The following is a 57,671-nucleotide window of genomic DNA, read 5'->3' as shown; positions in this document are numbered from 1 at the left end:
TTCTCCACCGAACCGCTGTTGCGCAGCCCGAAGAAGTCGGCCTTGGAGACCAGCAGGCGCAGCGACTCGGTGAACCGGGTGCGGCTGTAGGACTGCCCGTCGAACGCGTTGTAGCCGACGGCGAAGACGGCCAGCGGCACCGTGAGGCGTTCGAGGTGCGCGTCGGGGACGTTCCACTGCCAGGCGCTGTTGCCGTTCGGCGCGGTGTCGGGGATGAACAGCCCGCCGCCGCCGACGACGACGCCCCGGCTGGCGCCTGCCCGATCCAGAGCCGCCTCGTCGAAGAGCCGGTGGGCGTGCTGGGAGTGCCAGCGCCGCTCGCCGGTGTCGGCGCCGAAGCACAGCCGCACGGACTCGGGGAGCAGCTTGTCGCCCGCGTTGCCCTGCCGGTCCATGTAGAACGCGACGTGCGTGAGCTGCCCGGCCGGGGCGGTGTCCGCTTGGGGCCGGACGTCGGGCCGGGTGCGGCGGTGCAGGATGCGGCACATCCGGTTGACCGGCTCGACGGCGAGGCCGGCGGCGGCGTGGCGGTGCGCGGCGGCGTCGTCGTTCAGTGTCCAGGCGAGCTGGGCGAGGCGTCCGTACGCCTTGGCCGCGCCCTTGGGGTCGGCGGTGGCCAGCAGGAGGTGGGCCTGCGCCTCCTCGTAGCGGGAGAGGGCCATGAGCGCGGTGCCCAGCACCTCGTGCGCCCAGGCGCTGCGGGCGGGCAGCGTCACGGAGGTGAGGACGTCGACGGCCTCCTGGTAGCGGCCGGTGGCCAGGCAGGCCGAGGCGACCTGGCGCGCGACGGCGGGGTCGCCGGTGCGCTCCACGACGCGGCGGCCGAAGTGCAGCAGCAGGTCGGGGTGCTTGGTGCCGGGCAGGGCCAGGTACTGGGCGGCCAGGGCGGCGTCGCTGACGGCGTGGCGCTGCCAGACCTCCTCGGCGAGGGTGTAGCCGCTCTCGCCGCCGTTCCACGGCTTGTGGCGGCCGGTGAAGTGCAGGACGGCCACGTCGTCGGGGACGGGCTGATCGCCGGTGAGCCTGCGCTTGACGAAGTTGTAGCGCGGGTCGAGGCGGACGAAGTCGCCGTCGAGGACGGCGTTCAGGATGCCCTGGTCGTGCTTGTCCAGCTCGTAGGCGCCGCTGCGGCCGACCTCGTCGAGGCGGGCGCAGAAGGCGTCGGTGAGGTACTCGCGCTGGATGACCAGCAGGCCGCTGTTGAGCTTGTGCTGCCCGTGGAAGAACTGCGGGACGGCGGCCAGTCCCTCGCGCAGGGCGAGGAGTTCACCGATGTCGCCGAGGACCACCATGTCGGTGTCGAGGGTGATGACGGTGTCGTAGTCGCGGATGCGGAAGACGTCGAGGATGAAGTACGCCTTGCGGATCAGGTAGTTCTCCGGGTCGCCCTTGACGAAGTCGTCGTAGTGGGCGTCGTCCACGCGGCGCAGGACGACGCGCGGGTGGAGGCGGCGGATCGCCGCGACGGAGGACGGTCGCAGGTCGTCGTAGAGGACGACGAAGTCCTCGCACACGCCCGGGTTGGACAGGGCGAGGCTGCGCAGCAGGGCGAGGAACCCGGGCAGGTAGTTCTCGTCGACGTAGGAGGCGAAGGCGACGCGGCGCTTGCCGGTCGGGTTGCGGCGCCCGGCGGTCGCGGGGCGGGGGGCGGCGCCGGCCGCGCGGGACGCGGGGGTGGACGCGGTCATCTGAGCGAGATCCTCGTTTCGGTACGGCTGGTGGCCCGGTCCATGACCCATTCCTTCTCGCTGAGGTATCCGTGCACGGAGGTGATGGGGAGCTTCATGGCGCCGTCCAGCCGGTAGGCACCGGTGGCGTAGAAGTCGAAACCGATCAGGTCGAGCGTCGGGCTGACGTCGAGGAAGTCCAGCAGCCACAGCATGTTGAAGCCGCTGGTGGGGATGGTCGGCCACGCGCTCTCGGGCACCTTGCCGAGGTTGCGCAGCGGCCAGCGCAGCGAGGCGTCGCCCAGGTAGCGCTGGGCGCCGGGCACCAGGCGCTGCCGCACGGACTGCTTCCACGGCTCCTGGAGGCCGCCGAAGACCAGCCGGGTCTCGACCTTGCGGTCCCAGTTGAAGCCGTGCTTGTGGATGGTGGCGTGGATGTCGGTGCGGCTGCCGGTGGCGGCCGGGTCGATGCGGAAGGAGTTGAACCGCACGACGAGGTCGTAGGAGTCGATCTCGGCGCCGAGCGTGCCGCGGCCGACCTTCTGCGAGTTGGCGACCAGGCAGACGCTCTTGCCCGCGACGAGGTTGCGGAAGTCGCCGACGGTGATCAGCTCGGTGCCGGTGTCCGGGTCCGGCACCGGGCCCTGGGCGCGCAGCCGCGCGTGGTCGGCGTACAGGGCCAGGACGGTGCCGGCCCCGGCGAGGCCGCCCGGGCGGCGGGCGGCGGCGGCCGTGTAGTGGTCCATGAACGCGTCGAGCGACTCGCTGACCTCGGTGGACGGCCAGCGCTCCGCGGTCATCGTCCGCAGCGCGGCCACCCAGCGGGCGGCGGCCCCCTCGCGGTCTCCCCGCTCGTCCAGGTCCAGGCCCTCGGCCCACAGCTCGGTCGGCGCGACGCCGCGCCACCGCGCGTCCTGCGGGAACTCCTCGGCCAGCAGCGTCAGCAGCGCCTCCAGTCGGGCGGCGCTCTCCCGCAGCCCGGCGACGCGGGCGGTGATGCCCAGGTCGTCGTCCCGGCACAGCGCGACGTAGCGTTCGTGCGCCTCGATCGCCCCGGCGTCCTCGCCGAGTTCCTCCAGCACCCGCGCGCGCAGCCGCCAGCCCGCCCGCGAGCCGGGCCGCTCGGTCAGGACGGCGTCGGTGATGGACAGCGCGAGGTGCAGCTCGGCCGCCGACCAGCAGGACAGCGCCTTGTTCCCGGCCTCCAGCAGGGCGTCCAGCAGCTCGGGGAACTCCTTGGACCAGCCCGACCCCCGGCCGCCCCGGGGTGCGGGCGCGGCCGAGGACCGGGCGTGGACGACGAGGAGTTGCCGCAGCGCCTCCGCCAGTTCGCCGCGTCTGCGGTCGCGGTTGGCGACCAGCTTGCCGCTGTGTGCCGCGCACGACTCGATGCTCTGGTCGAGAGTCGTCGGCCGGATGGGGACCTCAGTGTGCGACGCCGGAGCGGATCGCCGGTCCAAGCGGCGAGCCGGCCATCCGGTACGGACCCGTTTCATGATGCTCCAAGACTCGATACGCCCGGCTTCGCCGGGCGTTACGGAAGCACCGTACGGAGCACGGGTGTACCGGTGATGAACGACGACCGACCCGGCGACGAACGCACCAGGCCGTCATGCGACGTTCAACTCCGCGTCACTCCCGGCCCCTTGAACGCCCCGCCCGGCGCGTCGCCGCGCGCTTCACCCGCCGGGCGACGCGCAGCGCCGGGCCGGTTCCGGGGAAGCGGCCACCGGCCGGGGCCAGGCCGCCCGGCAGCTCCAGGCTCGTGAGCCTGCGCCGCTTGAAGTAGCGCAGCGTGCCGGGGCCGAAGTGCTCGGCCAGCCACGCCTCCGCCCCGGCGCGCAGCCCCGGGTACTGCCGGGGCTGCATGCAGTACCCGACGGTGCGCACCAGCGCTTCGACGTCCGCGACCGGCCCGGCCACCGGGCACGGCGCGGCGGCGTCCGGGGCGGCGTCCGGGGCGGTGCCCGCCTCCAGGTCCGGGAGGAGGGCGTCGACCAGGGTCAGCGGCACCCGGTTGCTGTTCTGGTAGGGCGTCAGCCGGTCCAGCAGGGGTGCCGTGCCGATCCGGGCGACGGGGATGCCGTAGTAGGTCGAGGCGGTCAGCAGCGCCGTGGAGAAGCAGCCGACGACGAGCCGGGGCCGGCAGCGTCCGAAGACGGCCTCGGCCAGCAGCGGCGTGGTCGGCACCAGCAGCTCCACCCCGCAGTCCGCGGCGGCCTTCTCCAGGGCGCGGGAGTAGCGCGCGGGCGCCGTGGGGTGCGGCTTGAACAGCACGGTCGTGTGCCCCGCGGCGGCCGCCGCCCGCAGCATGCGGGCGTGCAGTTCCTCCTCCTCGTCCGCGGTGAGGATGCCGAGGGCGGCGAGGTACTGGCCCAGCAGCACCGCGCCCGGCCGTCGGCCCTCGTCCTCGGGCACGCCCGCGTCCGGTGGGGCGCTCGCCGTCATCGTGTCGAGCACGGCGCGGAAGGCCGCGTCCGGGACGGGCTCGGCCGGGACGCCGTACTCGGACAGCAGCAGCGGGCGCAGGCCCGGCACGAGGTCCAGGTGCAGCAGCCGCCGGATGCGGGCGGCCGTCGCGGCGGGCAGCGGATCGCGCGTCGGTCCGTAGCTCATCAACCCGTCGGCGTAGACGTGCACGTCGGCGTCGGCGAAGATCCCGGCGAGCGCGGCGGCCGGGTTCACGTGCACCGACTCCACGACGAGGTCGGCCACGCCGTCACCCAGGTCCCACGCCCGGCGGAACATCCGCTGCCACAGCGGGTTGTCCTGGTCGGCGGGCGACCAGTCGGCGGGGTGCAGCGGGCGGATGGTGTCGTTCCAGTCGACGACGAGGTCGAACCGGGCGGCGATGCCCTCCCAGCCGGCCATGTCCTGAAGCCGGCCCGCCGTCTCGGGCACGGGGGCGTTGTGGGACACCACGAGCACCCGCCGGGCGGCGGCGGCCGGGCCGAACAGGCCGGCGTCCAGGGCGGCGGCGAGGGTCGCGGCGCCGTAGAGGGTGGAGACCTCGAAGATCTGCGGGCGCGCTGTGCCCGCCTTTGTCGTGGGTGCCACGGTCACGCCGCCTTTCCGACGCCGCGTCCCAGCAGGCGCCTCAGCAGGCCGGCCCGCTTGACGTCCAGGACGGCCAGCACGTCCTCCAGCACGTCGGCGGGCATGGCGCGCAGCGCCGCCCCGGCCTCCGTGCGCAGCCTGCGCGTCGTGTGCGCGTCGTAGCGGGCGGCGCCGCCGACGTGGAAGGCGATCATGGCGCAGTAGGTGCGCACGATCTTGGGCAGGAAGCGGTCGGCCTCGGCGTGGGCGGCGACCTCCGCGAGGATGCGGTCGTGGGCGGGCAGGAAGTCGAGCTGCCGCTCGTCCCCGATCTGGGTCAGGGACGTCGCCACGCCGCGCCGGTAGAACACCCCGTGCAGCCCGACGGCGGCGAACGACGCGGCCCGCAGGTGCAGTTGCCAGGTGAAGACGCGGTCCTCGGCCGTGCGCAGACTGGGCACGAACCGCAACCCGTCGTCGAAGAGGGCACGGCGGTAGATCCCGGCCCACACGAACGGGTAGTCCACCATCGTCTTCATCGACGGCGGCGCGATCGCGTCGCGCGGGGAGAGGGCGACGTCGCGGCGCGGCGCGGGCGCCCGGTGGACCACGCGCGTCCGGCCGGTCACCTGGACGTGGTCGGTGCGCACGAAGTCGCAGTCCAGGCGCCGGGCGGCGGCCAGGAGCGCGTCCAGGTAGCCGGGCGCGTACCAGTCGTCGCCGTCCAGGAAGGTGAGGTAGTCGCCGCGCGCCGCGTCGATCCCGGTGTTGCGTGCCTGGGAGATGCCCCGGTTGGTCTCGTGCCGCAGGACTCTGGCCCGGCCGATGTCCGGTGCGGCGCGCTCCAGCAGGTCGCCGGTGGCGTCCTGCGAGCCGTCGTCGACCAGGAGGAACTCCGTGTCCGGGCCCGCGTTGCGGGCGAGGCTGCGGAGGGTGTCCGGAACGAAGTCCCGCACGTCGTGGCAGGGGACGATCACTGAGAGCTTGGGCACGTGGCTTCCCGGTGGAGCGGTCAGGGTGGGAGGCGGTCTGCGCACGCCTTCCGCGCCGCACGGTAGAACCGTCCGACGGCCCCGGCGTGCCCAACGGGCGGATTCCGGGTGAACTTCGTGCGTACGACGTGCGAAGCGCCGACCGTCGCGCGCCACCCGCTCACCCGGCCGGGCGGCGCGGCGCGGGTCGGCAGTGGGTCAGCCGTGGGTCAGCCGTGGGTCAGGTAGCGGCGGCAGATCGCCTCGTCCTGGAGGAGCTGGGTGACCACGGGGTCGTGCGGCCCGCGTTCGGCCGCGTACTCCGCGATCAGCCGGGAGATCTCCGGCAGCGCGCGGGCGTGGTGGCCGGCCTCCATCAGCGTCACCGCGTACTGCTTGCGCAGGCTCCGCACGATGGGCGAGGACGCGCCGTGCTCGGCGACGGCGGCGGGCAGCGCGGCGCCCAGCAGGTCCGCCACGCGCGCGTACGCGCCGAAGGAGAGCAGTCGGCGCACCTCCTCCAGGGTGGCCGCGAGCCCGGTGGGCGGTGGTGGTCCGAAGCCGGGTACCGCGTCGCGCGGCGGCGGGGCCGGGCGCGGCGGCCAGGGCGCGACGGGACGGCGGAAGGGCCCGGTCGGGTCCAGCGGCAGGGCCGGGCCGGGGGCACCGGGGCCGGGCAGGAGCGGGGCCAGCTCCTCGTAGACCTCGTGGGCGTCGCCCGGACGGCCCTGCGGGTCCTTGTGCAGCAGCCGGTGCACGAGGTCCGCCAGCACCGGCGGCGTCTCCGGGCGCAACTCCCTGACCGGGAGCGGTTGTTCGTGCAGCTTCTTGTACAGCAGCCCGGCCGCCTCGGGCGCTTCGAAGGGCACCCGGCCGGTGAGCAGCTCGTAGAGCATGCCGCCGAGGGCGTAGAGGTCGGCGGCCGGGCCCACGGGCGCGGTGCCGATGGCCTGCTCGGGGGCCATGTAGACGGGGGTGCCGATGAGCGCGCCGGTGCGGGTGAGCCGGGTGTCGGCGGCGGAGCCGACGGCGGCGATGCCCAGGTCGAGGACGACCACCCGCCCCTCGGGACGCACGATGACGTTGCCCGGCTTCAGGTCCCGGTGCACGATGCGCACGGCGTGCACGGCCACGAGGGCCGAGCACAGCTGCGCGGCGACGGCCACGGCCCACTGCCAGGGGTAGGGCGCGTTCTCGGCGAGGTGGTCGGCCAGGTCGCTGCCCTCAAGCCGCTGCATGACGAGGAACAGCTCGTCGTCGTCCCGTCCGGCGTCGAAGACGGTGACGAGGTGGGGGTGGTCCATCTGCGCCGTGACGCGGCACTCGCGCTCGAACCGCTCGCGCAGCTCCTCCGGGTCGGCGCTGCCGGAGAGCGAGGCCAGGTGCCCGGAGTGCATGAGCTTGACCGCCACGCGGCGCCCGCCGAGCCCCCGGTCGTGGCCGCCCCACACCTGGCCCATCGCGCCCTTGCCGAGCGGCTCGGTCAGCTCGTAGCGGCCCGCGATGACGCGGCCGATCACCGGCCGTCCCGCTTGCGCAGCAGGGCGTCCAGCTCGTCGAGTTCGGACGCCACCTGCCGCATCCGGGCGGGCGGGGCGGGTCGCCCCGGCGGCGGCGTGGGGGCGGGCGGCGGCGTGGGGGCCGAGGGCGGCCCCGGCGGGGGCGCGTACACGGTCGGCTGCTGGTGCGGGGCGGCCGGGCCGGGCGGCGGCACGGGGCCGGGGTAGCCGTACCCGGCCGCCGTGGCCGGCGGAGCGCCGGGGTGACCGCCGGCGGCGGGCGGCGGCGGGTAGGGGGCGTATCCGGCGTACGGAGCGGGCGGCCGGGGGAAGCGGTCGGCGAGGACCGCGTGCGTCGTCGCGCCGATGATCAGTGCGAGGGCGAACCCGCCCATCGCCGCGCCGAGATCGGAGTCGGGGTCGTCGGGCGTGGTGAGGGCCAGCACGATCTCCAGCACGCTCAGCGCGAGGAACAGCGCGAACACGGCCCAGTCCAGCGGACGGCGGCGCAGCACGGCGAAGCGCAGGGACGGCACCCATGCCAGCATTCCCAGCGACCAGACGGGGAAGGACGCGAACAGCAGCCGCACCACGATCGCCGTACCGCCGGGGCCCCGGCGGTACGGCGGTGGATTCGGTGGTGCGACCGGGCCGTACATCTCGATGCTCCCGTCCTTCGCGTGCCGTGCAAGGGTAGGAGCTGAGGGTATCGGCGCGACAGGGGCATGCGGACGGGGGTCCGCGGATCGGTCCTTTGGTCCGGACGACGCCCGGGCCGCCGCCGTCAGCCGGGGGGTTGTGCGGTGCCCTCGGCGAGCGCGTCGTACAGACCCTGCACCAGCCGCTCGCCCAGCTCCCCGGCGAGCCGCAGGGCCGTCTCGAAGGCGGCCAGGCGGCGGAAGTGCTCGCCGTAGGGGCGCTGCGCCTCCAGGGGGAGCCGGGGGACGCGCAGCCGCCGCACGTCCAGGCGGGAGGCCGTCGAGGCGTAGCTGCTGGCCTGCCGGGTGTTGGCGCTCGAGCGCAGGAAGCCGGCGAGGAACCAGGGGTCCAGCGCGGCGGGTTCGGGGCGCAGCAGGTAGAGCGGCTTGGCCAGTGTCTGACCGGCCCGGTCGGGCTCGACGACGAACGCGGCGCCCCGGCCCTGGACGGGAATGACGACGTCGCCCTCGCGCGTCACGACGGGTTCCCCCTCCGCGCCGCCCGCCCGGACCTCCACGGCGCCGCCGCGCGCCAGCTCGCCCACGGTGGTCAGGGTCCACCGCGTCCCGGCGTCCGGCACGGGCCCGGGGGCGGGTGCGAGTTCGAGGGTGCGGCGCAGCGTGCGTTCCAGTTCCCCGCCGACCTCGGCGAGGCCCTGGGCGTCGGCGGCGGCGCCGGCGGGCGGCAGGTGCCGCGCGGGGGCCAGGTCGACGTCGTCGTCGAGCAGGTCGATGACCGAGCGCGTCCCGCACACGCCGGGCTCCTCGGGCACCGGGCGGCCCGCGTCGAAGGCCCGCCAGGCCGTGCGGACGGTCGCGTGCAGCTCGTCCCACGGCAGCGGTTCGCGGCCGCCGGCCCGGTGGCGGGTGCCCGCGTCGACCAGGAGCAGCCGGGCGTCCGCCGCCGCGGGCCCGCCGGGGGCCCGCAGCACCCACAGGTGCAGCGGCAGGCTGTGCGGCGGCGCGGCCCCGGCGGGCAGCGCGACCACGGCGCGCAGCGCGCCCCGGCGCAGCAGCGCGGCGCGCACGCGGCGGCCGGTGCGCCGCGAGGCGGCGGCGGGCGGCATCAGCAGCACCGCCGTGCCGCCGGGCCGCAGCCGGGCCAGGGCGTGCTGCACCCAGGCGAGTTCGGACTCGGTGCGGGCGGGCAGGCCGTACTCCCAGCGCGGGTCGTAGACCAGCTCGTCGTGGCCCCAGTTGCGCTCGTTGAACGGCGGGTGGCACAGGACGGCGTCCACACCCGGCGCTTCGCCCGGCGGTGTGCGCAGCGCGTCCTCGTCGCGGATGTGCACGGCGGACGGCGGCGGAGTGCCGCACAGCGTCAGGCGCAGGGCGGCCAGCCGGGCGAGGACGGGGTCGTTCTCCTGCCCGTACAGCTCGACGGCCGGGTCGGCCCCGGGCGCGGCGCGCAGCGCGGCGGCCAGGAGCTCGCCGGACCCGCAGGCGGGGTCGAGGACGGTGGTCGCGGGGCCGCCGAGCGCGGCCATGAGGTCGGCGACCGGCGGCGGGGTGAGGGTGTGGGCGCGGGGGTTGGCGTCGAAGTGGCGGGCGAGCAGGAAGGCGAAGGCGTCGGCCGCGCCGGACTCCTCGGCGAGGGCGTCCAGTTCACGTGTCGCGCCGGTCTCCTCGGCCGTTGCGCCGCCCTGCGCCGCCGCAGGGCCGCGCGCCGCGTCGCGCGCCCGGCCGCCGGGCCGGGCGTGCCGCAGGAGGTGTTCCCCGGCGCGGGCCAGGGCCTCCGCCGCGCCGTCCGGATCGGCTTCGACGCGCTGCCACACGCGCTCCCGCAGGGGGACCTCGGCCAGCTTGCCCTGGGCCCGCAGCCACGCCTCGACCTCGGCCAGCGCGAAGGTCGGGCTCGTCTCGGTGCCGCCCACGGGCCGGGGGAAGTGCGGGTAGCGGCGGCGCCAGTTGCTGACGGCGGCACGTCCCACCCCGGCGAGCCGGGCGATCCCGGCCGCCGTCACCTCGGGCACGTCCGGCGGGCTCTGTGACACGTCAGCGGCCTCTCTCACGTCCTGGCTGCGGTCGGTCGAGCATACCCGGCCGTTGCCCTCTTGGAACGGTTCACTCGGTGAACGTCGCTAGACATGTGAACCGTGTTGACTCGATTCACAGTCTCTGTTGTTATTGACCCATCGGTTCACAGCGCACCGCGCTGACACAGACCGTCACCGATTTCGAGGGGTACAGCCATGTCCGTGAACAGCATCCGCACCCGCACGCTCGTCGCCGCCGTGACCACCGCCGTCCTCGCGGTCGGCGGCCTGACCGCCTGCGGCCCGGACGAGCCCACCAAGGAGACGCCCGCGAGCCAGGACACGCAGGGCGAAGCCGGGGGTGACGGCGGGGACGGCGCCGGGGACGGCGACCAGGACACGGACCAGAAGGACGGCGGCGGTTCCTACGCCGCCGGGGACACCGCCGTCTACGACAGCGGGCTCAAGATCACCGTCTCCGGGGCCGAGACCTACCAGCCGGACGAGTACGCCGTCGGCCACACCGAGGGCAACACGGCCCACCAGGTCACCATCACCCTGGAGAACACCGGCGAGGAGAACGTCTCCGCCGACCTCATCATGGTCAGCGCCCGCGCCGGCGAGGACGGGACGGCCGCCGAGGAGATCTACGACGACTCCGTCGGCGGCGGCTTCACCGGCGAACTGCTGCCCGGCAAGAAGGCCACCGCCCAGTACGCGTTCGACGCCCCGGCCGACGCCGGCGTACTCGACCTGGAGGTCGAACTGATCGACTTCACCACCGCACCCGCCCAGTGGAGCCTGGAGCTCTGAGGCCCGGCACCCGCCCCTCCCCGGCCGGAGGGCGCCCGAACCCCCGCAGGCTCCCTCCGGCACACGCCCCGGCCGCACCCCGCCCGGGGCGCGGCCGGGTCAGGAACCCAGCACCGCCACCAGGAACTCGCCCGTCCAGGCCAGCAGTTCCCGGCCCACCACGGGCTTGCCGCCGATACCGGCCGGCTTCGGACGCGGCACGAGCACCTGCCCCGCCGACGCCTTCACCACCGACCCCGGGTAGAGCCGCTTCAGCCGCAGCTCCTGCGACTCCCGCAGCTCCACCGGCGCGAAGCGGATCCTGTTGCCCTGCAACGTGACGTCCGTGACGCCGCACGAGCGGGCCAGCATCCGCAGCCCCGCCACCAGCAGCAGGTTCTCCACCGGCTCCGGCAACGGGCCGTAGCGGTCCGTCAGCTCCTCCCGCACCGCCGCGACGTCCTCCTCGGAGTTCGCCGCCGCGATCGACCGGTACGCCTGGAGCCGCAGCCGCTCCCCCGGCGCGTAGTCGTGCGGCACGTGCGCGTCCACCGGCAGCTCGATCTTCACCTCCAGCGGCGCGGCCTCCGGCTCGCCCCCGCCCTCCATCGACGCCCGGAAGTCCGCGACCGCCTCGCCCACCATCCGCACGTACAGGTCGAAGCCCACCCCGGCGATGTGCCCGGACTGCTCACCGCCCAGCAGGTTGCCCGCGCCCCGGATCTCCAGGTCCTTCATCGCCACGTACATGCCCGCACCCATCTCGGTGTGCTGGGCGATCGTCGCCAGCCGCTCGTGCGCCGTCTCCGTCAACGGCTTCTCCGGCGGGTACAGGAAGTACGCGTACCCCCGCTCCCGCCCCCGGCCCACCCGGCCGCGCAGCTGGTGCAGCTGCGACAGGCCGAACGTGTCGCCCCGCTCCACGATCAGCGTGTTCGCGTTGGAGATGTCGATGCCCGACTCCACGATCGTCGTCGAGACGAGCACGTCGAACTTCTTCTCCCAGAAATCCACCACCACCTGCTCCAGCGCCGCCTCCGACATCTGCCCGTGCGCCGTCGCGATCCGCGCCTCCGGCACCGCCTCCCGCAGCCGCGCCGCCGCCCGGTCGATCGACTCCACCCGGTTGTGGATGTAGAAGACCTGCCCCTCGCGCAGCAGCTCCCGGCGGACCGCCGCACCGATCTGCCGCTCCTCGTACGGGCCCACGAACGTCAGCACCGGATGCCGCTCCTCCGGCGGCGTGGTGATCGTCGACATCTCCCGGATGCCCGTCACCGCCATCTCCAGCGTGCGCGGGATCGGCGTCGCCGACATCGTCAGGACGTCCACGTTCGCCCGCAGCTTCTTCAGCTGCTCCTTGTGCTCCACACCGAAGCGCTGCTCCTCGTCGACGATGACCAGCCCCAGGTCCTTGAACTTCGTCTCCGAGGAGAACAGCCGGTGCGTGCCGATCACGAGGTCCACCGAGCCGTCCCGCAGCCCCTCCAGGACGGCCTTCGCCTCCGTCTCCGTCTGGAAACGGGACAGCGCCTTCACCGAGACCGGGAACTGCCCGTACCGCTCGGTGAACGTCCCCAGGTGCTGCTGGACCAGCAGCGTCGTCGGCACGAGCACGGCGACCTGCTTGCCGTCCTGCACCGCCTTGAACGCCGCCCGCACCGCGATCTCCGTCTTGCCGTAGCCGACGTCACCGCAGATCAGCCGGTCCATCGGGGACGGCTTCTCCATGTCCGCCTTCACCTCACCGATCGTGGTGAGCTGATCCGGCGTCTCGGCGTACGGGAAGGCGTCCTCCAGCTCCCGCTGCCACGGCGTGTCCGCCCCGAAGGCGTGCCCCGGCGCCGACATGCGCGCCGAGTACAGCTTGATCAGGTCGGCCGCGATCTCCTTGACGGCCTTCTTCGCCCGCGCCTTCGTCTTCGTCCAGTCCGCGCCGCCCAGCCGGTGCAGCGACGGCGCCTCCCCGCCGACGTACTTGGTGACCTGCTCCAGCTGGTCCGTCGGCACGAACAACCGGTCCCCCGGCTGCCCGCGCTTGGCCGGCGCGTACTCCACCAGCAGGTACTCGCGCGTGGCGCCCTGCACCGTGCGCTGCACCATCTCCACGTACCGGCCCACACCGTGCTGCTCGTGCACGATGTAGTCGCCCGGACTGAGCGTCAGCGGGTCGATCGTCTTGCGGCGGCGCGCCGGCATCCGCGACGTCTCCCGGCCGGCCGCCTTCTGCCCCGTCAGGTCCGTCTCCGTCAGCACCGCGAGCTTCAGCTCCGGCGCGACGAAACCGTGCTCCAGCGAGCCGCACGAGACCTGCACCAGGGACGGCACCAGCTCCGCCAGCTCCTCGTCGAGGCGCGCCGCGACACCCTCGCCGCCCAGCACCTCCACCGTGCGGGCCGCCGGACCGTGCCCCTCCGTCAGGTACACGCACCGCCAGCCCCGCGCCAGCCAGCCCCTGGTGTCCGCCAGCGCCCGCGCCGTGTCGCCCCGATAGGACTCCGCCGCCCGCAGCCCGAGCCGGATCGAGTCCTCCTCGAACTCCTCCAGCCCCGCCCCCGCCGAGAACGGCGACACCGACCACCACGGCATCCCCAGCTCACGCGCCCGGTCCCGGACGTCCGCGATGGACCACAGCGACGCCGCGCCGACGTCCACCGGCGCCCGGCCGCCCCCGGCGCTCGCCGCCCACGACGCCTCCAGGAACTCCCGGCTCGTCGCCACCAGATCGGCCGCCCGTGTCCGCACCCGCTCCGGATCGCACACCACCGCCATGGCGCCCCGCGGCAACACGTCCAGCAGCAGCTCCATCTCGTCCACCAGGACCGGAGCCAGCGACTCCATGCCCTCCACGGCGATGCCCTCGGCCACCTTGTCCAACAGCTCGCCCAGCTCCGGATGGGCCCGCGCCAGCTCCGCCGCCCGCTCCCGGACCTCCTCGGTCAGCAGCAGCTCCCGGCACGGCGGCGCCCACAGCCCGTGCTCCGCCACTTCCAGCGACCTCTGGTCGGCCACCTTGAAGTACCGGATCTCCTCGACGTCGTCACCCCAGAACTCCACCCGCAGGGGATGCTCCTCCGTGGGCGGGAAGACGTCGAGGATCCCGCCGCGCACCGCGAACTCGCCCCGCTTCTCCACCAGCTCCACGCGCGCGTACGCCGCCGCGGCCAGACCGTCCACGACCTCCTGCAGATCCGCCGACTCACCCGAGCGCAGACTGACCGGAACCAGCTCACCCAAGCCCTTGACCTGCGGCTGGAGCACCGAGCGGATCGGGGCCACCACCACCTGGACCGGGCCCGTGCCCGGCTCGCGCGGATCCGGGTGGGCGAGCCGCCGCAGCACCGCCAACCGCCGGCCCACCGTGTCACTGCGCGGCGACAGCCGCTCGTGCGGCAGCGTCTCCCACGCCGGGAACTCCGCCACGCCCTCCGGCGGCAGCAGCGACCGCAACGCCGCCGCCAGATCCTCCGCCTCCCGGCCCGTGGCCGTCACCGCCAGCAGCGGGCCCTTCGCACGGCGCGCCAGCGCCGCCACCGCCAGCGGGCGCGCGGCCGGCGGACCCACCAGATCCACCTCACGGCGGGAGGCGGCCTCGGCGGCCTCGACCGCCTCGCGCAGCCCCGCGTCGGCAACGACGGCGTCAAGCAGACCGGACAGGCTCATGGGGTGTGTACTTCCGTCCTCGGACAACACGAAGGGCCCGACACGCAAGCGGGCCGGGGCTGCCCAGCGTACGCGCTCGGGCCGACACCGGCCCCCGCACACCGCCGGACGCCGCGCCCGGGCGGGGGCGCCCGCAGCTCGCGGACGCCCCCGAACGGGACGCGACGTCGCCGGGGCCACCCGGGCCCCGGCACGCGTCACTCCGTCGCGATCGCCCTCAGGACGTTCATCCGGCCCGCCCGGAACGCCGGCAGCAGCGCGGCCACCAGCCCCACCACCGCCGACCCCAGGAAGACCCCGCCGATCGTCACCCAGGGGATCTCCAACGTCCGCAGGCCCTCCAGCGCCAGCAGCCGCTGACCGGCCACCCCCCAGGCCAGCCCCAGGCCCAGCCCCAGCAACGCGCCGAACAGGGCGATCACCACCGACTCCAGCCGCACCATCCGGCGCAGCTGCCGCCGCGACAGCCCCACGGCCCGCAACAGGCCGATCTCCCGCGTCCGCTCCACCACCGACAGCGCCAGCGTGTTCACCACACCCAGCACCGCCACGATGATCGCCAGCGCCAGCAGCCCGTACACCATGTTGAGCAACTGGCCCACCTGGTCCTCCAGCAGCTGCTTGTAGGCCGCCTGGTCCCGCACCTCGTACTGCGGATAGCGCTCCAGCTCCGCCTTCAACGCCGCGTACGCCGCGCTCTCCTGCCCCTCGACCGCCGTCCCCAGCATCAGCGTGTTCAGCGGCATCCGCTCGGCCGGCACGTACTCCTCGGCCGTGCGCAGCCCGACGTACATCACGCCCTGGTCGATCATCGCCTCGGCCGACGTCACCGCGCGGATCTCCAGCTCACCGCTGCGGCCACCCGGGAACGCCACCCCCAGCCGGTCGCCCACCCCGAGCCCGTGCGCGTCGGCGAACTCCTCGCCCACCGACATGCCACCCGGCTCGAAGGCACCCGCCAGCTCGCCCGCGACCGTCTCCGCCCGCACGTCCCGCGCGTACGTCGGCGAGGCGGCGGAGACCGAGCCGCGCGCCGTGCCGCCGTCCGGCAGCGTCAGCGTCAGCTCGTCCAGGGAGCGGTACTCCGTGACGTGCGCCAGCTCCGGCACGTCCTTCAACGACTCCGCGACCTGCGGCGTGAGCGGCTGACCGGCCATGCTGCTGACGATGAAGTCCGCGCCGACCGTACGGTCCACCTCCGCCCGGCCCGAGGCGACCATCGACGAACCCACCACCGACAGCCCCGCCACCAGCGCCAGCCCGATCATCAGCGCCGCCGCCGTCGCACCCGTGCGCCGGGGGTTGCGCAACGCGTTGCGCTCCGCCAGCCGACCCACCGGGCCCCACACCCGCAGCACCACCACCGACAACGCCCGCACCACGACCCGCGCCAGCAGCGGACCCACCAGCACGAACCCCAGCAGCGTCAACAACACCCCGACCGACAGGTACAGCGCCCCCGGACCGGCCTCCGCGGCCCCCGCCGCGCCCACCAGAGCCGCCGCGCCCGCGCCCGTCAGCGCCACACCGGCCACCGCGCGCACCCGCCCCGAACGGCCGTCTGCGGACACCCCCGCGTCCCGCAGCGCCGCCATCGGCGACACCCGCCCCGCGCGCCGGGCCGGCAGCCACGCCGCGAGCAGCGTCACGACCACGCCCAGCACCACGCCGACCACCGGCGTCGCCCAGCCGACCGTCAGGTCGTCCGTGCTCAGCGTCATCCCCAGCAGGCCCATCAGTCGCATCAGCCCCACGGCGACCCCCACGCCCGCCGCGACACCCAGCACGGACCCCACGACGCCCAGGAGCAGCGCCTCGATCACCACCGAACGCCCCACCTGCCGCCGGTCCGCACCGATCGCCCGCATCAGCCCCAGCTCACGCGTGCGCTGCGCCACCAGCATCGAGAAGGTGTTGACGATGAGGAACACGCCCACCAGCAGGGCGATGCCCGCGAAGCCCAGCAGCGCGTACTTCATGACGTCCAGGAAGGAGCCGATGCCCTCCTTGTTCCGCTCGGCGGACTCCGCCGCCGTCAGCACCGACAGCTCCTCGCCGACGGCCGCCCGCACGTTCTGCTTCAACAGCTCGTCCGTCACGCCGTCGGCCGCCAGCACGGCCACCGAGGTGAACACCTCGCCACCGCCGAGCAGCCGCTCCTGCACGACACCCGTCTCGTAGTACAGGGCCGCCGCACCGGGGTTCGTCACCTGCCACGTCGCGATCCCCACCACCCGGGAGGTGAACTCGCCGAACGCCGAGACGGTGCGCAGCTCGTCGCCCAGCCCGATACCGTGCTTCTCCGCCGTGTCCGAGTCGACCATCACCTCGTCCGGCCCGCGCGGCGGGTGCCCGGCGGTCACCGTCATCGCCCGCCGGTCCAGCTCCGTCCAGTTGGCGGCGATCGTCGGCGCACCCGTCGTCGGACCGATGTTCTCGCCCTCGGCGTCGACGACCGTCACGGCCATGGTGGCCGCGACGCCGAACGCCTCCCCGGCCCCCTCCACCGCACCGGCCCGCCCCACGAGCGAGGCCGGCAGCGTCTCCGGGCGGCCCGTCGAGGGCATCTCCCCACCGCCCGAGGCTCCGTCGCCACCCGGCTCGACGCTCACATCGGCCGCCGTGTCCCCGAAGAGCTTGTCGAACGTGCTGTTCATGGTGTCGGTGAAGACCAGCGTGCCGCAGACGAACGCGACCGACAGCACCACCGCGAGACCGGACAACACCATCCGGCCCTTGTGCGCGAAGAAGTTGCGCAACGACGTCCGGACGATCGTCATGACACCCGCCCGAGGGTGTCGAAGGCCTTCATCCGGTCCAGCACCATCTCGGCCGTGGGCCGCAGCATCTCGTCCACCAGCCGACCGTCCGCCAGATACAGCACGCGGTCCGCGTAGGCCGCCGCCACCGGATCGTGGGTGACCATCACCATCGTCTGCCCCAACTCGTCCACCGAGCGGCGCAGGAACCCGAGCACCTCCGCCCCCGCCCGGGAGTCCAGATTGCCCGTCGGCTCGTCGCCGAAGATGATGTCCGGGCGCGCCGCCAGGGCCCGGGCCACCGCGACCCGCTGCTGCTGACCGCCCGACAGCTCACTCGGACGGTGCCGCAGCCGCTGCCGCAGCCCCACCGTCTCCACCACCCGGTCCAGCCACGCCCGGTCGGGCCTGCGGCCCGCGATGTCCATGGGCAGCGTGATGTTCTCCAGCGCCGTGAGCGTCGGCAGCAGGTTGAACGACTGGAAGACGAAGCCGATGTGGTCGCGGCGCAGCCGCGTCAGCCGCTTCTCCTTCAGCCCCGTGATCTCGGTGTCCCCCACCCGGATCTGCCCCGACGTGACGATGTCCAGACCGGCCAGACAGTGCATCAGCGTCGACTTGCCGGAGCCGGAGGGGCCCATGATCGCCGTGAAGGCACCGCGCGCGATGTCCACGTCCACCCGGTCCAGCGCGACGACCCGCGTCTCCCCCGAGCCGTATGCCTTGACGACCTGTCGCGCCTGTGCCGCGACGGCCGTTCCCCCTCCGGCGCCTCCCGCCCTGGGATTCGCTACAGCCGTGGTCACGGTGTTCTCCTCGTGTCAGGTGCTTCACGTGAACGGCCCGTTCGTCGAGCCGTGTCGAGCCTCGTACAGGGCGGGGGCCGCCGCGATGGTGGCAGTCGGTCTGTCGACCGGGGGAACGCCCCACCCCCCGCAATACCGCCCACCGTAGGAACGGGCCGCCTCCGCCCTCTTCCTGCGGAAGGACGACCCCCTCCCCGGTCGGACCCCACCCCGCCCCCTAGGGGAACCGTCGCCCCTGCCCCTACGTCAGGTGCAACCCGGGCTCGGGTGGGCCCCGCACAGGCGCGAACACGGGCACACGAAAAGGGCCCCGGTCGATGACCGGGGCCCTGCGCGAAACGCTCCCCCGCCAGGACTCGAACCTGGACATACGGCACCAAAAACCGCAGTGCTGCCAATTACACCACAGGGGACTACATATAGGTCAATTCGGACATCCACCACGGGTGGCCGAACTGACGCCCTCCACTATGCCGTACCACCAGCCCTCGATGCGACGGTAGAGATCAGCGGCCTTGCGCACCCGCACCGCCAGACAGCCGTGATATCCCTCCCCGACGTTCAGGCGCCGCGTCCGCGGGCGGTGGGTCTTCAGCGTCGTCCGTTCGAGGTCCGCCACGGTCACCCCCACGAGGTCGGCCCAGTAGCGCTCCGCAGCGCCGACGTCCGCCGTCTCGTGAATCATGACGCGATACTGCAGGCGTTCAGGACCGATGCCCAGCATCCGGAGCCAGGCGAGGTAGACCCGGACCATGCCCGCGTCGCTGTTGACGAAGACGACCTCCTCCCGGAGCCGGTACGGCTTGCTCTTCGCCCCCTCGGCCCAGTACAGCCCGACGCCGACGAGCAGCAGCTCGCGGTCCGTCAGCTCGCCGATCTCGCCGGACGCCGCCGCGCGCGTGGCCCGGCGCAGGGCGGCCGTCCGCTCGCGGTGGGGGGCCCAGCGGGCCTCACGCATGCGGCTCAGCCGGTCCAGGTCCGGTGGGGGTTTCGGGAGGTCGCGGACCCACAGGGAGACCGAGCTCTTGGAGACGCCGAGCTCGGCGGCGATCTCCGGGTACCGGCGGCCCTGGCGGCGCAGTCGGCGCGCCTCCTCCCGCAGGTGCGGCTTCGCGTTCGGATGCCTCGGACGACTCGGACGGCGGAGCGCGGGCGGCTCGCCGGATGGTTCGGTGGGCGGGTGTTCGGTTTCCGGGCTCATGTACCCAGCGTGACGGAAGCGGGACGGTCGCGGGTCGAAAACGTGCTCGCCTCACCGGATCGAGCGAGGAATGAAGCACTCCGCTTCGGCTCGGCGTGCGGAGGCGTGAACGCGCAGGTGGCCCGCCTCGGGCGCCGTCGGGAAATGGGTGGCGGTGGGTCTTAGGGTGGGCGGTATGACCGAGTCGGGGGCTGAGGCGTCGCGGGGGCGGCGGACCGGGCCGTTGTGGTGGGGGCGCCCGCGGAGCGCCGTGCTGGATGTCACGCTGGGTGTCGTCTCGGCCGTGGAGTGCGCGGCGGAGGGCGTGCCGTTCGCGGCGGAGACGGGTATCCCGGTGGTGCTGGCGATGCTGCTGGGGGTGGTGGCGGGCGGTTCGCTCGTCCTCCGTCGCCGGTACCCGATCGCCGTGGTCCTGGTGGCCGTGGCGGTGATGCCCGCGCAGATGGGCTTCGTCCTGGGCACGGTGGGGCTGTACACGCTGTCGGCCACGGACGTGCCGCGGCGCATCATCGCCCTGCTGGCCGGAATGATGATCGTCGGTGGTTTCGTCGTCTCGTACCTGAGCTTCCTGCCCGGCGGCTCGGAGGACGACGTGCCCGGGCCGTGGTGGTTTCTGCTGCTGCTGGCGGCGCTGCTGGCGGTGGTGGTGACGCTGCCGCCGGTGCTGCTCGGCCTCTACGTGGGGGCGCGGCGCAGGCTGGTGGACGCGTTGCGGGAGCGGGCGGACGGCCTGCAGCGGGAGTTGTCGCTGCTGGCGGAGCGCGCGGAGGAGCGCGCGGAGTGGGCGCGGGGCGAGGAGCGCACCCGGATCGCCCGGGAGATGCACGACGTGGTGGCCCACCGGGTGAGCCTGATGGTGGTGCACGCGGCGGCGGTGCAGGCGGTGGCGCTCAAGGATCCGGCGAAGGCGTCGAAGAACGCGGCCCTGGTGGGTGACATGGGGCGGCAGGCGCTGACGGAGCTGCGGACGATGCTGGGGGTGCTGCGGGCGCACGAGGAGGACGGCGGCGCTTCCGGCGGTGGGGCGCGCGCGGCGGGGGAGCGTCCGCTGGAGCGGGTGGCGCGGTTCGCGGCGGCCGCCGCGGAGCGGGACGCCCGGCTGCGGGAGGAGGGGGCGGAGGGTCCCCGGCTCGGCGAGCTGGAGCAGTTGGTGGGGCAGTCCCGGGCGGCGGGGATGGCGGTGGAGCTGTCGGTCGAGGGGGAGGTTCGGACGTATGCGCCGGTGGTGGAGCGGACGGCGTTCCGGGTGGTGCAGGAGGCGCTGACGAACGTCCACAAGCACGCGGCGGGGGCGCGGACGCGGGTGCGGCTGGCGCACCGGGGTGCCGAGGTGGCGGTTCAGGTGGAGAACGCGGCTCCGGCGGCGGGTGTGGTGGGCGCCGGGCTGCCGAGCGGGGGGAACGGACTGGTCGGGATGCGGGAGCGGGTGACGGCGCTGGGCGGCGGCTTCGTCTCGGGCCCGACGGCGGCGGGGGGCTTCCGGGTGTCGGCGGTGATTCCGGAGCGGCCGCGCTGAGGGTGCGCCGCGCGTGCGGAAGCGCGGCGCGGGGCGTCGGGGCGCGGGGGCGGTCAGTTCGGCGGGTATTCCAGGCGCTGGGGCCGGGTTCCGGTGACGAGCGTGGCGAGCGCGGAGTCGATGTCCGGGCCGAGGTACCAGTCGCCGCTGTGGTCGAGGCTGTAGACGCGGCCCGCCGCGTCGATGGCCAGGAGCGCGGTGGGTTCGCCGTGGTGTCCCTCCTCGCTGCCGAGCGGGGCGACCCGGGTGTCGAGGGCGCGGCCGAGGTCGGCCAGGGTGCGGGCCCAGTGGAGGCCGCCGACGGGGTCGATGAGGGCGGGGGTGGGGGCGATGTGGCGGCCGGGCGCGGTGCCCGCGACGCGGAGGCCGCCGAACTCGGCCCAGGCCTCGACGGCGGCGGGGAAGAGCGTGTGGCGGTGGCCGGCCGGGGAGGTGTGGGCGCGCAGGGTGTCGGCCCAGATCTCGGCCTGGCGCATGTCCCGGCGGCCGGGGTGCCAGCCGGCGTCGCGCAGGGCGGCGTCGACGGCGACGGGGAATCGTGTGGTCATCGGCGGGAGGTGGCGGTCTCGGCTCGGACGGTGGGGGCGGGTTCGACGGCGAGGACGCCGAAGTGTGCCAGGAGCGCGGCGCAGGAGCGGCAGGGCGGCGCGTACGTGCCGTGCTGCGGGTCACCCTCCTCGCGGATGCGGCGCGTGGTGATCTTGGCGTGTTTGAGTGCGCGGCGGGCGTCTCCGGCGGTGAAGGGTTTTCGGGCCGCGCGTTTGGAGCGGGCGCTTTCGGCGCCGGTCAGGTAGCGGGACAGCAGGACGGCTTCGGGGCAGTGTCCCGTGTGGCGTTCGCGACGCTCGGTGGTGAGGGTGTCCAGGAAGTCCTGGACGAGGGGGTGGTGGCCGGGTCGGTGCCCGGCTTTGGCGGCGGCGCAGGTGAGGGTGGTGCCGCGCGCGGAGAGGGCGGCGGCCGTGGTGGGCATGATGCCGTCACGGCGGTGCCGGGGGGCCGGTGGGGCCGCTCCGGTGCCGTTCGTGGCGCCCCAGCCGATGCGGGGGTCCGATGTGTGGTGTGTCGCGTACATGGTGATTCCTCCGCATCACGTCCCCCTCGGGTGTTCCAGACTTTGCCAAACGTTCTCGCGGTAGCGGAAGTCGGGTTCTGTGTCCGGTGTGTCCCGGATCCGTGACGGGGCCGGGCCGGGAGGGGTGGCGGGGGGAGCGCATACGCTGGGGGCCGAGCAGTCGGACGCAGCAGGGAGCACCGCCAATGACGACAGGTCGGCTCGGGCAGGAGGCCGCGCCGCCGAACGCGGCGTACGCGGGGCAGGTCGTGCACTTTCCGGACCCGGTGCGGGCGGCGCGTTTCCCGCAGGGCGTGCGCATGGACGCCTCGGGGTTCCCGGTGTTCGCGCCCTACGCGCGGGCCGCGGCGGAGGTCGCCGAGCCGCCGGAGGGTTTCGGCGTGGACGAGTTGCGGTTGACGGACTACGTCTCGGCGAACGCGGCGCAGCACGCGGCCGGGCACGAGTTGTGGGCGGAGCTGCCGCCGGTGGCGACGCCGCACGGCTGGACGTGGCACCACGTCCCGGGCTCGCGGCGGCTGGAGCTCGTGCCGGTGGAGGTGAAGGCGCTGCTGCGGCACCACGGCGGCCTCGCGACGGCGGCGGTGGACCACGGCAAGCGCGGCACGCGGCCGTTGCAGGAGACGCGTCCGGCGCATTTCGAGGTGCCGCACCCGGTGGCGGTGCCGGAGGAGCAGGTCGTCCAGGTCGAGGAGTCGCTGGGGTACCGGCTGCCGGGTGCGTACCGGTCGTTCCTGAAGGCGGCGGGCGGCTGCGCGCCGGTGGGGGTGGCGCTCGACGCGGAGTTGGGGCTGCTGGTGGACCAGCCGTTCTTCACGGTGCGGGACGAGGCGGCGGTCAACGACCTCGTCTACGTCAACAAGTGCCTGCGGGACCACCTGACGAAGGACTTCCTCGGGGTCGCGTTCGTGCACGGCGGTCTGCTGGCCGTGAAGGTGCGGGGTGAGGGCACGGGTTCGGTGTGGTTCTGCGCCTACGACGACGCGCGGGACCGGGACGGTCTGGACGTGCGGGAGCGGGTGAGCGAGCTGCTCTTCCCGTGCGGTGAGGACTTCGACGCGTTCACACTGCGGCTGGCGGGGAATCCGCCCGAGTTGGAGACGGTGGCGAACCTGATGGTCGACGGTGGCTTCGCGCGCGCCGTCGCGGTGGAGGAGTGAGCGCGGTGGTGACGTTCGCGCAGGCGCAGGAACGGGCGGAGCGCTGGATCAACGGCGGCGTCCCGGCGTACCAGCACCGGGAGGTGCGGGTACGGGAGTTCGACCTGGGTTTCGTGGCCTGGGCGGAGGACCGGGCGGACGGCCCCCGGGCCGACGGCGGCCGGGCGCGGCTGGTGATCGCCCGGGACAGCGGGGAGTCGACGCTGTGGCCGGGGCTCGCCGTGGGCGAGGTGATCCGCCGGTACGAGGAGGAGTACGGCGCCCGTGCGGTGGACGCCCGGCCCGCGCCGGTGCCGCCGCGGCGGGTGGACCTGGAGGCGACGTCGTTCCTGCTGACGCCGCCGGAGTGGTTGCAGGAGGCGGCGGACCGGATGGGCATTCCGGACCGGAGGCCGCAGGCCGGGAGCACGACGGCGGCCCCGGCGGCGGAGGGTCCGCAGCCGGAGGGCGAGCGTGCGGAGCGGCGTCCGGTGGCCGGTGGTTGGGCCGACACCTCCGACTCGGGTGCCGGGGAGTCGCTCGCGCCCCCGGCGACGGTCCTGGCGCCCCCGCTGAGCGGCAGCGACGACACGGACGACGCGGGCCCGCCGCCGGCCGCGCCCGCCGGTGAGGCGCGTACGGAGCTGCTGCCGGAGGGCAGCGCGCTGCCCCGCACGCAGGTCTCCCCGGCGCTGGAGGACGTGTCGGCGCCGGACACGCCCCCGCCCGCCACGCCACCGCCCGGCGTTCCGGCGCCCGGTGGGGCGGAGGGGGCGCAGGACGGCCCGTCCGGGCAGGGGGAGGCCATCGCCTACGCGGCCACGAGCAAGGTGCGGCCGCCGGCGCGTCCCTCGCGCGGCCGGGGGCCGACGGTGCCGCCGCCCCCCGGTGAGCCGGGTGTGCCGGGCGCCGCGCGCAGGCCGCAGGGCGGCACGTCGGGAACGGGCGGCACGTCGGGCGGGGTGGCCGGAGGCTATGTGCCGACGCAGCTGGTGTCGGCGGACGACGTCGCGCAGGCCGGTGACGCCGGTACGCCGCCGCCGTCCGGCGCGGACGCCTCCGGGCCGGGTACGCCGGACGGCGGTGTCCACCACGCGGCGACGATGCTGGCCGGGCCCTCCGGCCCCCCGAGCCAGGGCGGGGGCCGACCGCCCGCGCCCCCGGCCCCGCCGAACGGGCCGGGCGCGCCCGGTGCTCCGGGCGGCGGCGTGCACCATGCCGCGACGATGCTGGCCGGCCCGTCCGGCCCCGCGTCCGCCGGGCCGGGTGCCCCGCCCCCGCCGCAGCCGCCGCCGAGTCCCGCGCACGGCGGGCACGGCGGGCACGCACCACAGGGTGCGCGGCCCGGCGGCCCGGGCGGGCAGCCGCCCTACGGCTATCCGCAGCAGCCGTCGGTGCCGACGGTCGGCCCGGGGTACATGGCGGTGCTGCGCTACCGCGCGCCGGACGGTTCCGAGCAGCAGCTCATCCGGCGGTCCGCGCCGGGGATGCCGCACCCGGAGTGGCAGATCCTCTACGAGCTGCGGTCGATGAACGTGCCGCCGCAGCAGGTGCTGGAGCTGCACACGGAGCTGGAGTCGTGTGATCTGCCGGGCGGTTACTGCGCCCGGATGGTCCGCGAGACGTGGCCGCAGGTGCGGGTGAGCCACACCGCGCCCTATGGCGCCGATCAGGGGTCGCGGCAGCAGGGTATGCGTCACCTGCTCACCCATCAGGGCGAGTTGCACCAGGTGGCGGACGGTCCGGCGCGCCCCGCGCCGGTGCGGGCCCCGGTGCAGCCGGTTCCGCAGGCTCCGCCCGTCCCGCCGGAGGGCGTCGGGCACGAGGTGCAGCAGGCGTTCGGCCCGCAGGGCGTGTTCCGCTTCGACCAGCGGGCGGTCTCCCGGCAGGGCGTGCCCGACGTCGTCGCGCGGACGCTGGTCGTGGCCGGACTGCCCGTGGAGTTCGGGCCGTTCTTCTGGGCGCAGGCCCAGCCGGGCCGCCCGGTGCCGACGTTGGCCGAGCTGGCGCAGGAGCGGGGCGTGCGGCCGGGTCCGGACGCCGGTTCGTACCTGGTGATGGGCAACGACTTCGGGCGTCAGCTGTGTGTGCAGTACGGCACCGCGCACATCGTCGCCGTCCCGCTGGAGGGCCGTTCCGACGGGCAGCCGGCGGCGCCGCAGTTCGTCAACACCGGGCTGCCGGAGCTGGTCCGCTGCCTGGCGATGGCGGGGCGGATGTGGCGGCTGCGGTACGGCCTGACGCCGGACCAGGCGGGCCGCTGGACGGTCGACTTCCAGCAGCAGCTGGCCGCGCTGGACCCGGCGGCGCTCAGCCACCCGGAGAACTGGTGGGCGGTGCTGCTGGAGCAGTTGTGGGACGGCCTGCTGTAGTCCGACGCGCACACACCTGACGTTGTTCGTCCGGGAATGCGGCTTCATGCCGCATCCTGGGGGAACGGACGCGCTCGAGTGGGAGAGGTCTACAGGGATGGCTTCGACGGAGTCACCGCACGGCTTCGACGTCGTACGGGGCCGGGGTTACCGGCCCGCGCAGGTGGACGAGCGGACCTCGGGCCTCCGCCGGGAGATCGCGGAGGCCCGGGAGCGGCTCGACAGACTGGAGGTCCTCGCCCGCGAACTGGGCGAGGAGGCGGACCGGCTGCGGGCCGTGGTGGCGTCGCTGCCGCCGCCGACGTACGCGTCGCTCGGAGCGCGGGCCCAGGCGCTGCTGGCCGAGGTGGAGTCCGAGGGCGAGGCGGTGCGGGACGCCGGGGAGGGCGACGCGGCCCGGCTGCGGGAGGACGCGGAGGCGGCCGCCCGGACGCTGCGTGAGGAGGCGGGCGCCGAGGCGGCCCGGGTGCGGGCCGCCGGTGTGGAGGCGGCCGACGCGGTGCTGGTCCGGGCCGGCACCGAGGCGGACGGGCTGCGGGAGGCGGCCCGCGCGGAGGCGGGCGGACGCCGGGAGGAGGCGGCGGCGCGGCTGCGGGAGGTCACGGAGCGCTGCCAGGCCCTGCTCGGCGGCCAGGACCGGGAGCACCGGCGGCGGCGGGAGGCGGCGGAGGCGGCGCTGACCGCCGAGGCGGCCGAGGTCGACGCCCGGGTGGCGGAGCTGGAGGAGCGCGGTCAGGCGGCGCTGGACGCGGCGCGCCGGGAGCGGACGGAGGCCGAGCGGGCCGCCGACGCGTCGGAGGACGCGGCGCGCACGGCGGCGGCGGAGACCGTCGCGCGGGCGCGGGCCGAGGAGGAGCGCGTGGAGGCGGAGACGGCGCGGATCCTGCGTGAGCACGGAGGCGCGGCGGACGAGCTCCGCGACCACCTCGCGCAGGTGCGCTCCTCGCTGGCCACCCTGACGGGCCGCGGCCACGCACCGGGCTGACGAGGGGGTTCACCGGAGGCGCGGACCTGCGGCGGTATCCTTCGGGTGATATTCACCCGAAGTCGAAGGGCATACCGTGAGCGCCAACCGCCCGGCAGCCGTCGTCGTTCTCGCAGCGGGTGAGGGCACCCGCATGAAGTCGTCGACGCCGAAGGTTCTGCACGACATCTGCGGGCGGTCGCTCGTGGGCCACGTCGTCGCCTCCGCCAAGGAACTGGACCCCGAGCACCTCGTGGTGGTGGTGGGGCACGCGCGGGAGCGGGTCTCCGCGCACCTGGCCGAGCTGGACGGCGCGGTGCGCACGGCGGTGCAGCACGAGCAGAACGGCACGGGGCACGCCGTGCGGATGGCGCTGGAGGAGCTGGCGGCCGACGGCGTCCCGCTGACCGGGACCGTGCTGGTCACCTGCGGCGACACGCCGCTGCTCACCGGGGAGACGCTGGCGGGGCTGGCGGCGGCACACGAGGCCGGGGCGCACGCGGTGACGGTGCTGTCGGCGCGGGTGCCGGACGCCACGGGGTACGGCCGCGTCGTGCGCGGCGCGGACGGCGAGGTCACGGGGATCGTCGAGCACAAGGACGCCACCGAGGAGCAGCGGGCGATCCGGGAGATCAACTCCGGTGTGTTCGCCTTCGACGCGGCCCTGCTGACGGAGGCGCTGGGCCGGGTGCGCACCGACAACAGCCAGGGTGAGGAGTATCTCACCGATGTCCTCGGCATCCTGCGGGCCGACGGGCACCGGGTGGGCGCGGCCGTGGCGGCCGACCACCGGGAGATCGTCGGCATCAACAACCGGGTGCAGCTGGCGCAGGCGCGTCGCATGCTCAACGACCGTCTCCTGGAGGAGGCGATGCTCGCGGGCGTGACGGTGGTGGACCCGGCGACGACGTGGGTGGACGTCACGGTGACGTTCGAGCCGGACGCGCTGGTGCACCCGGGGACGCAGCTGCTGGGCGCGACGCACCTCGCGGAGGGGTGCGAGGTGGGCCCGCAGGCGCGGCTGACGGACACCTCCGTGGGGCCGGGGGCGACGGTCGGCAACACCGTCGCGGTCGGAGCGCGGATCGGGGCCCGGGCCTCGGTGGGCCCCTACGCCTACCTGCGGCCGGGGACGGAGCTGGGCCCGAAGGCGAAGGCCGGTACGTACGTGGAGATGAAGAACGCCCGGATCGGCGAGGGCTCGAAGGTGCCGCACCTGTCCTACGTGGGGGACGCCACGATCGGCGACCACACGAACATCGGGGCGGCCAGCGTCTTCGTCAACTACGACGGCGAGGCCAAGCACCACACGACGATCGGCTCGCACTGCAAGACGGGCTCGGACAACATGTTCGTGGCACCGGTGACCGTCGGGGACGGCGCCTACACGGCGGCCGGTTCGGTGATCACCAAGGACGTGCCGCCGGGTTCGCTGGCCGTCGCGCGCGGGCAGCAGCGGAACATCGAGGGCTGGGTGGCCCGCAAGCGGCCGGGCAGCGCGGCGGCGCAGGCGGCCCGCGAGGCGGCCGGACCGGCGGACGGCTCCGGCCCCGGCTCCGGCTCCGCGTGAGCCCGATCCCGCCGGAGCGGGCACGCAGACCCGGCGGAACCCCCCCGGAACGTCCACAGAACGGCCGAAAACGAACGGCCCGGGCCGGGGCGTACCGTGATAGGCGCACCACCACCGCAGCTCAAGGAGACACCGCAGTGACCGGGATCAAGACGACCAGTGAGAAGAAGCTGATGCTCTTCTCCGGCCGCGCGCACCCCAGGCTGGCCGAGGAGGTGGCCAGCGAGCTCGGTGTCGACCTGGTCCCGACGAAGGCCATCGACTTCGCGAACGGCGAGATCTACGTCCGCTTCCAGGAGTCCGTGCGCGGCGCCGACTGCTTCCTGATCCAGAGCCACACGGCTCCGATCAACAAGTGGATCATGGAACAGCTCATCATGATCGACGCGCTGAAGCGGGCCTCCGCGCGCAGCATCTCCGTGGTGATCCCGTTCTACGGCTACGCCCGCCAGGACAAGAAGCACCGCGGCCGCGAGCCGATCTCCGCACGGCTGATGGCCGACCTGCTGAAGGCCGCGGGGGCCGACCGCGTCCTGAGCGTCGACCTCCACGCCGACCAGGTGCAGGGCTACTTCGACGGCCCGGTCGACCACCTGTTCGCGCTGCCCATCCTGACCGACTACATCGGCCGCCGGGTGGACCGCGACAAGCTCACCGTCGTCTCCCCCGACGCCGGGCGGGTCCGCGTCGCCGACCGCTGGGCCGACCGGCTCGGCGCGCCGCTGGCCATCGTGCACAAGCGGCGCGACCCGGACGTCGCCAACCAGGTCACGGTGCACGAGGTCGTCGGTGACGTGAAGGGCCGCGTCTGCGTCCTCGTCGACGACATGGTCGACACCGGCGGCACGATCTGCGCGGCGGCCGACGCGCTGTACGCGAACGGCGCCGAGGACGTCATCGTCACCGCGACGCACGGCATCCTCTCCCACCCCGCGCCGGACCGGCTGAAGAACTCCAAGGTGAGCGAGTTCGTGTTCACGAACACACTGCCCACCCCGGAGGAGCTGGAGATGGACAAGATCACCGTGCTCTCGATGGCCCCGACCATCGCCCGCGCGGTGCGCGAGGTCTTCGAGGACGGCTCCGTGACCAGCCTCTTCGAGGAGCAGAGCTGACCGATTCACGGTCCGGCCTCCCCGCCGGGTACCATCACCGGGTTGCTCGGCGAGGGAGGCCGCACCGCGGGTGCGGCGGTCCGTAATCGACGCGCTCTTCGTAGCAGGCCGTTCGTGTGGCCGGGTGACGTCCACAGGTTCACCCCGAAACGAGGAGCGAGCGTCATGGCCGACGTCAGCATTTCCGCGAACATCCGCAGCGAGTTCGGCAAGGGCGCGTCCCGCCGGCTGCGCGCCCAGGAGCTGGTCCCCGGCGTCATCTACGGCCACGGCGCCGACCCGGTGCACGTCACGCTGCCGGGCTACGACCTGATGATGGCCCTGAAGACCCCGAACGTCCTGATCAGCCTGGACGTCGAGGGCAAGAAGGAACTGGTCATCCCCAAGGCCGTGCAGCGCGAGGCCATCCGCGGCTTCCTCGTCCACATCGACCTCCTCACCGTGAAGAAGGGCGAGAAGGTCTCCGTCGAGGTCCCGGTGCACACCGAGGGCGAGCTGGCCCCGGGCCAGCTCGTGCTGGAGCACTCGCTGAACGCCCTGCCCGTCGAGGCCGAGGCGACGCACATCCCCGAGTCGGTCACCGTCTCCATCGAGGGGCTGAACGCCGGTGACAGCGTCCTCGCCAAGGACGTGAAGCTCCCCAAGGGCGTCACCCTGGACGTCGAGGACGACACCACCGTCCTGCAGGTCCTGGCCGCCCAGGCCGAGGAGCCCGCCGAGGGCGAGGCCGAGGGCGAGTCGGCGGAGTGATCCGCCGGGCCGGGCGCGCGGCCGACGCGCCGCCGCCCGGCCCGTGGCCGTTCCACCCCGGGGCCCGCCCCGGGCCCGTCACCGAAGCCGACCGCAGCCGCAGGGAGCAGCAGGCATGAGCGAGTCCACCACCGGCCCCTGGCTCGTCGCCGGCCTCGGCAACCCCGGCCCCGGCTACGCGGGCAACCGGCACAACGTCGGCTTCATGGTCGCCGACCTCCTCGCCGGACGCATGGGCGCGGCGTTCAAGGCCCACCGCACGCGCGCCCAGGTCGTCGAGGGCCGCATCGGGCCGCCGGGCCCCGGCAGCCGGCGCGTCGTCGTGGCCAAGCCGATGACGTACATGAACCTCTCCGGGGGGCCCGTCACGGGGCTGGCCGACTTCTACAAGGTGCCCGTCGAGCGGATCATCGCCGTCCACGACGAGCTGGACATCGACTTCGGCGCGCTGCGGGTGAAGCTGGGCGGCGGGGACAACGGCCACAACGGGCTGAAGTCGATCACCAAGTCGCTCGGCTCGGGCTACCACCGCGTCCGCTTCGGCGTCGGCCGCCCTCCGGGCCGCATGCCGGTGGCCGACTTCGTCCTCAAGGACTTCGCCTCCACCGAGCGCAAGGAGCTGGACTACTTCGTGGACCGCGCGGCCGACGCCGTCGAGTGCCTGGTTCTCGACGGACTGGACCGCGCGCAGAACACCTACAACACCTAGCAGGCGACGCACCGGGGGGGCCGGAGGGCATGGCGCGGGGGAAGCAGAAGAAGCGGCGGCGCAAGCAGTCCGTGATCATCAGGGAGCTGCTGCTGGCCTGCCTGTTCGTCGTCTGCGGAGGCGGCCTCGGCGCTGATCCCGCTGGGGCTGACCCTCGTCTGCGGCGTGCTCTCCGTCGGGGCGCCGTTCGTCGTCTACGAGCTGGTGCTGGAGGCGCTGCGCGACCCCCGGGCGGAGGGGTGAAGGCCGCCCGCACCGGGGTCACGCCTTGCGGTGGCCGATGAGGCGGGGGCTCGGCTCCAGGCCGTCCAGGCCGTGCCAGGCGAGGTTCACCAGGTGCGCGGCCACCTCGGCCTTCTCGGGCTTGCGGGCGTTCAGCCACCACTGGCCGGTGAGGGCCACCATGCCGACGAGGGCCTGCGCGTAGAGCGGGGCGAGCTTCTCGTCGAACCCGCGCCCCTTGAACTCACGGCCCAGGATGTCCTCCACCTGGGTGGCGATGTCGCTGATCAGTGAGGCGAAGGTGCCGGTGGTGGAGGCGACGGACGAGTCGCGCACGAGGATGCGGAATCCGTCGGTGTAGGTGTCGATGTAGTCCAGCAGGGCGAAGGCCGCCTGTTCCAGCAGCTCGCGGGGGTGGCCGCCGGTGAGGGCGCTGGTCACCATGTCCAGGAGCTGGCGCATCTCGCGGTCGACGACGACCGCGTACAGGCCCTCCTTGCCGCCGAAGTGCTCGTAGACCACCGGCTTGGAGACGCCGGCCTTCGCCGCGATCTCCTCCACCGACGTGCCCTCGAAGCCCCGCTCGGCGAAGAGCCTGCGCCCGATGTCGAGGAGTTGCTCCCGGCGCTCCTTCCCGGTCATGCGTCGTCGTGCACGCCGGGAGGGAGCGTCGGGCCGGTGCTGGGGGGTGCGGTCATCGGTCGCCACAGCGACCATCATGCCGCGTCGGCGTGGCTCCGCTCGCGGCGGGAGGCCCGGGGGTCCTCCGAGCGCTTCGCGGCCAGGCGGCTCTCCTGCGGCCAGCGGACGTCGTAGGCCCAGCCGAGCTTCTCGAACCACCGGATGATGCGGGCGCTGGAGTCGATCTGGCCGCGCTGCACCCCGTGCCGGGCGCTGGTCGGGTCGGCGTGGTGCAGGTTGTGCCAGGACTCGCCGCAGGACAGGACGGCCAGCCACCAGACGTTGCCCGAGCGGTCGCGCGACGTGAACGGGCGCTTGCCGACGGCGTGGCAGATGGAGTTGATCGACCAGGTGACGTGGTGCAGCAGCGCCACGCGGACCAGGGAGCCCCAGAAGAACGCGGTCAGCGCGCCCTGCCAGGACCAGGTGACCAGGCCGCCGACGAGCGGCGGGAGCAGGAGCGAGACGGTCGTCCACAGGACGAACTGGCGGGAGACGGCACGCAGCGCCGGGTCCTTGATCAGGTCGGGCGCGTACTTCTGCTGGGGGGTCTGCTCGGTGTCGAACATCCAGCCGATGTGCGCCCACCACAGGCCCTTCATCAGGGCGGGCACGGTCTCGCCGTAGCGCCACGGGGAGTGCGGGTCGCCCTCGGCGTCGGAGAACTTGTGGTGCTTGCGGTGGTCGGCGACCCAGCGGACCAGCGGGCCCTCCACGGCCATGGACCCGGCGACGGCGAGCGCGATGCGCAGCGGCCGCTTCGCCTTGAAGGAGCCGTGGGTGAAGTAGCGGTGGAATCCGACGGTGATGCCGTGGCAGCCGAGGAAGTACATGAAGACCATCAGGCCCAGGTCCAGCCAGCTGACGCCCCACCCCCAGGTGACGGGGACGGCGGCGACGAGGGCGAGGAACGGCACGGCGATGAAGAGCAGCAGCGCGACCTGCTCCACGGAGCGGCGCTCGTCACCCCCGAGGGTGCCCAGGGGGACCGGCTGGTCGTTGGCGGGTGTACGGGGAGCTGGGGGGGCGGTGCTGTCGACGGCGCCGTCGATCAGGTCTGGTGTCGTCGTCATCTACGTCCTTATCCGACGGGGGCGACCCGGTCCCACCTACGGGACCGTAACCTACGGTTTCGTAAGTATGGCAGCACTTGGCCCGTCGGTCACAGGGCCGGCGGGGGGTGCGGTTGCGGAGCGGCGCGCGAAGGTGTGAGCGCCCGGTGCGTGGACGGCGCCGACCCGGGGTAGGGGCTCCTCCTATCCTTAGGGCGTCGGACAGCGCGGTCCGTGACCTGCCAACAGCGAGAATGTCCTGAACAACAGGTGTGCCCGCGCGACCGGCGACGCAACCGCAGCAGCCGCGAGCCGGGGCACCGCAGTGCCGCCAAGAGCTGCCGAAAAGCTGCAAGGAGCCGCCCCTCATGAGCAGTGCCGACACCCGTCCGGAGGCCGTGGAGTCCCCGGAGGGCACCATCGCCCTGCGCGCCGACATCCGCCGTCTGGGCGATCTGCTGGGTGAGACCATCGTCCGGCAGGAAGGCCCGGAGCTGCTGGATCTGGTCGAACGCGTCCGGGCGCTGACGCGCAGCGACGGCGAGGCCGCCGCCGCGCTCCTGGGTGAGACCGACCCGCAGACCGCCGCGAAGCTGGTGCGGGCCTTCTCCATCTACTTCCACCTGGCGAACGTCACCGAACAGGTGCACCGGGGGCGCGAGATGCGCGCGGCCCGCTCCGCCGACGGAGGCCGGCTGTCCCGCACGGCCGACCTGCTGAAGGACGCCGACCCGGCGCACCTGCGGGAGACGGCCGCCCACCTCGGGGTGCGCCCGGTCTTCACGGCGCACCCCACCGAGGCGGCCCGGCGCTCGGTGCTCACGAAGCTGCGCAAGGTGGCCGAGCTGCTGGAGGTCACCGACTCCGCCGAGCGCCGCCGCACCGACCTGCGGCTGGCGGAGAACATCGACCTGATCTGGCAGACGGACGAGCTGCGGGTGGCCCGGCCCGAGCCGACCGACGAGGCGCGCAACGCCGTCTACTACCTGGACGAGCTGCACAGCGGCGCGGTCGGGGACGTGCTGGAGGACCTGGCGGCGGAGCTGGAGCGGGCCGGGGCACCCCTGCCCGCCGGTTCGCGGCCGCTGACCTTCGGCACCTGGATCGGCGGCGATCGCGACGGCAACCCGAACGTCACGCCGCAGGTGACGTGGGACGTGCTGATGCTCCAGCACGAGCACGGCATCGAGCAGGCGCTGGCGCACGTCGACGAGCTGCGCGGCGCGTTGTCCAGCTCCATCCGCAACTGCGGGGCCACGCAGGAGATGCTGGACTCCCTCAGCGACGACCTGGAGCGGCTGCCGGAGATCAGCCCGCGCTACAAGCGGCTGAACGCCGAGGAGCCCTACCGGCTGAAGGTCACCTGTGTGCGGCAGAAGCTGCTGAACACCCGGGACCGGCTGGCCGAGGACAAGCCGCACGTCCCGGGCCGGGACTACCTGGGCACCGGCGAGCTGCTGGCCGACCTGGAACTCGTGCAGTCCTCGCTGCGGCAGCACCGCGGGCAGCTCGTCGCGGACGGCCGGTTGGAGCGGGCGCTGCGCACGCTGGCCGCGTTCGGCCTCCAGCTGGCCACCCTGGACGTCCGGGAACACGCCGACGCCCACCACCACGCCTTGGGCCAGCTCTTCGACCGGCTGGGCGAGGAGTCGTGGCGGTACGAGGACATGCCGCGCGACTACCGGCTGCGGCTGCTGGCCAAGGAGCTGCGCTCGCGCCGCCCGCTGGCCCCGACCCCGGCGCCGCTGGACGAGGCGGGCGCCAAGACGCTCGGCGTCTTCTCGACGATGCGCCGCGCGCTGGACACCTTCGGTCCCGAGGTCATCGAGTCCTACATCATCTCGATGTGCCAGGGCGCCGACGACGTGTTCGCCGCCGCCATCCTGGCCCGCGAGGCGGGGCTGATCGACCTGCACGGCGGTTGGGCCCGCATCGGGATCGTGCCGCTGCTGGAGACGACCGACGAGCTGAGGATCGCGGACGAGCTGCTGGACGCGATGCTCTCCGACCCCTCCTACCGGAAGCTGGTCGCGCTGCGCGGCGACCTCCAGGAGGTCATGCTCGGCTACTCGGACTCCTCCAAGTTCGGCGGCATCACCACCTCGCAGTGGGAGATCCACCGGGCGCAGCGGCGGCTGCGGGACGTCGCGCACCGGCACGGCGTGCGGCTGCGGCTGTTCCACGGCCGGGGCGGCACGGTCGGCCGCGGCGGCGGTCCGACGCACGACGCGATCCTCGCCCAGCCGTACGGCACGCTGGAGGGCGAGATCAAGGTGACGGAGCAGGGCGAGGTCATCTCCGACAAGTACCTGGTGCCCTCGCTCGCGCGGGAGAACCTGGAGCTGACGGTGGCCGCCACGCTCCAGGCGTCCGCCCTGCACACGGCTCCGCGCCAGTCGGACGAGGCCCTGGCCCGCTGGGACGCCGCGATGGAGACCGTCTCGGAGGCGGCGCACGGCGCCTACCGCAGGCTGGTGGAGGATCCGGACCTGCCGGCGTACTTCTTCGCCTCCACCCCGGTCGACCAGCTCGCCGACCTGCACCTGGGCTCGCGCCCCTCCCGGCGTCCGGACTCGGGCGCGGGCCTGGACGGGCTGCGGGCGATCCCCTGGGTGTTCGGGTGGACGCAGTCGCGGCAGATCGTGCCGGGCTGGTTCGGCGTCGGCACCGGGCTGAAGGCCGCGCGCGAGGCCGGTCTTGGCGACGTCCTGGGCGAGGCGCACGAGCGCTGGCACTTCTTCCGCAACTTCCTGGCGAACGTCGAGATGACGCTCGCCAAGACGGATCTGCGCATCGCCCGGCACTACGTGGAGACGCTGGTCCCGGCCGAGCTGCGGCACGTCTTCGACACCATCGAGGCGGAGCACGCCCTGACGGTCGCCGAGGTGCTGCGCGTCACCGGTGAGCGGGAGCTGCTGGAGGCGAATCCCGTGCTGCGGCAGACGCTCAGGATCCGGGACGCCTACCTGGACCCGATCTCCTACCTCCAGGTGGCGCTGCTGCACCGGCAGCGGCAGGCCGCCGAGCGGGAGGAGCCGCAGGACCAGGTGGTCTCGCGCGCGCTGCTCCTGACGGTCAACGGCGTCGCCGCCGGCCTGCGCAACACCGGCTGACCGAGGGCCCGGCGGTGCCGTCTCAGGCACCGCCGGGGCCCACCGGGCCCTCGGTGCCCTCGGCCCTGACGTGCGGCAGGACCCGGTCCAGTGGCCGGGGCATCCACCACGCCCTGGCACCGAGCAGGGTGAGCACGGCCGGCACGAGCAGCAGCCGCACCACGGTGGCGTCGACGAGCACGCTGACCGCCAGGCCGAGGCCGAGCATCTTGACCACGATGGTGTCGCTCAGGACGAACGCCCCGAAGACGCTGACCATGATCAGCGCGGCACAGGAGATGACGCGGGCGGTGACCTCCAGGCCGTGGGCGACGCTCGCGTGGCCGTCCCCCGTCCGCATCCAGGCGTCGTGGACGCGGGACAGGAGGAAGACCTCGTAGTCCATGCTGAGGCCGAACACGATGGCGAACATCATCATCGGCACGTAGCTCTCGATGGGCACGGTGCCCTCGACGCCGAGCGCGGGCCCGCCCCACCCCCACTGGAAGACGGCGACCAGGACGCCGTAGGCGGCGGAGATCGACAGCAGGTTCAGCACGGCGGCCTTGACCGCGACGAGCAGGCCCCGGAAGACCGTGAGGATGATGAGGAACGCCAGGCCCACGACGACGGCGATGATGATCGGCAGCCGGTCGGCGATCACGTCGCGGAAGTCGACCTGGGCCGCGGTGACGCCGGTGACGTAGCCGGACGCGCCCGTGCCCCGGGTGACCCCCGGCAGCGTGTCGTCCTCCAGCCGGTTGACGAGGTCGGTGGTGGCCTGGTCCTGCGGTGCCTGGGCGGGGGTGACGGTGGACAGCAGCACGTCGCCGTCCCCCACGGACCGCGGTGACGTGGCGCCCGCGGACCCGGGCAGGCCCTTCAACGCGTCGGCGAGGGCCGAGGACAGGGCGTCGCGCCGGTCGTCGGGCACCGCGCTCTGGTCGACGAGGACGGTCAGCGGGCCGTTGGTGCCCGGCCCGAAGCCGGCGGAGACGAGGTCGTACGCCCTGCGGTCGGTGAACGAGGTCGGGTCGGCGCCGTCGTCGATGTGGCCCAGGCGCAGGGACAGCAGGGGGACGGCCAGGACGAGGAGCACGGCCACGCCCACCGCGAGGACCGGCCAGGCGTGCCGCCGGACGAAGCCGGCCCACCGGTGCCAGGTGCCGCCCGTCGCGCCCGCCGGGCCGGGGGGCGTCTCGGCCACCGGCGCGCGCACGTGCAGCCGGTCGATGCCGCGGCCGGCCAGGCCCAGCAGGGCGGGGGCGAGGGTGAGCGCGCCCAGCACCGCGGTCAGGACGGTCAGCGCGGCGGCCAGGCCGAGCCGTCCGATGAAGGACAGGCCGGAGGCGTAGAGGCCGCACAGGGCGACGACGACGGTGGTGCCGGAGACGACGACGGCGTGGCCGCTTCCGGCGACGGCCCGCCCGGCGCTCGCCACGGCGTCGCCGCCCTCCATGAGGAGCTGCCGGTGCCGGGTGACGAGGAAGAGGGAGTAGTCGATGCCGACACCGATGCCGATCATGGTGGCCAGCGTCGGGGAGACCTGGGCGAAGGTGACCTGCGAGGCGACCAGCCCCAGCACGGCCACGCCCACGACGACGGCGGCCAGCGCGGTCAGCAGCGGAACGGCGGCGGCCAGGACGCTGCCGAAGGTGAACAGCAGGACGAGGACGGCGACGCCGTAGCCGATCGCCTCGCTCCGGACGTCGGCCGGGGCCGGCCGGTCCAGCTCCCCCAACCCGGCGCCGTACTCGACCTGCACGCCGGCCGAGCGCAGCGGTTCGACGGCGTCGTCCACCCGGTCCGTGTAGTCCGACCCCAGGGATTCGGGGTTCGTGTCGAAGCGGACGGTCAGATAGGCGGTCCGGCCGTCCTGGGAGATCGCGGAGGGGTCCGTGTCGGAGGCGAACGGGTTGGTGACCGAGGTGATGTGCGGCAGGTCCTCCAGGGCACGCGCACTCGCGGCGGCCTGGTCGGTGAACCGGCTCAGCGGGTCGTCGTCGTGCAGGACGACGGGGGCGCTCGTACCGCTGAGCTGCGGCGCGTGGTCGGCCAGGACGTCGGCGCCCCGCTGGGCGGAGGAGTCGGAGAGCGTGAAGTCGTCGGAGTAGTCGCCGCCCCACACGGTGGTGGCGGTGTGCAGCCCGGCCAGGGCCAGCAGCCAGCAGGCGAGGACCGTGACCCAGTGTCGGGCGCACCACCGGCCGAGGCGGTGGAGCCGAGTGGGCTCCACGCCCGGTCGCCGGCGGTGGGACGTCCCGCCGTACGGTGACGCCATGACCACTCCCTGCCTGGACCGTCTCGGGCCGGACACCGGTGCGGGGTCGGTGTCCGGCACACGCGTTCGGCTCTCACCGTAGGTCCGCCTCCGTGACGCGGCCCCCTGGCGGGACCGTCCGGGGGACGCCTACGGGCCCGCCCCGGCCGGGCGGGCGGTTCAGTCGGCGGGTCTGCGGGCGACGGCGAAGACGCGGCGGAACGGGAAGACCGTGCCGTGCGGCCCCTCGGGGTAGGCGGCGCGGAGCAGCTCGCGGTACTCGGCGACGAACTCCTCGGCGGCCTCCGGGTCGTCGGCGAGCGTGGTGAGGACCGGGCGCAGGGCCGTGCCGCGCGTCCAGCCCAGCACGGCGTCGGGGCCCTGGAGGAGCTGGACGTAGGTGGTCTCCCACACGTCGGCCGCGCAGCCGAGGTCGGTGAGCCGCTGGAGGTACTCCTCCGGCCGGAGGATGTGGACGTACCGGCGGCCCTGGGCCCCGAGGCGGTCGCGCCAGCGGGGCGCGTCGCAGAGTTCTCCGAGCAGGGCGTGGCTGGGGGAGGTGAAGTTGGCCGGGACCTGGAGGGCGAGGACGCCGCCGGGCGGCAGCGCCTCCAGCCAGGTCTTGAAGCGTTCCGCATGGCCCTCGACCCACTGGAGCGCGGCGTTGGAGACGATGAGGTCGTAGGGCTCCTGGGGTTCCCAGTCCGCGATGTCGCCGGCCGCGAAGTCGATCCGTCCGCCGCCGGGGGTGGGGCCCGCGTGGGCGCGGGCGGCCGCCAGCATGTGCGGTGAGCTGTCGTAGCCGGTGATGCGGGCGCCGGGCCACCGGTCGGCGAGGAGGGCCGTGACGTTGCCGGGGCCGCACCCGAGGTCGGCGATGCGCGGCGGGCGTCCGGCGGCGGGGAGCTCGGGTATGCGGTCCAGCAGGTCGAGGAACGGGCGGGTGCGGTGGTCGGTGTGGTGGAGGTAGGTCTGGGGGTCCCAGGTCGGTGCGGACGACATGTGCGGTGCCTCCTTGCGTGCGTGGACCTGCCGTGCCTGACAGGCGGTCCCGGCGTTCGGAGCCTTCCACTCCGGAAGGGCCGTCACCCCTCCGATGTGTCTCGACATCAAGAAACTTTATGGCGACACAACTACTACACTGACGGCATGGAGGACGAGGTCGACCGACTGGTCGCAGCATGGCGCCGCGAACGCCCCGATCTCGACGTGGAACCCCTGGAGGTGCTCAGCCGGGTCAGCCGGCTGGCGCGGCACCTCGACCGGGCCCGCCGGATCGCGTTCGCGGAGCACGCCCTGGAGCCCTGGGAGTTCGACGTCCTCACCTCGCTGAGGCGTGCCGGAGCCCCGTACCAGCTCTCCCCCGGCCAGCTGCTGACCCAGACGCTCGTGACGTCCGGCACGATGACGAACCGGATCGACCGGCTGGCCAAGAAGGGCCTCGTCGAACGGCTCCCGGACCCGAGCGACCGGCGCGGGGTGCTCGTCAGGCTGACGGCCGAGGGCCGCGACCGGGCCGACCAGGCACTCGCCGGACTGCTCGCCCAGGAGCGGGCCATCCTCGTCGAGCTGTCCTCCGCGCAGCGCGCCGACCTCGCCGGTCTGCTCCGACTGCTGACCGCCCCCTTCGACAACGTCCCCGCCGGCCTCTGAGCGCGTCCGACGGCCGGCTCCGTCCGACGGCCGACGGTCAGGGCGGCGGGTCCGGCGGGGTCAGCCCGGCCCGGCGGGCCAGGGCGACGGCGGCCAGCGTCGAGTGGACGCCGAGCTTGCCGAGGACGTTCTGCATGTGGGTGCGCACCGTGTGGGGGGACAGGAACAGCCGCTCGGCGACCGCGTTCCGCCCCAGCCCCGCGACCATGCAGCGCAGCACCTCCCGCTCGCGCGGGGTCAGCGACGCCAGCAGCCGCTCCCCCTCGCTGCGGTGCCGGGCCCCGGCCGTCAGCTCCCGCAGAACGGCCGTGAGCAGGACCGGCGGCACGTGCGTCTCCTCCCGCAGGACCCCGCGCACGACGCGCAGGAGCCGGGAGAGCGAGGCGCCCTTGGCCACCCAGCCGCACGCCCCGGCCCGCAGCGCGGCGGCGGCGTGCCGGGGGTCGTCCCGGGCGGCCAGGACGACCGGGCGCACCGCCGGGTGCGCCGCGCGGACCGCCGTCAGGAAGCCCGCCTCCGGCACCTCGTCGCCGCCCTCCCGTCCCGCTCCGACGAGCTCCGCGTCGATCAGGAGCACGTCGAACGGGCGCCCGGCCCCGGCCGAGCGCTCCAGGTGCCGCAGGGCCGCCGGCCCGCTGCCCGCGGCGGCCGGCTCCAGGTCGGGCTCGGCCGCCAGCGCGGCCACCATCGACTCGGCGAACACCCGGTGCCCGTCGGCCACCAGCACCCGTATCCGTCGCACACACCCACCCCCAGCACGGTGCGGACCAGGGTACGGACGGCGCCCGGCGGCGGAAGCCCCGGCGCGCAAAGTGGCCGAACTCCTCCGCCCGCCCTTGAGCGGTCCTCCACCGGGCCACGGGGGACCGTACAGTCGGCCGCATGTACACCTTCGACACGACGGTCAGCGAGACCCGGCGGAGTCTGCTCGTCGCGCGGCTGCGGGAGACGAACACCCACCGCTCCCCCGTCCTGGCCGCCCTGCGCGGCACGGTCGACGACACCGAGGTGCCGCTCGACGTGACCGCCCTCGACCCGGCGGGCGGCGAGGAGTTCGCCGGGGGCCTCATCGGCCACGTCTGGGCCCGCTGGCTGCACATCGACTACCTGTGGGTGGACGAGCGGCACCGGGGCGCGGGGCTCGGCGGCGAACTCGTCGGCCGGGCCGAGCGGCTGGCCAGGGACCAGCACGGCTGCCGCTTCTCCCGCGTCGAGACGTGGGACTTCCAGGCGCCGGAGTTCTACCGGAAGGTCGGGTACACCCTCGTCTCCGTGCTGCCCGACTACCCGCCGGGCGTCACGGACCACCTGTTCACCAAGTCCCTCAGCTGAGCAGCCCCGTGCGGGCGGCGAGCGCGGCGGCCTCCAGCCGGGAGCCGACCTCCAGCTTCGCCAGGACGCGCTGCACGTGCGTGCGCGCCGTGCTGGGCGCGATGCCCAGCCGCGCCGCGATGGCCCGGGTGTCCTCACCCTCCGCGACCCGCGTCAGCACCTCCACCTCCCGGGGCGTCAGCAGCGCCCGCAGCCGCTCGGCCTCGTCGCCCGGACGGGGCGCCGGGTCCAGCAGCTCGGCGAAGGCCAGCCGCAGCAACTCCGGCGTGACGGCCGCCTCCCCCGCCCGCACCCGCGCCAACGCCCGCTCGACGCCGGCCACCCGCCCGTCGCTGGGCACGTAACCGCAGGCACCGGCGGCGAAGGCGGCGGCCACCCCGCGCGGGCTCGGCACCGGCCCGAGGACGAGGACGGCCGTCCGCTCCAGCCGCGCCCGGATGCGCGCGACCGGGGCGAGCACCCCCGGCCCCTCGGGCACGGCCGTCCCCCACAGACACACCTCGGGCCGCCTGCGGACGACGAACTCCACGGCGTCCTGGCCCGGGGTGAAGGCGGCCAGGACGCGGTGACCGCGCAACCTGAGGGCGGAGGCCAGTGCCTCGGCCTGCAACCGGTGGTCGTCCACGACCACGACCCGCACACCCATCCGCCCGCCCCTTCACCGTCTGCCGCCCCCGCACCACGCCGTCCGGCCCCGCCCCGGTAACCGCGCAAGCTACCGCGTCGGGTGCCCGCTGTGCAGACCCCCTCCGGACACGGCGGCGGGCCGCACGCGACCTGCGCGTGCGGCCCGCCGTGGACCGTCCTTCGGGACCCGCGGCCCCGCGCCGCCCTAACGCACCGCCATCATCAGCGCGTTGTTGAGCGAGGTGTCCGTGTACAGCTGCGTGGTGACGAACAGCAGCGTGCCGCCCGCCCACATCGGGCGGGTGTTGCTGCCCGTGGTCATCTTGCGCAGCTTCTCGTCCTTGTCCGTGGGCAGTTCCAGGAACGGCTCGGCCTCGCCCGTCGCCGGGTCGAGGAGCTGCGCGTTCGCGGGCACCTCGTAGCCGCCGTCGGCGAAGGCGAGCAGCTTGCCGTCGTGCATCGCGACCGGTGAGATGCCGCCGGGCTGGCCCAGCTCGAAGACCTGCTTCTGACGGCCGGACTTCAGGTCGTAGGAGACGATCTCGTTGGTCTGGCCGTCCCCGCCCTGGTGGAGCTTCGTCTCCAGGTAGATGACGTTCTCCTCCGGGTCGACGACCACGTTGCGGACGTCCGTCAGCTTGATGCCGTCGGTCCGGAACTGGAAGCGGTCCTCGTCGACGCTGATCTTCTTCTGGAGCTCCAGGTCCTGGGAGAGGACCATGATGTCGGTGACGGCGATGCTGCTGGAGCCGCCCGCGTTCACGCCGATGACGAGCGGGTTCGTGGAGAAGACGCGCTGCACCTCGACGCCCTTGGGCGCCACCCACTCGTCCTTCTTCTCGCCCTTGGCGCTCAGCGTCTGGAGCTTCACCTCGTCGCCGAAGCCGCACTCGATCATCGTGATGAACTGCTCGCCGCCCACGTAGGCGCGGTCGCGGCACTCGGTGTAGTCGTCGGTCGGCTTCCACAGGAGCTTGCCGCTGTCGAGGTCGTACGCGGCCGAGCCGCCGATCCACGCCACGCCCGCCGTGTCACCGCTCACCGCCGCCTGCGGGAAGCTCACGTCGGCCATGCTCTCGCCCTCGGGGGCGGGCAGGTCCTCGCGCCACAGCTCCTTGCCGGCCGCCAGGTCGATGCCCATGGCCTTCTCGCACTTGCGGCCCCACAGGATCATCGTCCGGTCGCCGGACGCCGTCGGCGCGGCGGCGCACTCCTCGCCCCGGACGGCCTCGATCTCCCAGGCCTTCTTCCCGGACTCGAGGTCGTAGGCCCGGACGGCGTCGTGCTCGTACTTGACGACGTTGTCCCCGACGAACCAGACGCCGGGCACCTCCATGATGATCTCGGCGTTGAACGACTCGGGCGCCTCGACCTGCCAGGCCAGCTCGCCCTCGCCGTCCTGCGGGCCGCTCGGGCCGGACTTCTCGTCGTCCTGGCCGTCCTCGCCGCCCTCGCCGCCCTTCCCGCCGTCGCCCTCGCCGCCCTGGCTGTTGCCCTTGTCGTCGCCCTTGGCCTCGGGCTCCCCGTCGCCCCCGGTGAACAGGAAGATCCCGCCGACGGCGATCACGGCCACCGCCACCACGGCGGCGACGATGATCATGATCTTCTTGTTGAACCCACCGCCCCCCGGCTGCGGCACGCCCGGCATCGGGTAGGTGGGCGGCTGGCCGTAGGGGCCGGGCCGGCCGTACGGACCGGGCTGCTGACCGTAGGGACCGGGCTGGCCGTAGGGCCCCGGCGCCCCGGGCGCCGGGTAGCCGTAGGGCTGCGACGGCGGCGGCGTCCCCGGGTAGCCGTATCCGGGGGGCGGCACGGGCGGCTGTCCGGGCGGCTGACCGGGCGCCTGGGGGAAGCCGTACCCGGCCGGTGCCTGGCCGGGCGGCGGCGGGGCCTGGGCGGCCGGTCCGGGTGCGGGCGGCGCCTGGTCCGGCTGCGCGGGCTGCTCGGGCTTCTCCGGCGACTTCCGCAACGACGGTGCCTCGGCGGGGGATTCGCCCGCCGCCGACTCCTGCGACGGCCCGGAGGCGGGCTTCGCGGGTTCGGTGGGCTCGGCGGGCGGCGGCCCGAAGCCGCCGGTGGCCTGCCCGTCCTGCGGCCCGTCCTGCGGTGTGTCCTGCGGCTCGCCGGGTGGCTGGTTCGGCGGCTGGCTGGGTGGGGGCGGCTGCGACATGGCGATCCTTCTGCGCATGCGGACCGATTGCCCTGCCCCTCATTCCCCCGTAGGGACGAGCGAATCGGACATCTGGCCCGCCGATTTTCGGCCTTGCTGGGTTGTTGAGCGAAGCCCTTTGTACCACCGGACACATGAGCGACCGCAGGCGGTTCCCCCGCCTCCGCCCAGCCGGTACCGAGCCGGGACCCGGCCGTGACCGGCCCGCCGCGTCACTGCTCCTCGGCCAGCTCCAGCCAGCGCAGCTCCAGGTCGTCCTTCTGCTCGGTGAGCTCCCGCAGCTCCGCGTCGAGCCGGGCGACCTTCTCGAAGTCGGTGGCGTGCTCGGCCATCCGGGCGTGCAGCGTGCCCTGCCGCTCACCGATCTTGTCCAGCTGCCGCTCGATGCGCTGGAGCTCCTTCTGCGCCGCGCGGGAGACCGCGGCCGGCTTCCCGCCCGCCGGGGCGGAGGCGGGTCGGGCCGCCGGGGCGGACGCCGCGCTCTCCACGACCCGCGCGCGCCGCTCCAGGTACTCGTCGATGCCGCGCGGCAGCATCCGCAGCGTCCGGTCACCGAGCAGGGCGAACACCCGGTCCGTCGTGCGCTCCAGGAAGTAGCGGTCGTGGCTGATGACGACGAGGGAGCCGGGCCAGCCGTCGAGGAGGTCCTCCAGCTGGGTCAGGGTCTCGATGTCGAGGTCGTTGGTCGGCTCGTCGAGGAAGAGCACGTTCGGTTCGTCCATCAGCAGCCGCAGGATCTGCAACCGGCGCCGTTCGCCGCCGGACAGGTCGCCCACCGGCGTCCACTGCTTCTCCTTCGCGAAGCCGAACCGCTCGCACAGCTGGGAGGCCGTCATCTCCCGGCCCTTGCCGAGGTCCACGCGGGAGCGCACCTGCTCGACGGCCTCCAGCACCCGCCAGGTGGGGTCGAGTTCGGCGACCTCCTGGGACAGGTAGGCGAGCCGCACCGTCCGGCCGACGGTGATGTGCCCGGCGGCCGGCTGCTCCTCGCCCTCGCTGCGCGCCGCCGAGGACAGCGCCCGCAGCAGCGAGGTCTTGCCCGCGCCGTTGACGCCGACGAGCCCGACGCGGTCGCCGGGCCCGAGCTGCCACGTCACCCGCTCCAGCAGCACCCGCGGCCCGGCCTCGACCGTGACGCCCTCCAGGTCGAACACCGTCTTGCCGAGGCGGGAGTTGGCGAACTTCATCAGCTCCGCGCCGTCGCGCACCGGCGGTTCGTTCTCGATCAGCGCGTTGGCGGCCTCGACCCGGAAGCGCGGCTTGCTGGTCCGCGCCGGTGCGCCGCGCCGCAGCCACGCCAGCTCCTTGCGGACCAGGTTCTGCCGCTTGGCCTCCTCGGTGGCCGCGATGCGCTCCCGCTCCGCCCGGGCGAACACGTAGTCGCTGTAGCCGCCCTCGTACTCGTGCACCACCCCGCCCTGCACGTCCCACATGCGGGTGCACACCTGGTCCAGGAACCAGCGGTCGTGCGTCACGCAGACCAGGGCCGAGCGGCGGGCGCGCAGATGGGCGGCGAGCCAGGAGATGCCCTCCACGTCGAGGTGGTTGGTCGGTTCGTCGAGCACGATCAGGTCCTGCTCGGCGATGAGCAGCTTGGCCAGCGCGATGCGGCGCCGCTCCCCGCCGGAGAGCGGTCCGATGACGGTGTCCATGCCCTGTGCGAAACCGGGCAGCTCCAGGCCGCCGAACAGGCCCGTCAACACGTCCCGCACCCGGGCGTTCCCGGCCCACTCGTGGTCGGCGAGGTCGCCGACGACCTCCTGGCGGACGGTCGCGGCCGGGTCGAGCGAGTCGTGCTGCGTCAGCACGCCGAGCCGCAGCCCGCCCTGGTGGGTGATCCGGCCGTCGTCGGGCCGCTCCAGCTTGGCGAGGATGCGCACGAGGGTCGTCTTGCCGTCGCCGTTGCGCCCGACCACCCCGATCCGGTCCCCCTCGCTGACGCCGAGGGAGACGCCGTCGAGCAGGGTGCGCAGCGTGTACGCCTTGCTGACGGCTTCGAGGTTGACCAGGTTGACGGCCATGCGGTGGGGCTCCTTGCGACGATCCGGCTCACCCGCCAGCGTAGTCGCCCCGCACCGCCGCCCCGCCGCCCCTCCGGCCCGGCTCCGCCCCCGGCCCGGCCGCGGCCCGGCCCGGACGCGCGCCGCCGCCGTGGCCGGCGCTCAGCGACCCAGGCGGGTGTTGAGCCGGGCGGCCTGACGCGTCAGGTGGTGGCGCTCGGCCAGGTCCGACGCCTTCCCGGCCGCCTCCGCGTAGAGCACCGCCGCCCGCTCCCGGTCCCCGGCGCGTTCGTGCAGGTGGGCCGCCACGGCGGTGTACCGGGGAAGGGAGGCGTCCAGTCGCGCGAGGGCCGCCAGCCCGGCGTGCGGCCCGTCGGCCTCCCCGACGGCCACCGCGCGGTTGAGCCGGGCGACGGGGCTGTCGGTCAGGCGCACCAGCTCGTCGTACCACTCCACGATCTGCACCCAGTCGGTCTCCTCGGCGGTGGGTGCGTCGGCGTGCAGCGCCGCGACGGCGGCCTGCGCCTGGAACTCGCCCAACCGGTCGCGGGCCAGGGCGCCCCGCAGGATCGCGACGCCCTCGGCGACGGCCCGCGTGTCCCACCGGCCGCGGTCCTGCTCGGCGAGCGGCACCAGGGCGCCGTCGGGGGCGGTGCGGGCGTCCCGCCGGGCGTGGTGGAGCAGCATCAGGGCGAGCAGCCCGGCCACCTCGGGGTGGTCGACGACGGCCGCCAGCTGCCGGGTGAGCCGGATCGCCTCGGCGGCCAGGTCGACGTCGCCGGAGTAGCCCTCGTTGAAGACCAGGTAGAGGACGCGCAGCACGGTCGCGACGTCCCCGGGCCGGTCGAGACGCACCCCCGCGACGGTGCGCTTGGCCCGGCTGATCCGCTGGGCCATGGTCGCCTCGGGCACCAGGTAGGCGCGGGCGATCTGGCGGGTGGTGAGGCCGCCGACGGCGCGCAGGGTCAGCGCGACGGCGGAGGACGGCGTCAGCGACGGGTGGGCGCACAGGAAGTACAGCCGGAGGGTGTCGTCCACGTCGGACGCGGGCCCGGGCGCGGGCTCCTCCTCGACGCGTTCCTCCCGCCGTCGGCGGGCGGCGTCCGCACGCGCCGCGTCGAGGAACCGGCGCCAGGCCACGGTCACCAGCCAGGCCCGAGGGTCGCGCGGCAGGTCGGCGGGCCAGACGCGGAGCGCCTCGACGAGCGCTTCCTGCACGGCGTCCTCGGCTGCCGCGAAGTCGGCTCCACGGCGGACGAGGACGCCGAGCACGCTCGGCGTGAGGCTCCGGAGCAGGGGCCCGTCCACTCCGGCGGGCACCTCGGACGTCACTCGGTGATCGTGGGCGGCGCGGACAGGAAGGGGCGCAGCTCCAACCACTCGTGGATCGGCTCGCCGCCCGCGCCGGGGGCGGCCGACAGCTCCCCGGCCAGTTCGACGGCGCGTTCGCGGCTGTCGACGTCGATCACCATCCAGCCCGCGATGAGGTCCTTGGTCTCGGCGAACGGGCCGTCCGTCACCGGCGGGCGTCCCTCGCCGTCGTAGCGCACCCACGTCCCCTCGGGGGCGAGCGCCTGGCCGTCGACGTACTCCCCGGTCTCCTGGAGCCGTTCCGCGAAGTCGCCCATGTACCGGACGTGCGCCGAGATCTCCTCCGGCGTCCAGCGCTCCATGGGGACGTCGTTGACGGCGGCGGGGGCGCCCCGGTAGTGCTTCAGCAGCAGGTACTTGGCCATGGTGCCTCTCCTCGGTCCTGGTGCGGCCCATCGTGGCCGCGTTCACTCCGGGGACGGAGCCGGGTACCGGTTCTCGACATGGCGCGCCGGGGTTTTTCCACCCGAACGCGGGGCGGCGCTCAGCCCGCGTTCAGGATCTCCGCCACGACGGGCCCGGCGTTGGTGCCGCCGTGCCCGGAGTTCGGGATGACGGCGGAGACGGCGAGGTCGCCGCTGTAGCCGATGAACCAGGCGTTCGGCTTGTCCTGGCCGTCGACCTCGGCGGAACCGGTCTTGCCGCCCTTGTCGCCGCCCACGGAGGCCATGGCCTCGGCGGCGGTGCCGCTGGTGGCCGTGGTGTTCATGAGCGACCGCAGCTCGGCGGCGAGCGCGGGGCTCATGGCGCGCGGGGCACTGGCCAGGGTGCGGCCGTCCACCGACGGCGGGACGAGGTAGGGCTGCTTGAAGGCGCCCGCCTTCACCGTCGCCGCGACCGAGGCCATGGTGAGCGGGTTCATCCGCACCCCGCCCTGGCCGATCAGCGACGCGGCCATCTGCGCGTCGGCCTGCACGGGGACGGTGCCGTCGAACGTGCCGGTGCCGACCTGCCAGGTGAGGCCGAGGCCGAAGAGGTCGCGGGCCTGCTGGGTGAGGTCGTCGTCGGCCAGCTCGGGGGCCTGGCCGATGAAGGCCGTGTTGCAGGAGGCGGCGAAGCTGTCCCGGAACGTGCCGCCCTTGATCTCGAACTCGTCCAGGTTCTGGAACTTCCAGCCGCCGTGGGTGAAGAACTTCGGGCACGGGTGGGCGGCGTCGGCGGAGGCCAGGTCCTTCTCGATGAGCATCGAGGCGCTGACGACCTTCCAGGTCGAACCGGGCGCGAGCGAGCCGCGGAGCGCCATGTTGAAGTCGCCCGCCGGCGCGTCCGCGACGGCCAGGATCTCCCCGGTGCTGGGCTTGATCGCGACGGCCGCGCCGCTCTTCCTGCCCTCCAGCGCCGCCTGGGCCGCCTTCTGGAGGTCCGCGTCGATGGTGGTCGGGATCTTGCCCGGCTCGCCCTCCGACAGCTTCTCGAGGACCTTCTTCTCCTCGCCGTCCTTGTCGACGATCCGCAGGGACACCGGCGCGGTGCCCTCGGAGCGGTCCGCGTAGCGCTTGGAGACGTCGGCCAGCACGGCCTTGAGCTCGGGGAACTCCTCCCCGGTCAGCTCCTCGCCGTCGCGGTCGACGGTGACGACCTCCGGGTCGCCCTTCGCGTCGGTGACGATCCGCTCGCCGTCGGCCAGATCGGGGTGCAGGACCTCCGGCTCCCAGTCGACGACGGCCTCACCGCTGCCGTCGTCCCGCACAACGGTCAGGGCGGAGACGTACTCGACGCTGGCGCTGGTGTCCTCGTGCGTGACCTCGGCGGTGACACCGAACGGCACCTCCGCGCCCTTCGGAGCGCGTTCGGCGAGCTCCACACCGGTCACCCCGGCGTCCTCGGCGAACGCCGTGAGGGCCGCCTTCGCCGCGGACTCCTCGTCGGTGAGGGCGGCGGCCTTCGCCGCGTCACCCGACTCCCAGGCGGCCAGGAACTCCTCGGCCGCGGCCCGCACCTCGTCGGCGCTGGGCGGCCCGGTGGGCCGGACCTCGGACCGGCCGTCCTCGCTGCTGGTCAGCGTGCCGTCGCCGCCCCCCGGCTCGTCGTCGCCGCCCACCAGCGCGTAGGCACCGAATCCGGCGGCTCCCACGGCCACGGCACAGACGGCGCCGATCACCGCCATCCTCTGACCGTCTCGCATACGTCTTCAGACCCTCCACCCCGCCCCGGCGGCCACCGGGGACCTCCAGGCACACTAGAGCACCGGTTCGGCCGTTCGGGGGTGAGGCCCCACACGCGCCCGGGACGTTGCAGGGCTGTGACACGCACCCGTCAGATCCAGGTGCCGAGCCACATGCGGGCCCGCCACTCCTCCATGGACAGCTCCTGGCCGGTGTAGAGCGGCCAGAAGTAGACGAAGTTCCACACCACGAGCAGCAGCAGCACACCCGTGACGACGAGCCCGACCGCGCGCCGGACCTCGGTCGCCCGGGGCGGCCCGGCGGCGGCGGCGAGCAGTTGGGCCACCGCCAGGCACAGGAACGGCACGAACACGACGGCGTAGAAGTAGAAGATCGTGCGGTCCTGGAAGTGGAACCACGGCAGGTAGCCGGCCGCGATGCCGCACAGCAGCGCGCCCGAGCGCCAGTCGCGGCGCAGCGCCCAGCGGTAGAGCGCGTAGACGAGGGCGGCGCAGCCCAGCCACCACAGCAGCGGGGTGCCGAGGGCCAGCACCTCCTGGGCGCAGCCGCCGGGCTCCGCGCAGCCGCCCTCGCCGGGCTCGCGCGACTCGTAGAAGTACGACACCGGCCGGGCCGCGACGATCCAGCTCGCGGGGTGCGAGTCGTAGGCGTGTTCGTCGGTGAGGTCGACGTGGAAGCCGAACTTCTGCCACTCGTAGTGCCACAGGCTGCGCAGTGGGCCCGGGATGAAGCCGAAGGAGGTGTCCGCGCCGGCGTTCTCGTGCCAGTCCCGGTAGTAGCCGCCGTCGCTGACGAACCATCCGGCCCAGGACGCCACGTAGACGAGGCCGGCGACGGGCACGAGGGAGAGGAACGCGGGCCCGGCGTCGCGGCGGAGCACGGTGCGCACCGGACGCCGGGCACCCGCGGTGCGGCGGGCGCCGACGTCCCAGGCGACCGTGAGCAGGCCGAACGCCGCGAGGACGAACAGGCCGCTCCACTTCGTGCCGCAGGCCAGCCCGAGGCAGACCCCGGCGGCCAGCCGCCAGGGGCGCGCGCCGAGACGGAGGGTGGCGGCGACGGCGTGGTCCGGACGGTCGTCGGGGAGGGCGGCGGCCAGCCGCGCCCTGGACCGGTCCCGGTCGACGAGGAGGCAGCCGAAGGCCGCCAGGACGAAGAACATCAGGATGAGGTCGAGCAGGGCGGTGCGGCTCATGACGAAGTGGAGGCCGTCCACCGCCATCAGCGCCCCCGCGAGGCAGCCCAGCAGCGTGGAGCGGAACATACGGCGGCCGATCCGGCACAGCATGAGGATCGACACCGTGCCCAGCACGGCCACCATGAAGCGCCAGCCGAACGGCGTGAGGCCGAACATCTGCTCGCCGAGCGCGATGACCCACTTGCCGACGGGCGGGTGCACGACGTAGGCGGGCGCCTCCGTCAGCGGGATCACCTGCGGATCGGCCAGGATCTTGTCGTTGGCGCCCTCCTGCCAGCTGCCCTCGTACAGCAACTCACGCAGGGACCAGGCGTCCTTGGCGTAGTAGGTCTCGTCGAATATCACCGCGTGCGGTGACCCGAGCTGCCAGAAGCGCAGGAACCCGGCGAGGAGGGCGACCAGCAGCGGTCCGCCCCAGCCGCGCCACCGGGGCTCGATGCCCAGCGCCGACCACATCCCGGTGCCGGCCTGCGGGAAGGGCGGCACCAGGCGCTCCCGCACACCGGGACGCGGGCGGGGCAGGTACCCGTAGCGGCGCAGCCGATCCGGCCCGCCCGCAGGGGTCTGCCCGACTGCGGCGGGGCCCCGGTCGGGCGCCGTGATCTCACTCCTCACCGGGACATCGTAGGGAACGCCCGGGCGCAGCGGTGGGTGTTGCCCCCGGAAAACCCCGCCGCGACGACGACGTGACGACGGCCCGTGCCGCCGGGCGGCGGGCGGCCGACGGGTTCCCGGGTGCGAGGATGGGGCGGTGACCGGAACGCTCGTACTGGCAGGAACGCCCATCGGGGACGTGGCCGACGCCCCGCCGCGGCTGGCGGCGGAGCTGTCCGGCGCGGACATCGTCGCCGCCGAGGACACCCGGCGGCTGCGCCGCCTGACGCAGGCGCTCGGCGTGCAGCCCACGGGTCGCGTCGTGTCGTACTTCGAGGGCAACGAGGCCGCCCGCACCCCCGAACTGGCGGACGCGCTGGCCGGTGGGGCCCGCGTCCTGCTGGTGACGGACGCGGGCATGCCCTCCGTCTCCGACCCCGGGTACCGGCTCGTGGCCGCCGCCGTGGAGCGCGGCATCGCGGTGACGGCCGTGCCCGGCCCGTCCGCCGTGCTGACGGCGCTCGCGTTGTCCGGGCTGCCGGTGGACCGGTTCTGCTTCGAGGGCTTCCTGCCGCGCAAGGCGGGCGAGCGCCGGACGCGGCTGGCGGAGGTGGCCGGGGAGCGGCGCACGCTCGTCTACTTCGAGGCCCCCCACCGGCTGGCGGACACGCTGACCGCCATGGCCGAGGCGTTCGGCGCCGACCGCCGGGCGGCGGTGTGCCGTGAGCTGACCAAGACGTACGAGGAGGTGCGGCGCGGCCCGCTGGCGGAGCTGGCGCAGTGGGCGGGGGCGGGGGTGCGCGGGGAGATCACGGTCGTCGTCGCCGGTGCGCCCGCGCCGGACCCGGCCGCGCTGGACGACGCGGAGCTGGCCCGCCGGGTGGCGGCCCGCGAGGAGGCCGGGGAGTCGCGCAAGGAGGCGATCGCCGCCGTGGCCCGGACGACGGGGGTGCGCAAGCGGACGGTCTTCGACGCCGTCGTCGCGGCGAAACCCCGCCCCGGCGAGCGGTAGCGGGGCTTCGGGGCCCTTCCGGCATCCCCTACCCGCCGGTACGGGGCTACCCTCGAACCCAGTAGCGGGAGGAGTCGCCCATGTCGGACTTCAGGGACACCCCACTGCGCTCCGTGGAGGAGGCGTACGCCTTCGCCTGCCTCGCCTGCGGCCACTCGTGGGAGCAGAACTACCGGATCGAGCACCATCTCGACGAGGACAACCGCCCCTACTTCCTGTACTTCGCCGACAGCCGACGGGTCCCGTCACCGCTGAACCGGCTGACGTGCCCCCAGTGCGACGGGCACGACGTGCGGATCGTGCGGGCCGGGCAGGCCGATTCGGTCTCCTCCGCGATGGACGTCGGCTGGCCGCCGCTACGGCGCTGAGGCCCGGGACCGGGCACGTCCTAGGATCGGCGGTATGGCTGCCTCATCCTCCGCCGACCGCACCCCGCCCCCGCTCCCCGAACCGCTCGCCGTGGCCGTGGCCGACTCGCACACGCACCTCGACATGCAGGACTCCACGGTCCCCGAGGCCCTGGCCAAGGCCGCCTCCGTCGGGGTGACCACGGTCGTCCAGATCGGCTGCGACCTGGAGCGGGCGCGCTGGGCGGCGCGGGTGGCGGCCGAGCACGACCCGGTCTGGGCGGCCGTCGCGCTGCACCCCAACGAGGCGCCCCGGCTGGCGCTGGAGGAGGGTCCCGAGGCCCTGGAGGCGGCGCTCGCGGGGATCGCGGAGCTGGCCGCGCTGCCGCAGGTGCTGGCCGTCGGCGAGACGGGGCTGGACCACTTCCGCACCGGCCCCGAGGGGAAGGCGGCGCAGGAGGAGTCGTTCCGGCGGCACATCGCGCTGGCCAAGGAGGTCGGCAAGGCGCTCGTCATCCACGACCGGGACGCCCACGAGGAGGTGCTGCGCGTGCTGGAGGAGGAGGGTGCCCCGGAGCGCACCGTCTTTCACTGCTTCTCCGGTGACGCGGAGATGGCCAAGGTCTGCGCGGCCAGCGGCTACTTCATGTCCTTCGCGGGCAACGTGACCTTCAAGAACGCCCAGCCGCTGCGGGACGCGCTGGCCGCCGCCCCGCCGGAGCTGCTGCTCGTCGAGACCGACGCGCCGTTCCTCACCCCCGTCCCCCACCGGGGGCGGCCGAACGCCCCCTACCTGATCCCGGTGACGCTGCGCGCCATGGCCGAGGTCAAGGGCCTGGACGTCGACGTACTGGCCGGGCACGTCGCACGGAACACCGCGCAGGCGTTCGGCTACCCGCCCGCCCCGTAAACTGCACCGGTGAGCACAGCCCCCGACCCCTCCGCCACGGCCGGTCCGCCGGACGCGCTGCTCGGCCCCGCCGACGTCCGCGAGCTGGCCGCCGCGCTCGGGGTACGGCCCACCAAGCAGCGCGGCCAGAACTTCGTCATCGACGCCAACACCGTCCGCCGCATCGTCCGCACCGCGCAGGTGCGCCCGGACGACGTCGTGGTGGAGGTGGGACCCGGCCTGGGGTCGCTGACCCTCGGGCTGCTGGAGACCGCGCGCCGGGTCGTCGCCGTGGAGATCGACGACGTGCTGGCCGGGGCGCTCCCGGACACCGTGGCCGCCCGCCTCCCGGCGTCAGCCGAGCGGTTCGCGCTGGTCCACGCCGACGCCCTGCGCGTCACCGAGCTGCCCGGCCCCGCACCGACGGCCCTGGTGGCGAACCTGCCGTACAACGTCGCCGTGCCCGTCCTGCTGCACATGCTGGCCACCTTCCCGACCATCGAGCGGACGCTGGTGATGGTGCAGTCCGAGGTCGCCGACCGGCTCGCGGCGCCCCCCGGCTCCAAGGTGTACGGGGTGCCGTCGGTGAAGGCCGCCTGGTACGCGGACGTCCGGCGGGCCGGTGCGATCGGGCGGAGCGTCTTCTGGCCCGCCCCCAACGTCGACTCCGGACTGGTCTCCCTGGTGCGCCGCGACCCCCCGGCCACCAGCGCCGGGCGCGCGGAGGTCTTCGCCTGCGTGGACGCCGCCTTCGCGCAGCGCCGCAAGACGCTGCGGGCCGCCCTCAGCGGCTGGGCCGGGTCCGCCGCCGCCGCCGAGGCGGCCCTGCGCGGCGCCGGGATCTCGCCGCAGGCACGCGGGGAGTCACTGACGGTGGAGGACTTCGCCGCCGTCGCCGAGCAGCTGCCGACGGCGCGGGCGTCCGCGCCGGCCCGGCGGCCGAGGGAGGAGCAGCCGTGAGCGTCACCGTCCGCGTCCCGGCCAAGGTCAACGTGCAGCTGGCCGTGGGGCCGCCCCGCGCGGACGGCTTCCACGACCTGGCCACCGTCTTCCTCGCCGTTGGCCTCCACGACGAGGTCACCGCGACGCCCGCCGACGCCCTGCGGATCACCTGCTCGGGACCGGACGCGGCGCAGGTTCCGCTCGACGCCTCCAACCTGGCCGCCCGCGCCGCCCGCCTCCTGGCCGACCGGCACGGCCGGGCCCCGGAGGTCCACCTGCACATCGCCAAGGACATCCCGGTGGCCGGGGGCATGGCGGGCGGCAGCGCCGACGCCGCCGGCGCCCTGCTGGCCTGCGACGCCCTGTGGGGCACCCGCACCCCCCGGAGCGAGCTGCCGGAGCTGTGCGCCGAGCTCGGCTCCGACGTGCCGTTCTCCCTCCTCGGCGGCGCCGCCCTGGGCCAGGGGCGCGGTGAGCGGCTGACGCCGCTGGACGTGGGCGGCACCTTCCACTGGGTCTTCGCCGTGGCGGACGGCGGCCTGTCCACCCCGGCCGTCTACCGGGCCTTCGACCGTCTCGCGGCGGACCGGACCGTCCCGCACCCCGAACCGTCCGCCGCGCTGATCGACGCCCTGCGCACCGGCGACGTGCACGCGCTCGCCGCGCACATCGGCAACGACCTCCAGCCCGCCGCGCTCTCCCTGCGCCCGTCCCTCGCGGACACCCTCGCCGCCGGGACGGCCGCCGGGGCCTTGGCCGCGCTCGTCTCCGGCTCGGGGCCGACGTGCGCCTTCCTCGCGGCCGACGCCTCCTCGGCCGCCAAGGTCGCCGAGGCCCTCGCCACCTCCGGCACCTGCCGCACCACCCGCCTCGCCCCCTCCCCCACCCCCGGCGCCACCCTCCTGTGACCACCGGCCCGGCCCGTCAGACGCCCGGGCCACTGCCCGAGGCGGCGGTGCCGCTGAGGCCGTGGGCAGCCTCGGCCATCTCGGCGAGGTGGAGTCCGGCCGAGGTACGTGACCTGCTGCGTGACGTCACAGCACGGAGCGCGGGCTCGGCCGCGCGGGAACCGACCGCGTACATCGAGGCGAAGGGAGCGGTGTGATGGGCGAGGTGGTCCGCGCACCGCTCTGAGGGGCCCGGCCGAGCGTCGCGGCGACGGACACGGGGTCGGCGCCTTGTGCGAGTGGCGTGGCGGCTTCCGCCAGTGCCAGGGGCGTCGGCCCTCCCTACCGTGGTGGCAGAGGCGGTCGACGGGACCGGCGGAGCGGAGTCGGAGAACATGCGTACTGCACTGGTGACCGGTGCCTCCTCGGGCATCGGCAAGGAGACGGCGAGGAAGCTCCTGGAGCGGGGGTACACCGTGTACGCGGTCGCGCGCCGCGTCGACCGGATGGCCGACCTGGAGAAGCTGGGCGCCGTCACGCTGGGCATGGACATCACGCGGGACGCGGACGTCCGGTCCGTCGTCGACCGCGTCACCGCCGAGCACGGCGGCGTGGACGTGCTCGTCAACAACGCCGGCTTCGGCCTGTACGGGGCGATCGAGGACACGACCGTCGACGACGCCCGGTACCAGTTCGAGGTCAACCTCTTCGGCCTGGCCCGGCTCACCCAGCTCCTGCTCCCGCACATGCGCGAGCGGGGCCGGGGGAAGATCGTCAACATCTCCTCGATCGGGGGCAAGGTCTACACCCCGCTGGGAGGCTGGTACCACGCCACGAAGCACGCCCTGGAGGGCTGGTCGGACACCCTGCGCCTGGAGGTCAGCCCGTTCGGCGTCGACGTGATCGTCATCGAGCCGGGCGTGATCGAGACCGAGTTCGGCGACGTGCTGACGGAGCCGATGCTGCGGCGTTCGGGCTCGTCGGCGTACGCCGGACTGGCGCGCAGGGTGGCCGCGGCGAGCCGCGCGAACTACGCCCCGGGCAAGGGCACCTCCGCCGCACGGCTGGCCGAGGTGATCGTCGGTGCGGTCGCGGCACGCCGTCCCCGGACGCGCTACGTGGCGGGCAGGTACGCCAGGCCGATCCTCACCCTGCGCAGGTGGCTGAGCGACCGCGCCTTCGACCGTCTGGTGATGCGTGCGGCGGGCGGGTAGGAGCCTCACCGTGACCGACACCTTCGCCCTGGAGCCCGCCCTGCAGGCGCTGCTGACGGACCTCGGCGTCCGCCCCGCCCACGTACTGCGTCGCGCGGGTCTCCCGCCCGACCTGCTGGCCCGGGGTCCGGTGCGGCTGGCGGCCGCACCCTACTTCTCCCTGTGGCGTGCGCTGGAGGAGGAGACCGGTGATCCCCTGCTGCCGCTCACCATCGGACGGGCGCTGTCCCCGGAGGTCTTCGACCCCCCGTTGTTCGCCGCGCTGTGCAGCCCGGAGCTGCGCACGGCCGCCCACCGGATCGCGACCCACAAGCGACTGGTCTGCCCGGTCAAGCTGCGCGTGGACGAGGCCCCGGACCGCATCCGGGTCGTCTACGAGTGGCCCGCGGCGCTGGAGCCGCCGCCGCTGCTGGTGGCCACGGAGCTGGTCTTCTGGGCGGTGCTGGCCAGGACCGCGACCCGGCACGGGGTCCGGCCGCTGCGGGTCGCCGCCCCCGTGCCGCCGAAGGACGCGGAGCCCTACCGGGAGTTCCTCGGCACCGCGATCGAGCGCGGCCCGCTGCCGTCCGTCACCTTCTCCGCGACCGACGCCGACCGGCCGTTCCTGACCGCCGACCAGCGCATGTGGGACTTCTTCGAGCCGGAGCTGCGCCGACGGCTCTCGGAGCTCGACGCCGACGCCTCCACGGCGGAGCGGGTGCGCGCGGCCCTGCTGGAGCAACTCCCGGCGGGCAGCGCCGCGATGGAGGCGACGGCCCGCACCCTGACCGTCAGCACCCGCACCCTGCAGCGTCGCCTGAAGGACGAGGGCACCAGCTTCCAGGCCGTCCTCAACGCGACGCGCGAGGCCCTGGCCCGGCACTACCTGACCCACTCGGGGCTCTCGGCGCGGGAGGTCTCCTTCCTCCTCGGCTACCAGGACCCCAACTCCTTCTACCGGGCCTTCCACGCCTGGACCGGCCGGACGCCCGCCGAGGCGACGGCGGAGGTGGTCTGAGCGGCGCGCGGCGTCAGTGCCGCCCGTCGCGCAGACAGGTGCGGAGAGCGCGGACGAGGGCCTGGGCGCGGGGGTCGGACGTCACGGACCGCTGCATGCCGTTCGTGACGTAGCCGAAGCCGATCCCCGTCTCCGGGTCGGCGAAGGCGAGCGGGCCGCCGCGTCCGGGGTGGCCGAAGGAGTTCGGGGAGAGCATCGGCGAGGAGGGGTGGTGGAGCATGTACCCGGAGCCGAAACGCGTCCGCACGACCAGGACGCGGTCGGGGCCGACGGACTCCTCGGTGCGGGCGAGGGCCAGGGTGGCGGGTACGTAGAGGCGGCGGCCGGGGCCGCGTCCGGCGTCCTCCACGGGGCCGACGAGCGCGGCGTAGAAGCGGGCCAGGCCGTGGGCCGTGGCCACCGCGCCGGAGGAGGGCTGCTCGGCGGCGCGGTGAGCGGGGTCGTTCTCGTCGGGCAGCGGGTCGACGACGCCGAAGGCCCGACGGGTCGGCGAGTCGGGGTCCTCGTGGGCCCGGGCGACGTCCGGCTTGGGGCGCACCCTCAGCCCGGCGGAGGCAGGTGGCTCCGGGGCGGGCACGGGGGCCAGGCGTCCGACGCGGGGGGCCTCGGCGTCGGGGAGTCCGATCCACAGGTCCAGGCCGAGCGGGTCGGCGATCTCCTCGGCGAACCACCGCCCGAGGGTGCGGCCCGTGGCGCGGGCCACGACCTCGCCCAGCAGCCAGCCGTAGGT

Annotated in this window: 45 protein-coding genes and 1 tRNA gene (2 of these 46 cut by a window edge); 19 read left to right on the top strand and 27 right to left on the bottom strand. The window is 74.3% G+C overall.

What is annotated here, in order from left to right:
* The 7 genes from IF129_RS17770 to IF129_RS17740 all read right to left on the bottom strand — a co-directional run.
* Positions 1-1,688 carry the 5' portion of a glycosyltransferase gene (locus IF129_RS17770; protein ID WP_191210676.1) on the bottom strand. 667 nt of this gene lie to the left of the window's left edge, so only the first 1,688 of its 2,355 coding nucleotides appear in the window; its start codon is at positions 1,686-1,688; its stop codon lies beyond the left edge, outside the window.
* Entirely contained in the window at positions 1,685-3,127 is a 1,443-nt protein-coding gene (locus tag IF129_RS17765; RefSeq protein WP_224755134.1) for a hypothetical protein, read from the bottom strand. Before IF129_RS17765 ends, IF129_RS17770 begins: the two co-directional genes overlap by 4 nt.
* 172 nt (positions 3,128-3,299) lie before the next feature.
* Positions 3,300-4,724, bottom strand: coding sequence for a polysialyltransferase family glycosyltransferase (locus IF129_RS17760; protein WP_191210674.1), 1,425 nt, complete (start codon positions 4,722-4,724; stop codon positions 3,300-3,302).
* 2 nt (positions 4,725-4,726) lie between these two features.
* Positions 4,727-5,695, bottom strand: a complete 969-nt coding sequence (locus IF129_RS17755; protein ID WP_191210673.1) for a glycosyltransferase family 2 protein — start codon at positions 5,693-5,695, stop codon at positions 4,727-4,729.
* Between the two features lie 209 nt (positions 5,696-5,904).
* Positions 5,905-7,194 carry a serine/threonine-protein kinase gene (locus tag IF129_RS17750; protein ID WP_191210672.1) on the bottom strand — a complete coding sequence of 430 codons (1,290 nt, stop codon included), beginning with the start codon at positions 7,192-7,194 and terminating at the stop codon, positions 5,905-5,907.
* Positions 7,191-7,832 carry a hypothetical protein gene (locus IF129_RS17745; protein ID WP_191210671.1) on the bottom strand — a complete coding sequence of 214 codons (642 nt, stop codon included), beginning with the start codon at positions 7,830-7,832 and terminating at the stop codon, positions 7,191-7,193. Before IF129_RS17745 ends, IF129_RS17750 begins: the two co-directional genes overlap by 4 nt.
* A gap of 125 nt (positions 7,833-7,957) precedes the next feature.
* The gene (locus IF129_RS17740) at positions 7,958-9,865 is read right to left on the bottom strand and encodes an N-6 DNA methylase (protein WP_318153808.1); all 1,908 of its coding nucleotides are present in this window, start codon (positions 9,863-9,865) and stop codon (positions 7,958-7,960) included.
* Positions 9,866-10,063: 198 nt separating this feature from the next.
* Between IF129_RS17740 and IF129_RS17735 the strand changes: the two genes are divergently transcribed.
* A complete protein-coding gene (locus tag IF129_RS17735) occupies positions 10,064-10,660 on the top strand; it encodes a DUF4352 domain-containing protein (protein WP_191210670.1) in 597 nt (198 codons plus the stop codon).
* A 99-nt stretch (positions 10,661-10,759) separates the two neighbouring features.
* Here the strand turns inward: IF129_RS17735 and mfd are convergent, their stop codons facing one another.
* The 5 genes from mfd to IF129_RS17710 all read right to left on the bottom strand — a co-directional run bounded on the left by mfd (position 10,760) and on the right by IF129_RS17710 (position 19,068).
* Complete coding sequence (mfd, locus tag IF129_RS17730) at positions 10,760-14,302, bottom strand: transcription-repair coupling factor (RefSeq protein ID WP_191210669.1); 3,543 nt, start codon at positions 14,300-14,302, stop codon at positions 10,760-10,762.
* Between the two features lie 197 nt (positions 14,303-14,499).
* A complete protein-coding gene (locus IF129_RS17725; protein WP_191210668.1) occupies positions 14,500-17,082 on the bottom strand; it encodes an ABC transporter permease in 2,583 nt (860 codons plus the stop codon).
* Entirely contained in the window at positions 17,079-17,867 is a 789-nt protein-coding gene (locus tag IF129_RS17720) for an ABC transporter ATP-binding protein (RefSeq protein ID WP_191210667.1), read from the bottom strand. Before IF129_RS17720 ends, IF129_RS17725 begins: the two co-directional genes overlap by 4 nt.
* 341 nt (positions 17,868-18,208) lie before the next feature.
* Positions 18,209-18,280: transfer RNA gene (locus IF129_RS17715), tRNA-Gln, on the bottom strand.
* Between the two features lie 11 nt (positions 18,281-18,291).
* A complete protein-coding gene (locus IF129_RS17710) occupies positions 18,292-19,068 on the bottom strand; it encodes a hypothetical protein (protein WP_224755133.1) in 777 nt (258 codons plus the stop codon).
* A gap of 175 nt (positions 19,069-19,243) precedes the next feature.
* Here IF129_RS17710 and IF129_RS17705 point away from each other — a divergent pair, with 175 nt between their 5' ends.
* Positions 19,244-20,584 carry a sensor histidine kinase gene (locus IF129_RS17705; protein ID WP_191210666.1) on the top strand — a complete coding sequence of 447 codons (1,341 nt, stop codon included), beginning with the start codon at positions 19,244-19,246 and terminating at the stop codon, positions 20,582-20,584.
* A gap of 53 nt (positions 20,585-20,637) precedes the next feature.
* Here the strand turns inward: IF129_RS17705 and IF129_RS17700 are convergent, their stop codons facing one another.
* Both IF129_RS17700 and IF129_RS17695 read right to left on the bottom strand, forming a co-directional pair.
* The gene (locus IF129_RS17700; protein ID WP_191210665.1) at positions 20,638-21,132 is read right to left on the bottom strand and encodes an SUKH-3 domain-containing protein; all 495 of its coding nucleotides are present in this window, start codon (positions 21,130-21,132) and stop codon (positions 20,638-20,640) included.
* Positions 21,129-21,656 (bottom strand): YwqJ-related putative deaminase, encoded by a 528-nt coding sequence (locus IF129_RS17695; protein WP_191210664.1) that lies wholly within the window; start codon positions 21,654-21,656, stop codon positions 21,129-21,131. Before IF129_RS17695 ends, IF129_RS17700 begins: the two co-directional genes overlap by 4 nt.
* A gap of 185 nt (positions 21,657-21,841) precedes the next feature.
* Between IF129_RS17695 and IF129_RS17690 the strand changes: the two genes are divergently transcribed.
* The 7 genes from IF129_RS17690 to pth all read left to right on the top strand — a co-directional run bounded on the left by IF129_RS17690 (position 21,842) and on the right by pth (position 30,275).
* On the top strand, positions 21,842-22,816 hold the full coding sequence (locus IF129_RS17690; protein WP_191210663.1) for an SMI1/KNR4 family protein: 975 nt from the start codon (positions 21,842-21,844) through the stop codon (positions 22,814-22,816).
* A gap of 5 nt (positions 22,817-22,821) precedes the next feature.
* A complete protein-coding gene (locus tag IF129_RS26775) occupies positions 22,822-25,167 on the top strand; it encodes an SUKH-4 family immunity protein (RefSeq protein WP_191210662.1) in 2,346 nt (781 codons plus the stop codon).
* 97 nt (positions 25,168-25,264) lie between these two features.
* Positions 25,265-26,152 (top strand): cellulose-binding protein, encoded by an 888-nt coding sequence (locus IF129_RS17680; RefSeq protein WP_191210661.1) that lies wholly within the window; start codon positions 25,265-25,267, stop codon positions 26,150-26,152.
* A gap of 76 nt (positions 26,153-26,228) precedes the next feature.
* Positions 26,229-27,701 (top strand): bifunctional UDP-N-acetylglucosamine diphosphorylase/glucosamine-1-phosphate N-acetyltransferase GlmU, encoded by a 1,473-nt coding sequence (gene glmU / locus IF129_RS17675; protein ID WP_191210660.1) that lies wholly within the window; start codon positions 26,229-26,231, stop codon positions 27,699-27,701.
* Between the two features lie 137 nt (positions 27,702-27,838).
* Positions 27,839-28,816, top strand: a complete 978-nt coding sequence (locus tag IF129_RS17670) for a ribose-phosphate diphosphokinase (RefSeq protein ID WP_191210659.1) — start codon at positions 27,839-27,841, stop codon at positions 28,814-28,816.
* Positions 28,817-28,981: 165 nt separating this feature from the next.
* Positions 28,982-29,566, top strand: coding sequence for a 50S ribosomal protein L25/general stress protein Ctc (locus tag IF129_RS17665; RefSeq protein ID WP_191210658.1), 585 nt, complete (start codon positions 28,982-28,984; stop codon positions 29,564-29,566).
* Positions 29,567-29,681: 115 nt separating this feature from the next.
* The gene (pth, locus tag IF129_RS17660; RefSeq protein WP_191210657.1) at positions 29,682-30,275 is read left to right on the top strand and encodes an aminoacyl-tRNA hydrolase; all 594 of its coding nucleotides are present in this window, start codon (positions 29,682-29,684) and stop codon (positions 30,273-30,275) included.
* A gap of 261 nt (positions 30,276-30,536) precedes the next feature.
* On the opposite strand, the gene IF129_RS17655 is transcribed toward pth, so the two are convergent.
* Positions 30,537-31,214 (bottom strand): TetR/AcrR family transcriptional regulator, encoded by a 678-nt coding sequence (locus IF129_RS17655; protein WP_191210753.1) that lies wholly within the window; start codon positions 31,212-31,214, stop codon positions 30,537-30,539.
* Positions 31,214-32,251, bottom strand: a complete 1,038-nt coding sequence (locus IF129_RS17650; RefSeq protein ID WP_191210656.1) for an acyl-CoA desaturase — start codon at positions 32,249-32,251, stop codon at positions 31,214-31,216. Before IF129_RS17650 ends, IF129_RS17655 begins: the two co-directional genes overlap by 1 nt.
* A 347-nt stretch (positions 32,252-32,598) precedes the next feature.
* On the opposite strand from IF129_RS17650, the gene ppc reads away from it, so the two are divergent.
* Positions 32,599-35,343: a phosphoenolpyruvate carboxylase gene (gene ppc / locus IF129_RS17645; protein WP_191210655.1), complete on the top strand. Its 2,745-nt coding sequence runs from the start codon at positions 32,599-32,601 to the stop codon at positions 35,341-35,343.
* 22 nt (positions 35,344-35,365) lie between these two features.
* On the opposite strand, the gene IF129_RS17640 is transcribed toward ppc, so the two are convergent.
* Together IF129_RS17640 and IF129_RS17635 are read right to left on the bottom strand one after the other, a co-directional pair.
* On the bottom strand, positions 35,366-37,603 hold the full coding sequence (locus IF129_RS17640) for an MMPL family transporter (protein ID WP_191210654.1): 2,238 nt from the start codon (positions 37,601-37,603) through the stop codon (positions 35,366-35,368).
* Between the two features lie 159 nt (positions 37,604-37,762).
* Positions 37,763-38,584: a trans-aconitate 2-methyltransferase gene (locus IF129_RS17635; protein WP_191210653.1), complete on the bottom strand. Its 822-nt coding sequence runs from the start codon at positions 38,582-38,584 to the stop codon at positions 37,763-37,765.
* Between the two features lie 147 nt (positions 38,585-38,731).
* Here IF129_RS17635 and IF129_RS17630 point away from each other — a divergent pair, with 147 nt between their 5' ends.
* Positions 38,732-39,235, top strand: coding sequence for a MarR family winged helix-turn-helix transcriptional regulator (locus IF129_RS17630; protein ID WP_191210652.1), 504 nt, complete (start codon positions 38,732-38,734; stop codon positions 39,233-39,235).
* 37 nt (positions 39,236-39,272) lie between these two features.
* Here IF129_RS17630 and IF129_RS17625 read toward each other — a convergent pair whose 3' ends face one another.
* Positions 39,273-39,977: a response regulator transcription factor gene (locus IF129_RS17625; protein ID WP_318153806.1), complete on the bottom strand. Its 705-nt coding sequence runs from the start codon at positions 39,975-39,977 to the stop codon at positions 39,273-39,275.
* A gap of 140 nt (positions 39,978-40,117) precedes the next feature.
* Here IF129_RS17625 and IF129_RS17620 point away from each other — a divergent pair, with 140 nt between their 5' ends.
* A complete protein-coding gene (locus IF129_RS17620) occupies positions 40,118-40,567 on the top strand; it encodes a GNAT family N-acetyltransferase (protein ID WP_191210651.1) in 450 nt (149 codons plus the stop codon).
* Here IF129_RS17620 and IF129_RS17615 read toward each other — a convergent pair.
* The 7 genes from IF129_RS17615 to IF129_RS17585 form a co-directional block, all read right to left on the bottom strand.
* Positions 40,560-41,213 carry a response regulator transcription factor gene (locus IF129_RS17615; RefSeq protein ID WP_191210650.1) on the bottom strand — a complete coding sequence of 218 codons (654 nt, stop codon included), beginning with the start codon at positions 41,211-41,213 and terminating at the stop codon, positions 40,560-40,562. The two genes, IF129_RS17620 and IF129_RS17615, sit on opposite strands and share 8 nt — an antisense overlap.
* 186 nt (positions 41,214-41,399) lie before the next feature.
* Positions 41,400-43,364, bottom strand: a complete 1,965-nt coding sequence (locus tag IF129_RS17610) for an outer membrane protein assembly factor BamB family protein (protein ID WP_191210649.1) — start codon at positions 43,362-43,364, stop codon at positions 41,400-41,402.
* Positions 43,365-43,576: 212 nt separating this feature from the next.
* The gene (locus tag IF129_RS17605; RefSeq protein WP_191210648.1) at positions 43,577-45,385 is read right to left on the bottom strand and encodes an ABC-F family ATP-binding cassette domain-containing protein; all 1,809 of its coding nucleotides are present in this window, start codon (positions 45,383-45,385) and stop codon (positions 43,577-43,579) included.
* A 141-nt stretch (positions 45,386-45,526) separates the two neighbouring features.
* Positions 45,527-46,672, bottom strand: a complete 1,146-nt coding sequence (locus IF129_RS17600) for an RNA polymerase sigma factor (protein WP_191210751.1) — start codon at positions 46,670-46,672, stop codon at positions 45,527-45,529.
* Positions 46,673-46,692: 20 nt separating this feature from the next.
* Positions 46,693-47,100, bottom strand: a complete 408-nt coding sequence (locus tag IF129_RS17595) for a YciI family protein (protein WP_191210647.1) — start codon at positions 47,098-47,100, stop codon at positions 46,693-46,695.
* 119 nt (positions 47,101-47,219) lie between these two features.
* Positions 47,220-48,842 carry a penicillin-binding transpeptidase domain-containing protein gene (locus tag IF129_RS17590; protein ID WP_191210646.1) on the bottom strand — a complete coding sequence of 541 codons (1,623 nt, stop codon included), beginning with the start codon at positions 48,840-48,842 and terminating at the stop codon, positions 47,220-47,222.
* A gap of 149 nt (positions 48,843-48,991) precedes the next feature.
* Positions 48,992-50,674, bottom strand: a complete 1,683-nt coding sequence (locus IF129_RS17585; RefSeq protein ID WP_381480095.1) for a dolichyl-phosphate-mannose--protein mannosyltransferase — start codon at positions 50,672-50,674, stop codon at positions 48,992-48,994.
* Positions 50,675-50,810: 136 nt separating this feature from the next.
* On the opposite strand from IF129_RS17585, the gene rsmI reads away from it, so the two are divergent.
* From rsmI to IF129_RS17550, 7 genes are all read left to right on the top strand, one after another.
* The gene (gene rsmI / locus IF129_RS17580; RefSeq protein ID WP_191210644.1) at positions 50,811-51,665 is read left to right on the top strand and encodes a 16S rRNA (cytidine(1402)-2'-O)-methyltransferase; all 855 of its coding nucleotides are present in this window, start codon (positions 50,811-50,813) and stop codon (positions 51,663-51,665) included.
* An 80-nt stretch (positions 51,666-51,745) separates the two neighbouring features.
* On the top strand, positions 51,746-52,033 hold the full coding sequence (locus IF129_RS17575) for a hypothetical protein (RefSeq protein WP_191210643.1): 288 nt from the start codon (positions 51,746-51,748) through the stop codon (positions 52,031-52,033).
* A gap of 34 nt (positions 52,034-52,067) precedes the next feature.
* A complete protein-coding gene (locus IF129_RS17570; protein WP_191210642.1) occupies positions 52,068-52,922 on the top strand; it encodes a TatD family hydrolase in 855 nt (284 codons plus the stop codon).
* Positions 52,923-52,931: 9 nt separating this feature from the next.
* Positions 52,932-53,861, top strand: a complete 930-nt coding sequence (gene rsmA, locus IF129_RS17565; protein ID WP_191210641.1) for a 16S rRNA (adenine(1518)-N(6)/adenine(1519)-N(6))-dimethyltransferase RsmA — start codon at positions 52,932-52,934, stop codon at positions 53,859-53,861.
* Complete coding sequence (locus IF129_RS17560; RefSeq protein WP_191210640.1) at positions 53,858-54,751, top strand: 4-(cytidine 5'-diphospho)-2-C-methyl-D-erythritol kinase; 894 nt, start codon at positions 53,858-53,860, stop codon at positions 54,749-54,751. The genes rsmA and IF129_RS17560 overlap by 4 nt, the downstream gene beginning before the upstream one ends.
* Before the next feature lie 374 nt (positions 54,752-55,125).
* Positions 55,126-55,944: an oxidoreductase gene (locus tag IF129_RS17555; protein WP_191210639.1), complete on the top strand. Its 819-nt coding sequence runs from the start codon at positions 55,126-55,128 to the stop codon at positions 55,942-55,944.
* 10 nt (positions 55,945-55,954) lie between these two features.
* Entirely contained in the window at positions 55,955-56,941 is a 987-nt protein-coding gene (locus tag IF129_RS17550; protein WP_318153805.1) for an AraC family transcriptional regulator, read from the top strand.
* Positions 56,942-56,954: 13 nt separating this feature from the next.
* On the opposite strand, the gene IF129_RS17545 is transcribed toward IF129_RS17550, so the two are convergent.
* Positions 56,955-57,671: the 3' portion of a serine hydrolase domain-containing protein gene (locus IF129_RS17545; RefSeq protein ID WP_191210637.1), read on the bottom strand. It continues 489 nt past the right edge of the window; the window shows 717 of its 1,206 coding nt (coding positions 490-1,206); its start codon lies beyond the right edge, outside the window; the stop codon is at positions 56,955-56,957.

It is taken from the genome of Streptomyces chumphonensis (assembly GCF_014779715.1).
Lineage (GTDB): Bacteria > Actinomycetota > Actinomycetes > Streptomycetales > Streptomycetaceae > Streptomyces > Streptomyces chumphonensis.
The sequence above is the reverse complement of the archived record's forward strand: the minus strand, read 5'-3'. Positions and strand labels throughout refer to the sequence as shown.

What these genes read in the sequence shown, in the direction of transcription:
- IF129_RS17745 (WP_191210671.1), bottom strand. Translation starts at nt 7,832, where the DNA reads ATGTACGGCCCGGTCGCACCACCGAATCCACCGCCGTACCGCCGGGGC.
- IF129_RS17735 (WP_191210670.1), top strand. Translation starts at nt 10,064, where the DNA reads ATGTCCGTGAACAGCATCCGCACCCGCACGCTCGTCGCCGCCGTGACC.
- mfd (WP_191210669.1), bottom strand. Translation starts at nt 14,302, where the DNA reads ATGAGCCTGTCCGGTCTGCTTGACGCCGTCGTTGCCGACGCGGGGCTG.
- IF129_RS17725 (WP_191210668.1), bottom strand. Translation starts at nt 17,082, where the DNA reads ATGACGATCGTCCGGACGTCGTTGCGCAACTTCTTCGCGCACAAGGGC.
- IF129_RS17710 (WP_224755133.1), bottom strand. Translation starts at nt 19,068, where the DNA reads ATGAGCCCGGAAACCGAACACCCGCCCACCGAACCATCCGGCGAGCCG.
- IF129_RS17705 (WP_191210666.1), top strand. Translation starts at nt 19,244, where the DNA reads ATGACCGAGTCGGGGGCTGAGGCGTCGCGGGGGCGGCGGACCGGGCCG.
- IF129_RS17700 (WP_191210665.1), bottom strand. Translation starts at nt 21,132, where the DNA reads ATGACCACACGATTCCCCGTCGCCGTCGACGCCGCCCTGCGCGACGCC.
- IF129_RS17695 (WP_191210664.1), bottom strand. Translation starts at nt 21,656, where the DNA reads ATGTACGCGACACACCACACATCGGACCCCCGCATCGGCTGGGGCGCC.
- IF129_RS17690 (WP_191210663.1), top strand. Translation starts at nt 21,842, where the DNA reads ATGACGACAGGTCGGCTCGGGCAGGAGGCCGCGCCGCCGAACGCGGCG.
- IF129_RS17680 (WP_191210661.1), top strand. Translation starts at nt 25,265, where the DNA reads ATGGCTTCGACGGAGTCACCGCACGGCTTCGACGTCGTACGGGGCCGG.
- IF129_RS17665 (WP_191210658.1), top strand. Translation starts at nt 28,982, where the DNA reads ATGGCCGACGTCAGCATTTCCGCGAACATCCGCAGCGAGTTCGGCAAG.
- pth (WP_191210657.1), top strand. Translation starts at nt 29,682, where the DNA reads ATGAGCGAGTCCACCACCGGCCCCTGGCTCGTCGCCGGCCTCGGCAAC.
- IF129_RS17655 (WP_191210753.1), bottom strand. Translation starts at nt 31,214, where the DNA reads ATGGTCGCTGTGGCGACCGATGACCGCACCCCCCAGCACCGGCCCGAC.
- IF129_RS17650 (WP_191210656.1), bottom strand. Translation starts at nt 32,251, where the DNA reads ATGACGACGACACCAGACCTGATCGACGGCGCCGTCGACAGCACCGCC.
- ppc (WP_191210655.1), top strand. Translation starts at nt 32,599, where the DNA reads ATGAGCAGTGCCGACACCCGTCCGGAGGCCGTGGAGTCCCCGGAGGGC.
- IF129_RS17640 (WP_191210654.1), bottom strand. Translation starts at nt 37,603, where the DNA reads ATGGCGTCACCGTACGGCGGGACGTCCCACCGCCGGCGACCGGGCGTG.
- IF129_RS17635 (WP_191210653.1), bottom strand. Translation starts at nt 38,584, where the DNA reads ATGTCGTCCGCACCGACCTGGGACCCCCAGACCTACCTCCACCACACC.
- IF129_RS17630 (WP_191210652.1), top strand. Translation starts at nt 38,732, where the DNA reads ATGGAGGACGAGGTCGACCGACTGGTCGCAGCATGGCGCCGCGAACGC.
- IF129_RS17620 (WP_191210651.1), top strand. Translation starts at nt 40,118, where the DNA reads ATGTACACCTTCGACACGACGGTCAGCGAGACCCGGCGGAGTCTGCTC.
- IF129_RS17615 (WP_191210650.1), bottom strand. Translation starts at nt 41,213, where the DNA reads ATGGGTGTGCGGGTCGTGGTCGTGGACGACCACCGGTTGCAGGCCGAG.
- IF129_RS17610 (WP_191210649.1), bottom strand. Translation starts at nt 43,364, where the DNA reads ATGTCGCAGCCGCCCCCACCCAGCCAGCCGCCGAACCAGCCACCCGGC.
- IF129_RS17605 (WP_191210648.1), bottom strand. Translation starts at nt 45,385, where the DNA reads ATGGCCGTCAACCTGGTCAACCTCGAAGCCGTCAGCAAGGCGTACACG.
- IF129_RS17595 (WP_191210647.1), bottom strand. Translation starts at nt 47,100, where the DNA reads ATGGCCAAGTACCTGCTGCTGAAGCACTACCGGGGCGCCCCCGCCGCC.
- IF129_RS17590 (WP_191210646.1), bottom strand. Translation starts at nt 48,842, where the DNA reads ATGGCGGTGATCGGCGCCGTCTGTGCCGTGGCCGTGGGAGCCGCCGGA.
- IF129_RS17575 (WP_191210643.1), top strand. Translation starts at nt 51,746, where the DNA reads ATGTCGGACTTCAGGGACACCCCACTGCGCTCCGTGGAGGAGGCGTAC.
- IF129_RS17570 (WP_191210642.1), top strand. Translation starts at nt 52,068, where the DNA reads ATGGCTGCCTCATCCTCCGCCGACCGCACCCCGCCCCCGCTCCCCGAA.
- IF129_RS17555 (WP_191210639.1), top strand. Translation starts at nt 55,126, where the DNA reads ATGCGTACTGCACTGGTGACCGGTGCCTCCTCGGGCATCGGCAAGGAG.